This window comes from Streptomyces sp. NPDC056361 (genome assembly GCF_042262805.1).
Classification (GTDB): domain Bacteria; phylum Actinomycetota; class Actinomycetes; order Streptomycetales; family Streptomycetaceae; genus Streptomyces.
This window is the reverse complement of record NZ_JBHJQI010000071.1, coordinates 1-43957: the sequence shown is the minus strand read 5'-3', so window position 1 is coordinate 43957 and position 43957 is coordinate 1. Positions and strand designations below refer to the sequence as shown.

General features: G+C 72.2%; 44 protein-coding genes, 1 tRNA gene and 1 riboswitch. Of the genes, 21 read left to right on the top strand and 24 right to left on the bottom strand.

Going from position 1 to position 43957, the window contains the following annotated elements; genetic code table 11:
- Positions 1–48: 48 nt before the first annotated feature.
- A complete protein-coding gene (gene hutU / locus ACFCY7_RS23175) occupies positions 49–1713 on the bottom strand; it encodes a urocanate hydratase (protein WP_376487901.1) in 1665 nt (554 codons plus the stop codon).
- A 106-nt stretch (positions 1714–1819) separates the two neighbouring features.
- Here hutU and ACFCY7_RS23170 point away from each other — a divergent pair, with 106 nt between their 5' ends.
- The 6 genes from ACFCY7_RS23170 to ACFCY7_RS23145 all read left to right on the top strand — a co-directional run bounded on the left by ACFCY7_RS23170 (position 1820) and on the right by ACFCY7_RS23145 (position 5816).
- On the top strand, positions 1820–3145 hold the full coding sequence (locus ACFCY7_RS23170; protein ID WP_376487899.1) for a diaminopimelate decarboxylase: 1326 nt from the start codon (positions 1820–1822) through the stop codon (positions 3143–3145).
- A gap of 32 nt (positions 3146–3177) precedes the next feature.
- Positions 3178–3657, top strand: coding sequence for an SRPBCC family protein (locus ACFCY7_RS23165; protein ID WP_376487897.1), 480 nt, complete (start codon positions 3178–3180; stop codon positions 3655–3657).
- Between the two features lie 139 nt (positions 3658–3796).
- Positions 3797–4204: a hypothetical protein gene (locus tag ACFCY7_RS23160; protein WP_376487896.1), complete on the top strand. Its 408-nt coding sequence runs from the start codon at positions 3797–3799 to the stop codon at positions 4202–4204.
- Positions 4201–4971, top strand: coding sequence for a transcriptional regulator (locus tag ACFCY7_RS23155; protein WP_376487894.1), 771 nt, complete (start codon positions 4201–4203; stop codon positions 4969–4971). Before ACFCY7_RS23160 ends, ACFCY7_RS23155 begins: the two co-directional genes overlap by 4 nt.
- Positions 4972–5012: 41 nt before the next feature.
- Entirely contained in the window at positions 5013–5405 is a 393-nt protein-coding gene (locus tag ACFCY7_RS23150; RefSeq protein WP_376487892.1) for a roadblock/LC7 domain-containing protein, read from the top strand.
- A gap of 39 nt (positions 5406–5444) precedes the next feature.
- Positions 5445–5816: a hypothetical protein gene (locus ACFCY7_RS23145; protein WP_376487890.1), complete on the top strand. Its 372-nt coding sequence runs from the start codon at positions 5445–5447 to the stop codon at positions 5814–5816.
- A 30-nt stretch (positions 5817–5846) separates the two neighbouring features.
- Here the strand turns inward: ACFCY7_RS23145 and ACFCY7_RS23140 are convergent, their stop codons facing one another.
- Positions 5847–6686 carry a MurR/RpiR family transcriptional regulator gene (locus tag ACFCY7_RS23140; protein ID WP_376487889.1) on the bottom strand — a complete coding sequence of 280 codons (840 nt, stop codon included), beginning with the start codon at positions 6684–6686 and terminating at the stop codon, positions 5847–5849.
- A gap of 329 nt (positions 6687–7015) precedes the next feature.
- Complete coding sequence (locus ACFCY7_RS23135) at positions 7016–8404, bottom strand: cystathionine beta-synthase (RefSeq protein WP_376487888.1); 1389 nt, start codon at positions 8402–8404, stop codon at positions 7016–7018.
- Between the two features lie 117 nt (positions 8405–8521).
- On the opposite strand from ACFCY7_RS23135, the gene ACFCY7_RS23130 reads away from it, so the two are divergent.
- From ACFCY7_RS23130 to ACFCY7_RS23120, 3 genes are all read left to right on the top strand, one after another.
- Positions 8522–9508: an SGNH/GDSL hydrolase family protein gene (locus ACFCY7_RS23130; protein ID WP_376487903.1), complete on the top strand. Its 987-nt coding sequence runs from the start codon at positions 8522–8524 to the stop codon at positions 9506–9508.
- A 276-nt stretch (positions 9509–9784) separates the two neighbouring features.
- The gene (locus ACFCY7_RS23125) at positions 9785–11005 is read left to right on the top strand and encodes an acetyl-CoA C-acetyltransferase (protein WP_376487887.1); all 1221 of its coding nucleotides are present in this window, start codon (positions 9785–9787) and stop codon (positions 11003–11005) included.
- 301 nt (positions 11006–11306) lie between these two features.
- Positions 11307–12125: a hypothetical protein gene (locus ACFCY7_RS23120; RefSeq protein ID WP_376487886.1), complete on the top strand. Its 819-nt coding sequence runs from the start codon at positions 11307–11309 to the stop codon at positions 12123–12125.
- 46 nt (positions 12126–12171) lie between these two features.
- Here ACFCY7_RS23120 and ACFCY7_RS23115 read toward each other — a convergent pair whose 3' ends face one another.
- Positions 12172–12501, bottom strand: a complete 330-nt coding sequence (locus ACFCY7_RS23115; protein ID WP_376487884.1) for a hypothetical protein — start codon at positions 12499–12501, stop codon at positions 12172–12174.
- A 108-nt stretch (positions 12502–12609) separates the two neighbouring features.
- Between ACFCY7_RS23115 and ACFCY7_RS23110 the strand changes: the two genes are divergently transcribed.
- Complete coding sequence (locus ACFCY7_RS23110; protein ID WP_017241213.1) at positions 12610–12840, top strand: DUF4287 domain-containing protein; 231 nt, start codon at positions 12610–12612, stop codon at positions 12838–12840.
- A gap of 38 nt (positions 12841–12878) precedes the next feature.
- Here ACFCY7_RS23110 and ACFCY7_RS23105 read toward each other — a convergent pair whose 3' ends face one another.
- Positions 12879–13751, bottom strand: a complete 873-nt coding sequence (locus ACFCY7_RS23105) for an alpha/beta fold hydrolase (RefSeq protein WP_376487883.1) — start codon at positions 13749–13751, stop codon at positions 12879–12881.
- A gap of 102 nt (positions 13752–13853) precedes the next feature.
- Here ACFCY7_RS23105 and ACFCY7_RS23100 point away from each other — a divergent pair, with 102 nt between their 5' ends.
- Complete coding sequence (locus tag ACFCY7_RS23100; protein WP_376487881.1) at positions 13854–14417, top strand: TetR/AcrR family transcriptional regulator; 564 nt, start codon at positions 13854–13856, stop codon at positions 14415–14417.
- Between the two features lie 92 nt (positions 14418–14509).
- Here ACFCY7_RS23100 and ACFCY7_RS23095 read toward each other — a convergent pair whose 3' ends face one another.
- Together ACFCY7_RS23095 and ACFCY7_RS23090 are read right to left on the bottom strand one after the other, a co-directional pair.
- On the bottom strand, positions 14510–15409 hold the full coding sequence (locus tag ACFCY7_RS23095; protein ID WP_376487879.1) for a Bax inhibitor-1/YccA family protein: 900 nt from the start codon (positions 15407–15409) through the stop codon (positions 14510–14512).
- 172 nt (positions 15410–15581) lie between these two features.
- A tRNA-Leu gene (locus ACFCY7_RS23090) sits at positions 15582–15666 on the bottom strand.
- A gap of 377 nt (positions 15667–16043) precedes the next feature.
- On the opposite strand from ACFCY7_RS23090, the gene ACFCY7_RS23085 reads away from it, so the two are divergent.
- The gene (locus ACFCY7_RS23085; RefSeq protein ID WP_376487877.1) at positions 16044–16814 is read left to right on the top strand and encodes an ABC transporter ATP-binding protein; all 771 of its coding nucleotides are present in this window, start codon (positions 16044–16046) and stop codon (positions 16812–16814) included.
- Between the two features lie 60 nt (positions 16815–16874).
- On the top strand, positions 16875–19406 hold the full coding sequence (locus tag ACFCY7_RS23080) for an ABC transporter permease (protein WP_376487875.1): 2532 nt from the start codon (positions 16875–16877) through the stop codon (positions 19404–19406).
- Positions 19407–19472: 66 nt separating this feature from the next.
- Here ACFCY7_RS23080 and ACFCY7_RS23075 read toward each other — a convergent pair whose 3' ends face one another.
- The 9 genes from ACFCY7_RS23075 to ACFCY7_RS23035 form a co-directional block, all read right to left on the bottom strand.
- A complete protein-coding gene (locus ACFCY7_RS23075; RefSeq protein WP_376487873.1) occupies positions 19473–20771 on the bottom strand; it encodes a class I SAM-dependent methyltransferase in 1299 nt (432 codons plus the stop codon).
- 217 nt (positions 20772–20988) lie between these two features.
- A complete protein-coding gene (locus tag ACFCY7_RS23070; protein ID WP_376487872.1) occupies positions 20989–22365 on the bottom strand; it encodes an NAD(P)/FAD-dependent oxidoreductase in 1377 nt (458 codons plus the stop codon).
- Between the two features lie 380 nt (positions 22366–22745).
- Complete coding sequence (locus ACFCY7_RS23065) at positions 22746–23660, bottom strand: exopolyphosphatase (protein WP_376487870.1); 915 nt, start codon at positions 23658–23660, stop codon at positions 22746–22748.
- Positions 23657–24202: a DUF501 domain-containing protein gene (locus ACFCY7_RS23060; RefSeq protein WP_376487868.1), complete on the bottom strand. Its 546-nt coding sequence runs from the start codon at positions 24200–24202 to the stop codon at positions 23657–23659. The genes ACFCY7_RS23065 and ACFCY7_RS23060 overlap by 4 nt, the downstream gene beginning before the upstream one ends.
- A 29-nt stretch (positions 24203–24231) precedes the next feature.
- A complete protein-coding gene (locus ACFCY7_RS23055; RefSeq protein ID WP_367825809.1) occupies positions 24232–24702 on the bottom strand; it encodes a septum formation initiator family protein in 471 nt (156 codons plus the stop codon).
- A 139-nt stretch (positions 24703–24841) separates the two neighbouring features.
- Positions 24842–26128 (bottom strand): phosphopyruvate hydratase, encoded by a 1287-nt coding sequence (eno, locus tag ACFCY7_RS23050; RefSeq protein ID WP_376487866.1) that lies wholly within the window; start codon positions 26126–26128, stop codon positions 24842–24844.
- 287 nt (positions 26129–26415) lie between these two features.
- Positions 26416–27120: a transglycosylase family protein gene (locus ACFCY7_RS23045; RefSeq protein WP_376487864.1), complete on the bottom strand. Its 705-nt coding sequence runs from the start codon at positions 27118–27120 to the stop codon at positions 26416–26418.
- 3 nt (positions 27121–27123) lie between these two features.
- A riboswitch (cyclic di-AMP (ydaO/yuaA leader) is annotated at positions 27124–27297 on the bottom strand.
- A gap of 258 nt (positions 27298–27555) precedes the next feature.
- Complete coding sequence (locus tag ACFCY7_RS23040) at positions 27556–28590, bottom strand: transglycosylase family protein (RefSeq protein WP_376487862.1); 1035 nt, start codon at positions 28588–28590, stop codon at positions 27556–27558.
- 118 nt (positions 28591–28708) lie between these two features.
- Positions 28709–29968: a cytochrome P450 gene (locus ACFCY7_RS23035; protein WP_376487860.1), complete on the bottom strand. Its 1260-nt coding sequence runs from the start codon at positions 29966–29968 to the stop codon at positions 28709–28711.
- A gap of 88 nt (positions 29969–30056) precedes the next feature.
- Here ACFCY7_RS23035 and ACFCY7_RS23030 point away from each other — a divergent pair, with 88 nt between their 5' ends.
- Complete coding sequence (locus ACFCY7_RS23030) at positions 30057–31268, top strand: globin domain-containing protein (RefSeq protein WP_376487858.1); 1212 nt, start codon at positions 30057–30059, stop codon at positions 31266–31268.
- Positions 31269–31386: 118 nt separating this feature from the next.
- Here ACFCY7_RS23030 and ACFCY7_RS23025 read toward each other — a convergent pair whose 3' ends face one another.
- From ACFCY7_RS23025 to ACFCY7_RS23010, 4 genes are all read right to left on the bottom strand, one after another.
- Positions 31387–31560 carry a hypothetical protein gene (locus ACFCY7_RS23025; protein WP_376487856.1) on the bottom strand — a complete coding sequence of 58 codons (174 nt, stop codon included), beginning with the start codon at positions 31558–31560 and terminating at the stop codon, positions 31387–31389.
- 53 nt (positions 31561–31613) lie between these two features.
- Positions 31614–32573, bottom strand: coding sequence for a nucleoside triphosphate pyrophosphohydrolase (locus ACFCY7_RS23020; protein WP_376487854.1), 960 nt, complete (start codon positions 32571–32573; stop codon positions 31614–31616).
- Between the two features lie 19 nt (positions 32574–32592).
- Complete coding sequence (locus ACFCY7_RS23015; RefSeq protein WP_376487852.1) at positions 32593–33237, bottom strand: SurA N-terminal domain-containing protein; 645 nt, start codon at positions 33235–33237, stop codon at positions 32593–32595.
- A gap of 81 nt (positions 33238–33318) precedes the next feature.
- Complete coding sequence (locus ACFCY7_RS23010) at positions 33319–34302, bottom strand: glycosyltransferase family 2 protein (protein ID WP_376487850.1); 984 nt, start codon at positions 34300–34302, stop codon at positions 33319–33321.
- 126 nt (positions 34303–34428) lie between these two features.
- Between ACFCY7_RS23010 and ACFCY7_RS23005 the strand changes: the two genes are divergently transcribed.
- The gene (locus ACFCY7_RS23005; protein ID WP_376487849.1) at positions 34429–36750 is read left to right on the top strand and encodes a YfhO family protein; all 2322 of its coding nucleotides are present in this window, start codon (positions 34429–34431) and stop codon (positions 36748–36750) included.
- Here ACFCY7_RS23005 and ACFCY7_RS23000 read toward each other — a convergent pair.
- Positions 36747–37283 (bottom strand): GNAT family N-acetyltransferase, encoded by a 537-nt coding sequence (locus tag ACFCY7_RS23000; protein WP_376487847.1) that lies wholly within the window; start codon positions 37281–37283, stop codon positions 36747–36749. The genes ACFCY7_RS23005 and ACFCY7_RS23000 overlap by 4 nt on opposite strands.
- A gap of 107 nt (positions 37284–37390) precedes the next feature.
- On the bottom strand, positions 37391–38404 hold the full coding sequence (locus ACFCY7_RS22995) for a helix-turn-helix domain-containing protein (RefSeq protein ID WP_376487845.1): 1014 nt from the start codon (positions 38402–38404) through the stop codon (positions 37391–37393).
- A 248-nt stretch (positions 38405–38652) separates the two neighbouring features.
- On the opposite strand from ACFCY7_RS22995, the gene ACFCY7_RS22990 reads away from it, so the two are divergent.
- Together ACFCY7_RS22990 and ACFCY7_RS22985 are read left to right on the top strand one after the other, a co-directional pair.
- Positions 38653–39024, top strand: a complete 372-nt coding sequence (locus ACFCY7_RS22990; RefSeq protein ID WP_376487843.1) for a peptidase inhibitor family I36 protein — start codon at positions 38653–38655, stop codon at positions 39022–39024.
- Positions 39025–39028: 4 nt separating this feature from the next.
- Positions 39029–39931, top strand: a complete 903-nt coding sequence (locus ACFCY7_RS22985; protein ID WP_376487841.1) for a hypothetical protein — start codon at positions 39029–39031, stop codon at positions 39929–39931.
- Between the two features lie 23 nt (positions 39932–39954).
- Here ACFCY7_RS22985 and ACFCY7_RS22980 read toward each other — a convergent pair whose 3' ends face one another.
- Entirely contained in the window at positions 39955–40692 is a 738-nt protein-coding gene (locus ACFCY7_RS22980) for a DUF2625 domain-containing protein (RefSeq protein ID WP_376487839.1), read from the bottom strand.
- Between the two features lie 63 nt (positions 40693–40755).
- Here ACFCY7_RS22980 and ACFCY7_RS22975 point away from each other — a divergent pair, with 63 nt between their 5' ends.
- The 3 genes from ACFCY7_RS22975 (at position 40756) to ACFCY7_RS22965 (ending at position 42404) form a co-directional block, all read left to right on the top strand.
- The gene (locus ACFCY7_RS22975) at positions 40756–41127 is read left to right on the top strand and encodes a PadR family transcriptional regulator (RefSeq protein ID WP_376487837.1); all 372 of its coding nucleotides are present in this window, start codon (positions 40756–40758) and stop codon (positions 41125–41127) included.
- A complete protein-coding gene (locus ACFCY7_RS22970) occupies positions 41124–41702 on the top strand; it encodes a hypothetical protein (protein WP_376487835.1) in 579 nt (192 codons plus the stop codon). The genes ACFCY7_RS22975 and ACFCY7_RS22970 overlap by 4 nt, the downstream gene beginning before the upstream one ends.
- A gap of 93 nt (positions 41703–41795) precedes the next feature.
- Entirely contained in the window at positions 41796–42404 is a 609-nt protein-coding gene (locus tag ACFCY7_RS22965) for a GNAT family N-acetyltransferase (protein ID WP_376487833.1), read from the top strand.
- Positions 42405–42410: 6 nt separating this feature from the next.
- On the opposite strand, the gene ACFCY7_RS22960 is transcribed toward ACFCY7_RS22965, so the two are convergent.
- A complete protein-coding gene (locus ACFCY7_RS22960) occupies positions 42411–42974 on the bottom strand; it encodes a hypothetical protein (protein WP_376487832.1) in 564 nt (187 codons plus the stop codon).
- A 180-nt stretch (positions 42975–43154) separates the two neighbouring features.
- Here ACFCY7_RS22960 and ACFCY7_RS22955 point away from each other — a divergent pair, with 180 nt between their 5' ends.
- Complete coding sequence (locus tag ACFCY7_RS22955; protein WP_376487830.1) at positions 43155–43919, top strand: maleylpyruvate isomerase family mycothiol-dependent enzyme; 765 nt, start codon at positions 43155–43157, stop codon at positions 43917–43919.
- Positions 43920–43957 lie beyond the last annotated feature (38 nt).

The following is a 43957-nucleotide window of genomic DNA, read 5'->3' as shown; positions in this document are numbered from 1 at the left end:
CGGCCCGGGCGGAGCCGCGGGGCGCCTCGGCGGCGTCGTGGGACGAGGTCACGCGGAGTCACCCTCGCGCATCGGGACGCGGACGCCCTTTTCGGCGGCGACGCGCTCGGCGATGTCGTAGCCGGCGTCGACGTGGCGGATGACGCCCATGCCGGGGTCGTTGGTGAGGACGCGGCGGATCTTCTCGCCGGCGAGCTTGGTGCCGTCGGCGACCGAGACCTGGCCGGCGTGGATGGAGCGGCCCATGCCGACGCCGCCGCCGTGGTGGATGGAGACCCAGGAGGCGCCGGAGGCGACGTTGACCATGGCGTTGAGCAGCGGCCAGTCGGCGATGGCGTCGGAGCCGTCGAGCATGGCCTCGGTCTCCCGGTACGGGGAGGCGACGGAGCCGCAGTCGAGGTGGTCGCGGCCGATCGCGAGGGGGGCGGCGAGGGTGCCGTTGCCGACCATGTCGTTGAACATGTCGCCGGCCTTGTCGCGCTCGCCCTGGCCGAGCCAGCAGATGCGGGCGGGGAGGCCCTGGAAGTGGACGCGCTCGCCGGCCATCTTGATCCAGCGGTGGAGGGACTCGTTCTCCGGGAAGAGGTCGAGGATCGCCTTGTCCGTCTTGTGGATGTCCGAGGCCTCGCCGGAGAGGGCGGCCCAGCGGAACGGGCCCTTGCCCTCGCAGAACAGCGGGCGGATGTAGGCGGGGACGAAGCCGGGGAAGGCGAAGGCGCGGTCGTAGCCCGCGAGCTGGGCCTCGCCGCGGATCGAGTTGCCGTAGTCGAAGACCTCGGCGCCGGCGTCCATGAAGCCGACCATGGCCTCGACGTGCTTGGCCATCGACTCGCGGGAGCGCTGGGTGAAGCCGGCCGGGTCCTTCGCCGCCGCGTCGGCCATGTCGTCGAAGGCGACGCCGATCGGGAGGTAGGAGAGCGGGTCGTGGGCGGACGTCTGGTCCGTCACGATGTCGATCGGGGCGCCCTCGGCGAGCATCTGCGGGAGCAGCTCGGCGGCGTTGCCGAGGAGGCCGATGGAGAGCGGGCGGCGGGCGTCGCGGGCCTCGGTGGCCAGCTGGAGGGCGTGGGCCAGGTTGTCGGCCTTGACGTCCAGGTAGCGGTGCTCGATGCGGCGCTCGATGGCGCGCGGGTCGACGTCGATGCAGATGGCGACGCCGTCGTTCATCGTCACGGCGAGGGGCTGGGCGCCGCCCATGCCGCCGAGGCCGGCGGTGAGGGTGATGGTGCCGGCCAGGGTGCCGCCGAACTTCTTCGCGGCGACGGCGGCGAAGGTCTCGTAGGTGCCCTGGAGGATGCCCTGGGTGCCGATGTAGATCCAGGAGCCGGCGGTCATCTGGCCGTACATGGTGAGGCCGAGGTGCTCCAGGCGGCGGAACTCCTCCCAGTTGGCCCAGTCGCCGACCAGGTTGGAGTTGGCGAGGAGGACGCGGGGGGCCCACTCGTGGGTCTGCATGACGCCGACGGGGCGGCCGGACTGGACGAGCATGGTCTCGTCCTGCTTCAGCGTGCGCAGGGTGCGGACCATGGCGTCGAAGGAGCGCCAGTCGCGGGCGGCCTTGCCGGTGCCGCCGTAGACGACGAGCTTGTCGGGGTGCTCGGCGACCTCGGGGTCGAGGTTGTTCTGGAGCATCCGGAGGGCGGCTTCCTGCTGCCATCCCAGGGCGCTCAGTTCCGTACCGCGGGCTGCTCGTACGGGGCGGGGTCCTGACATGGGGGTGCCTCCTCGGAATGTCGTTCAGATATTCACATCCTGACTTGCTGAATAGTTGTAGTCAACAGGGCCGCCCTCACCCGTACCGGTGAAGCGAGGGGGGAGGATGGGCCGCATGGCCTCCTACCGCCGAGATCTCGCCGTCCGAGCCTCCGTCGACCAAGGACTCCTCTCCCCCGCCGCACCGGTCGTCGCCCTCCTCGACACCGCCGGCATCCGCGCCTCCGCCGCCGCCCTGACCAGCGCTTTCGCCGCCGTCACCGACGCCCACGTCCTGCACGCCTTCGCCGTGAAGGCCACCCCGCTCGTGCCCGTCCTGCGCCTGCTGCACGCGGCGGGCCTCGGCGTCGAGGTCGCCAGCCCCGGCGAGCTCGCCCTCGCCCGCGCCGCCGGGATCCCGCCCGGCCACACCGTGCTCGACTCGCCCGCCAAGACCCCGGCCGAGCTCCGCCAGGCCCTCGCGCTCGGGATCGCCGTCAACGCCGACAACCTCCAGGAACTGGCCAGGATCGACGCCCTCATGGCCTCCGCGCCCACCGCCTCGCCCGTCGGACTCCGGGTGAACCCGCAGGTCGGAGCCGGTTCCATCGGCGCACTCTCGACCGCGACCGCCACCTCCAAGTTCGGCGTGGCGCTCCGCGACGAGGGCGCCCGCAAGGCCGTCGTCCAGGCCTTCCTCGAACGGCCCTGGCTGACCCGGCTGCACACCCACACCGGCTCCCAGGGCATCCCGCTCGCCCTGATGGCGGAAGGCGTCGGCGAGGCGTACGCGCTGGCCGAGGAGATCAACCGCACGGCCGGCCGGCAGCAGGTCGACACCCTCGACATCGGCGGCGGCCTGCCGGTCGACTTCGCCTCCGACGAGGAGACGCCGACGTACGCGGAGTACGCCCGGCTGCTCGCCGACACCGCCCCCGGGCTCTTCGACGGCCGCTACCGCCTCGTCACCGAGTTCGGCCGCTCCCTGCTCGCCAAGCACGGCACGATCCTCGCCCGGGTCGAGTACACGAAGACCTCCGGCGGCCGCCCCATCGCCGTCACCCACGCGGGCGTACAGCTCGCCACCCGGACGGTCTACGCCCCCGACTCCTGGCCGCTGCGCGTCCTCCCGTACGACTCCGAGGGCCGCCCCCGCACCGGCGAGGTCACCGTCCAGGACGTGGCGGGCCCCGCCTGCTTCGCCGGGGACCTGCTCGCCACCGGGCGCGCGCTGCCGCTGCTGCACCCCGGCGACATCGTGGCCGTCCCGGACACCGGCGCGTACTACTTCGCCCACCACTACGCGTACAACAGCCTGCCCAGACCCGGGATCCACGGCTTCACGGTGGCCGACGACGGGGCGGTGGCGTTCACGACCGTACGGGCGCCCCAGACGCTCGACGAGATCGTCGCCGAGGCGGGCGGGGCGCGGGCGGACGCGCTCGTCCGGTAGCGGGAGCCCGGCGGCCCGGTTTCGATGAGGACATGACTGCTTCGGGTACGGACACCACCTCCGTCGTCGTCGAGCGCCGGGTCGCCGCCTCCCCCGGACGGGTCTGGGAGGCGATCACCGACCTGCGGGACATGCCCCGGGTCCTCTCCGGCGTCGAACGGGTGGAGGTGCTCACCGAGGGCGTCTTCGGCATCGGCACGCGCTGGCGCGAGACGCGGCGGATGCTGGGCAAGGAGGCCACCGAGGTGATGACCGTGACCGAGTGCGAGGCACCCGAGCGGTACGTCACGGTGGCCGACTCGCACGGCATGCACTACGTCTCCGAGCTCCGCCTGACGTCCGACGGCAGCGGCGGCACCACCCTGCGGATGGCCTTCTCGTCCCGGCCCGCCGAGGGACGCAGGCCGGGACTCGTCGCCCGGCTGCTCGCCCGGTTCGGCGCGAAGGCGGTCGCCAAGGCGCTGGCGAAGGACCTGTCCGACATCGCGAACGCCGTCGAGTCGCGGATCTGACGCACGCGCGAGATCAATTTCCGTCAGACACAGGCATGTTCCGATGGAAAATGCCAGAACGCCTCCCCCGGGCCGGAACGTTCAGTAGCGTCACCGTCACTGCCGCACGTTCGCACGCCGCATCGGGAGGGGAATCCGCGTGCCCGGAATCGACGAGTGCCTTATGGAGGCCATGGCCCTGCCAGGCGCTCGCGGAGCCTCCCTGGTCGACTGGACCAGCGGGCTCGCCCTCGGGACGGCGGGTGATTCACCGACCGGCGACCACGAGGCCACGGCCGCCGAGACCGCCGAACTCGCCCGAGCGGCCGCCGAGTTCGACTCATTCACCACGGCTGACCACGACGCCGCCGACCCGGCGGCCTACGAGGGCCCGCCCGTCGAGGACCTGATCGTCAGCACCCGCGCCGGCTACCACGTCCTGCGGTTCGTCGAGACCTCCTTCGACAGCAGCGTCTTCCTCCACCTCTGGCTCGACCGCCACACCGGCAACCTCGCCCTCGCCCGCCTCCGGCTGCGCGACCTCGCCGAGAGGCTGGTCCTCGGATGAGCGCGGTCGCCACCCCCGTCTCCCCCATGCTCGTCCGGCTCGCCGCCGAGAAGGCCACCGGCGCCCTGCTCCGCGACCACGGCACGCTCTACCTCGTCGACGGCCGGGTCGTCCACGCCGAGAGCCCCGCCGCCCCCGGCCTCGACGTCCTCCTGACCACCGGCGGCCGGCTCCCCCGCGAGGGCTGGGACGAGGCCGTCGACCGGGCCGGGGCCCACCGGGCCGTCGGGCGCTTCCTCGTCGACAGCGGCCGGCTCCACGACGGCGAGCTGGAGATATGCCACCTCGGCGCCGTCTTCGACGCGGCCTTCTTCGCCCTCTCCCCCACCAGCGGACCCACCCGCTTCCGGTACGGGGTCGGACACTGGTTCGGCACCGTGCGACCCGTCTCCGCCGAGGCCGTCGAGCGCGAGACCGTCCGCCGCCGCGAACTCCTCGATGCCGTCTGGCCGTACGCCTCCGTCGACACCGCCCCGGTCGTGCCGCGCCCCGCCGTCCCCGGCCAGAGCGTCGGGGTCCGGCAGCGGGCCCTGCTCGCCGCCGCCGACGGCGTGCGGACACCGGCGGAACTGGCGCGGCTCCTCGGCCGCCCCGCCTTCCACACCCTCCTCGACGTACGGCGGCTCGCCGCCGCCGGGCTCGTCAGGACCCCCCTCGAACCCGACTCCGTACCGCCGGCGCCGGCGCCCTTACCGGCCCCGCAGGTCACGGATCCCGACATCGCCCTGCTGCGCCGGCTCCGTGACGCCCTGGAGGCACACCTGTGATGAGGCGTGCCCTGCGCCTGCGCGCCGAAAGGAAACAGCTCATGACCGCAGAAGCCGAGGTCCTCGGCGAGCTCAGACGGCTGCGGGCCCGGCTGCCCCAGCTGACGGGCGCGCTCGCGGCCAGCGCCGACGGACTCGTCCTGGCCCACGACACGGTGGACGGCGAGGCCGAGAGCGTGGCGGCACTGACGGCGGCGGCGCTCGGCGTCGGCATGCGGCTGACCGACTCCACCGGCCAGGGCCGCTTCCGCGAGCTGCTCGTCCGCGGCGATGCCGGCTACGTGGCCACGTACGCGGCCGGCGGCGCCGCCGTCCTGACCCTGCTCGCCGAACCCCGGATCAACGTCGGGCGGCTCCACCTGGAGGCCCGGAGGTCCAGCGCCCGGATAGGGGAGCTCGTCGACGGCGCACTGGAACGCAAAGACCTGAACTGACCCGTCCGCACAGCACTCTCGAAAAGGAAGAACGACACCATGGCGAACACCGAGACCTCCCTCAAGGAAGCCGCTTCCATCGACGGCGCGATCGGCGCGGCCCTCGTCGACTACACCAGCGGCATGGCCCTCGGCACGATCGGCGGCGGCAAGGAGCTCGACCTGAACGTGGCCGCCGCGGCCAACACCGACGTCGTCCGGGCCAAGGTCCGCGCGATGGAGCTCCTGGGGCTCAACGAGGACATCGAGGACATCCTCATCACCCTCAACACCCAGTACCACCTGATCCGGCTGCTCAAGGGCCGCGGCACCAACGGCCTCTTCCTCTACCTGGCCCTCGACAAGAGCCGCGCGAACCTCGCGATGGCCCGCCACCAGCTGAAGAAGGTCGAGAACGAACTGGAGGTCTGAGCCGGACCTCCTCGGGCCCGGCCCCCGGGCCTACTCGACGAACAGGCCCCGCGCCGCCGCCTTCGCGTCGAACTCCTCCAGGCGCGCCTGCGCGTCCGGGAGCTCGTCCGCCATGGCCTCCAGGAGGACCCGGCCGAGCAGCATCGGCGCGCAGGCGGTGTCGAAGGCGAGGCCGGTGCCGACGGCGGCCGGGATGAGCAGGTCACTGTGGGCGGCGACGGGCGCGAAGGCGGACTCGGCGACGGTCACGACCGCCAGCCCGGCCGTCCTGGCGTACTCCAGGGCCTCGACGACCTCCCGGGGGTGCCGGGGCAGCGCGAAGCACAGCAGGGCCGTGGCCCCGGCCCGTACGGCCGCGTCGATGCGGTCCGTGAGCATCGAGCCGCCCTCGTCGAGGAGGCGGACGTCGGGGTGCACCTTGGCGGCGAAGTACGCGAAGCCGCGCGCCTGCGAGGAGGCGGCCCGCAGCCCGAGCACGGGCAGCGGGCGGGAGCCCGCGAGCAGCCGGCCGGCGCGCTCGACGGGCGCGGGGTCGGCGAGCAGCCCGGCGAGGTGCTTGAGGTTCTCGATCTCCGCGAACACGGCCTGCTGGTACTCGTTGCCCTGCTCGCCGTCGGCGCCGTCCGGCTCGGGGGGCGCGACCTCCCGCAGGTGGCGGCGGAGCGCCGGATAGCCGTCGAAGCCGAGGGCGACCGCGAACCGGGTGACGGAGGGCTGGCTGACCCCGGCGAGCTCCGCGAGCTCGACACTGGACAGGAACGGCACGTCACCGGCGCGCCGCACCATGCAGTGGGCGATCCGCCGCTGCGTGGGCGTCAGCCGGTGCCCCTCGAAGAGCGCCTGCAGCCGACCGGCCGGGCTGTCGCTCATGCCGCCCCCTCATCTATTCACCCGCCAATAACTCTGCATAAGGATATGCAGTCGGGTGAAGCGAGGGGAAGGAGTGGCGCGGGGACCGCCGCACCCCCAAGAAGGGGGGCGGGACGACGGCGGTCCCCGCGAGGGACACGGGCCCGGGTCAGGACCGGTCTCCGCGTCCGCGGCGTCCGTGGAGACCCGGGAGCCGCTCCGGAAGTCCTTGACGCCGACGACCACCAATGTGCCGGACGCGTGTTAAGCAGGCGCTGCGGGTACGTGACACGCTCGTACCGGTTGTACGAAGAACCTGTTTCACGTACCCGCTTCGCGCCGTCCGCGAACTACTTCGCGCCACCGTTGGCCAGGAAGGCCAGCAGGTCCTGGCGGCTGACGACACCGGTCGGCTTGCCCTCGACCAGCACGATCGCCGCGTCGGCGACGTCGCCCAGGACGGACATCAGGTCCGCGACCGGCTCACCGGAGCCGACCTGCGGCAGCGGCGCGCTCATGTGGCGCTCCAGCGGGTCCTCCAGGGAGGCGCGCTGGGTGAAGAGGGCGTCGAGCAGCTCGCGCTCGACCACGGAGCCGACGACCTCGGCGGCCATGACGTCGGGGTGGCCGGCGCCCGGCTTCACGATCGGCATCTGGGAGACGCCGTACTCGCGCAGCACCTCGATGGCCTGGCCGACGGTCTCGTCCGGGTGCATGTGGACGAGGGAGGGCATGACGCCCTCCTTGTGCCGCAGGACGTCGGCGACGGTGGCGGAGGAGGTGTCCTCCAGGAAGCCGTGGCCGGCCATCCACTCGTCGCTGAAGATCTTGGACATGTAGCCGCGGCCGGAGTCCGGCAGCAGGACGACCACGACGTCGTCGGGGCCGAGCTCCTTGGCGACCTCCAGCGCGGCGACGACCGCCATGCCGCAGGAACCGCCGACGAGGAGGCCCTCCTCCTTGGCGAGGCGGCGGGTCATCTGGAACGAGTCCTTGTCGGACACCGCGACGATCCGGTCCGTGACGTTGCGGTCGTACGCGGTCGGCCAGAAGTCCTCGCCGACGCCCTCGACCAGGTACGGGCGGCCCGAGCCGCCGGAGTAGACGGAACCCTCCGGGTCGGCGCCGATGACCTTGACGGCCCCGCCGCTGGCCTCCTTGAGGTAGTTGCCGGTGCCGGAGATCGTGCCGCCGGTGCCGACGCCCGCCACGAAGTGGGTGATCTTCCCCTCCGTCTGCTCCCACAGCTCGGGACCGGTGGTCTCGTAGTGGGAACGCGGGTTGTTCGGGTTGGAGTACTGGTCGGGCTTCCACGCACCGGGGGTCTCACGGACGAGCCGGTCCGACACGTTGTAGTACGAGTCCGGGTGCTCCGGGTCGACGGCGGTGGGGCAGACGACGACCTCGGCCCCGTACGCCCGCAGCACGTTGATCTTGTCCAGCGACACCTTGTCGGGGCAGACGAAGATGCACTTGTAGCCCTTCTGCTGGGCCACGATCGCCAGGCCGACGCCGGTGTTGCCGGACGTGGGCTCGACGATGGTGCCGCCGGGCTTGAGCTCGCCGCTCTGCTCTGCCGCCTCGATCATCCGCACGGCGATCCGGTCCTTGACCGAGCCGCCGGGGTTGAAGTACTCGACCTTGGCCAGGACGGTCGCCTGAATGCCCGCTGTGACGTTGTTGAGCTTCACCAGCGGGGTGTTGCCGACGAGGCTGATCATCGAGTCGTGGAATTGCACCGTAATCTCCGGGGTCTCCGTAATGGTGTGGCCAGCGTATGCGTAGTCGGAGCGGGTTACGGGGCACTTAGACCCTGAACGGCTTGAAGGAGGTGATGGCCCATGTCGAGGGCGAGGGTGGCGCGGCGCATCGCGGCGGGTGCCGCGTACGGCGGCGGGAGCATCGGACTGCTCGGGGTGGCCGCGGTGGGGGTCCTGCTGGCCGAGATGCAGCTCGCCAAGCGGACCGTGGGGGGCGGAGCGGCACCGCTGCCCCCCGGGGCGGACGGCCTCTACGGCCGCGCCTTCGGCACGGACGACCCCCTGCGGCTCGCCCTTCTGGGTGATTCCACGGCCGCGGGACAAGGAGTGCGCCGCTCGGGTCAGACCCCCGGCGCGCTGCTCGCCTCCGGGCTCGCGGCGGTGGCGGAGCGGCCGGTCGTCCTGCGGAACGTCGCGCTCTCGGGAGCGCGCTCGGACGACCTGGAGCGCCAGGTGTCCCTGCTGCTCGCGCAGCCGCTCGGCCCGCCGGACGTCTGCGTCATCATGATCGGCGCCAACGACGTCACCCACCGCCTGCCGCCCACCCAGTCGGTCCGGCTCCTCGCGGCGGCGGTCCGGCGGCTGCGCACGGCAGGCGCGGAGGTCGTCGTCGGGACCTGCCCCGACCTCGGCACCATCGAGCCCGTCTACCAGCCGCTCCGCTGGCTGGCCCGGCGGGCCTCCCGGCAGCTCGCGGCCGCGCAGACGATCGTCGTCGTCGAGCAGGGCGGCCGGACGGTGTCGCTGGGCGACCTCCTCGGGCCCGAGTTCGCGGCGAACCCCCGCGAGATGTTCGGCGTGGACAACTTCCACCCCTCGGCCGAGGGGTACGCCACCGCCGCGATGGCCATCCTCCCCACGCTCTGCGCCGTCCTCGGCGTGTGGCCCGAGGCGGACCGCCTCGAACCGGCCCGCCGCGAGAACCTGCTTCCCGTCGCCAAGGCGGCCGCCGAGGCCGTCCGGGAAGCGGGCACCGAGGTCACCGGCGCCCGTGCGCCCTGGGCCCTCCTCAAACACCGGCGCCGCCGGCGCCTCCCCCTCCCCACCGAACCCGACCCCACCCCCGAACAAGCCCAAACCTGACCCCCCTGCTGCGAGCCCTCGCCCCACCGGGACGGCACCCCGCCCGTTGCGGGCAATCGTTGCGCTGGGGCGGTGCCCACCCTCGCCGCTCCCGCCACCCCCGCGCGGGGGTGGCGGGGGCCGGGGCGCGGGTTGGGCGGGGGTGGGTGTGGGGGCGTAGGCTGAGCGGGCGCTTAGAAAAGAGGTCGGGGTCACACCGCCTGGGCGGTGACCCGTGCGGTACGTACGGGTAACTTCCCTTTCTGTCCGCCCACTCCGCACCCTCATGGAGCCGTGATGCCCGAAGCCGTGATCGTCTCGACCGCCCGTTCGCCCATCGGCCGGGCCTTCAAGGGCTCGCTGAAGGACCTGCGCCCGGACGACCTGACCGCGACCATCGTCCAGGCCGCCCTGGCGAAGGTGCCGGAGCTGGACCCGCGCGACATCGACGACCTGATGCTGGGCTGCGGTCTGCCCGGCGGCGAGCAGGGCAACAACCTGGGCCGGATCGTGTCCGTGCGGATGGGCATGGACCACCTGCCGGGCTGCACGATCACCCGCTACTGCTCCTCCTCGCTGCAGACCTCCCGGATGGCGCTGCACGCGATCAAGGCGGGCGAGGGCGACGTCTTCATCTCGGCCGGCGTCGAGATGGTGTCCCGCTTCGTGAAGGGCAACTCGGACTCGCTGCCGGACACGCACAACCCGTACTTCGCCGACGCCGAGGCCCGTACCGCCGAGGTCGCCGCCTCCGAGGGCTCCACCTGGCACGACCCGCGCGAGGACGGCATCGTCCCGGACGCGTACATCGCGATGGGTCAGACCGCCGAGAACCTGGCCCGCCTGAAGGGCATCAGCCGCCGGGAGATGGACGAGTTCGGCGTGCGGTCGCAGAACCTCGCCGAGCAGGCCATCAAGAACGGCTTCTGGGAGCGCGAGATCACCCCGGTGACGCTGCCGGACGGCACGGTCGTGTCGACGGACGACGGCCCGCGCGCCGGCGTCACGCTGGAGGGCGTGGAGGGCCTGAAGCCGGTCTTCCGCCCCGACGGCCTGGTCACGGCCGCCAACTGCTGCCCGCTGAACGACGGCGCCGCCGCCCTGGTGATCATGTCGGACACGAAGGCCGCCGAGCTGGGTCTGACGCCGCTGGCGCGGATCGTCTCCACCGGCGTCTCCGGCCTCTCCCCCGAGATCATGGGCCTGGGCCCGGTCGAGGCGTCGAAGCAGGCCCTCAAGCGCGCCGGCCTGACCGTCGGCGACATCGACCTGGCCGAGATCAACGAGGCCTTCGCCGCCCAGGTCATCCCGTCCTACCAGGACCTGGGCCTGGACCTGGACAAGGTGAACGTCAACGGTGGCGCCATCGCCGTCGGCCACCCCTTCGGCATGACGGGCGCCCGCATCACCGGCACCCTGATCAACAGCCTCCAGTTCCACGACAAGCAGTTCGGCCTGGAGACCATGTGCGTCGGCGGTGGCCAGGGCATGGCGATGGTCATCGAGCGCCTGAGCTGACCCGGGCCGGCCGGGCCGCACCGGGCCCGGCCGCACCGGGCGGCGCGCCCCCGCGCGCTCTCCACGGGCCGAGCGGGTCAACCGCGCCGCGTCCGAGCCGTGACCGAATCTCCCCCAGGATGTGACCTACATCCCGGGGGAGTTTGTTTTCCCAGGTCAGAGGGGTTTCGGGACTAAACGCCTGGCAGAAATACCTGTCCAATTCGTGACGTAATGCACTGACAGCGCGCCCCACCCCAGGACAAGCTGATGTAGGAAGTCGGGGGATCGACTCGGAATCGGGAGTACGTCAGTGAGCGCCATGTCTCTTGCCCTGCTGCTGACCACGGCCGCTGCCACGGCCGTGGGCGCTGCTGCCCTGCACGCCGTCCACGGTCTCCGCAAGGAGGTCACCGCCCTCCGGGGCGAGCTGGCCGCCGGCCACGGCGGCACCGTGCCCGCCGCACGCACCGCCGCACCCGTCGCCGAGATACGGGCCGCGGTCGCGGAGGCGCTGGCCGAGGAGCGCGAGCGCGAGCTCGCCGAGGCGCGGGCCTTCTGGGCCGCGCAGGAGGCCAGGGACGCGGCCGACGCCCCGTCCCTGCTGGGCGGCTTCGGCGGCCCGGCGGACGACGGCGCCTTCTTCGTGCCGCGCCAGGCCGACTTCGCGGGCCTGGAGGCGATGGCCCTGGAGGCCATGGAGGCGGAGGCGGCCGCGCTCGACGGCCCCGACGCGCTGGACGAGTACCCCGAGGACTCGGCGGAGCTGGCCGCGGCCCGCCGCCGGCACCCCTCGCACCCGGACTTCGTGCCGGTGCAGACTCCGGTCGTCACGGACCACGAGCGGACGGTGGCCCGCCTGGAGGAGCTCGCCGACACCCGCACGGCGCTCACCGACGTGCGCCCCGGCCCGCTCGGCACCCTGGACGTCTACGTCTTCGCGGACGGCACCACGCTCTGCATGACCCCCGGCCACCGGGAGACGGCGGAGCTCCTGGCGGAGGCCCTGCGCTCCGGCCGGACGCCGGTCCTGCTCGGCGGCTCGGGCGTCTCGGGCGCCTTCGCCCTCACCTTCTCGTACGGCGACACCGACGAGGAGAACGTCTACATCCTCGCGGACCGCGTCATCGCCTCGCTGTAGCCGCTCCCGAGGGCCGCACGCCCGGCGCCGCCGACGGCCGGCACCGCTAGATCCCCGCGCGCTCCGTCGCCTTCCGTACGAGTTCCACGGCCTCGTCCAGTTCCCCTTCGGGGGAGCCGGCCGGGGCCGTTCGCATGATCTCCGCGAGGTCGTGGCCGGCGACGGCGAGTTGGTCGGCGACGGTGAAGACGCCGGCGTCGGGAATGATCCGGGGCTCCCGTCCGGGCTCCTCGGCGCGCTGGGCGCGCACGGACAACTCCCTGGCCAGGGCCAGTCCCTCGGCGGCCGCACCGCGCTGGAGGCGGCTCTGCGGGGCGGCCCGCAGCCGGTCGGCGAAGCGTTCGACGGCGGCGGTCAGTTCACTCGTATCGCGCACCCCGCGACCCTACGCGCCGCCCCGGGCCCCTTGCCAACGGGCGCGGCCTTGGGCACGGTGACGGTGAGAGCACGAGGAGCACACGGTACGACGCGTCCGGAGGCGCCGATGTCCCAGACTTTCTCCGCAGAGACCCACCGCAACATGCTGGCCCGCATCCCGCGCCGCACCGGTCGTGAGATCGCCGACTGGATGCGCACGGTCGAGGAGGGTCCGTCCCTCCTCCGCTTCGAGGAGCGGGTGAACTGGCTCCGCGGGGCGCACGACCTCGCGTACGGCCACGCCAAGGCGATCCTTCACGAGTACGACCTGCGGCGGGCGGCGCGCAGACTGCTCTGAGTCGCGCGCCGCGCGCCGCACCGACCGGTCGCCCCCCGTCACTTGACGTGCCGGCCGAGGAAGTCGCGGACGAGTCCGGCGATCTCCTCGCCGTGCGTCTCCAGGGCGAAGTGCCCGGCGTCCAGGAGGTGGATCTCGGCGTCGGGCAGGTCGCGGGCGAAGGCCTCGGCGCCGGCCGGTCCGAAGATCTCGTCGCCGCGCCCCCAGGCCGCGAGCAGCGGCGGCCGGTGGGTGCGGAAGTACTCCTGGAAGGCCGGGTAGCCGTCCAGGTTGAACTGGTAGTCCCAGAACAGCTGGAGCTGGATCTCCTTGTTGCCGGGCCGGTCGAGGCCGGCCTGGTCGAGGGTCCAGGTCTCGGGGGCGATCCGGTCGAGCCGGTCGGCGGGCACGCCGTGGGTGTACTGCCAGCGGGTGGCCTCGGCGGTCAGCAGCTCGCGCACCCCGGCCTCGTTCGCCGCGCGGTCCTCCGCGTGGGCGAAGAGGACGTCCCAGAAGGGCGTGAAGCCCTCCAGGTAGGCGTTGCCGCTCTGGCTGACGATCGCGGTGACGCGCTCGGGGTGCCGGGAGGCGATCCGCAGGCCGATGGGGGCCCCGTAGTCCTGGATGTAGAGCGCGAACCGTTCCACGCCCAGCCGGTCGAGGAGTCCGAGGGTGATCTCGGTGAGCTTCTCGAAGCTGTAGGCGAAGTCCTCGACGGCCGGTGCGGCGGAGGCGCCGAAGCCGATGTGGTCGGGGGCGATCAGGTGGTACGAGTCGGCGAGTTCGGCGATCAGCCCGCGGTACATGTGGGAGCTGGACGGGAAGCCGTGCAGCAGGACGAGGGTGGGGGCGGCCGGGTCGCCGGCCTCCCGGTAGAAGACGTCGAGCCCGTCGACGGTGACGGTGCGGGTGCGCTGGGCGAAGGCGGACATGGCTGACTCCCCGTTTCCGGTTTCCGACCGGGAGAACGGTCGTTCTCCCGATGCCCTGTAGACTACGAGAACGTTGGTTCTCCATGCAAGGGGTGGTCGGAAATGGATGCGGAAACCGCCGAGCTGAAGCTGCTCGAGACCGCGGAGCGGCTCTTCGACGAGCGGGGGGTGCAGTCCGTCGGCATGGACGCCATCCGCACCGCGTCCGGGGTCTCGCTCAAGCGGCTCTACCAGGTCTTCCCCTCCAAGGAGCTGCTGGTCGAGGCGGTCCTGCGGCGCCGCGACGAGGCCGTGCGGGCCGCCCTGACCGCCCACGGCGCGCGGACCGCCGACGGGCCCCGGGAGCGGGCGCTCGCGGTCTTCGACTGGCTGGCCGGCTGGTTCGCCGAGCCCGGGTTCCGCGGCTGCGCGTTCATCAACACCTTCGGGGAGCTGGGCGGGGTCGCCCCGGCGGTCACCGCCATCGCCCGCGACCACAAGGAGGCCCTGCGGGCCTACTTCGCCGAGCAGACCGACGCCCTCGGCGCCCCGCCCGTCCTCGCCGACCAGCTGGCCCTGCTCGCCAACGGCGCCATGGCCGTCGCGGGCATCACCGGCTCCCCCGAGCCCGCCGCCCAGGCGAAGGCCGCCGCCCGCGTCCTCCTCGACGCGGCACGGCCCTCCTGAGGCACGCAGAAGGGCCCGGCCCTCCTGAGGCACGCAGAAGGGCCCGCCCGGCGTGAAGCCGGACGGGCCCTTCCCCCGAGTCAGGGGGTGCGTCAGTCGTCGCCCTGCAGGATCGACAGCAGACGCAGCATCTCCAGGTAGATCCACACCAGGGTCATGGTGAGACCGAAGGCGGCCAGCCAGGCCTCCTCGCGCGGCGCGCCGTAGGTCACGCCGTCCTCGACCTGCTTGAAGTCGAGGGCGAGGAAGCAGGCACCGAGGATGATGCCGACGATGCCGAAGACGATGCCGAGGCCACCGCTGCGGAAGCCGAGGCCGTCGCCGCCCGCGAAGACCGCGAACAGCAGGTTGGCCACCATGAGCAGCATGAAGCCCATCGCGGCGGCCATCACGAAGCCGTAGAACCGGCGGTTGACCCGGATCCAGCCCAGCTTGTAGGCGATGAGCACACCGGCGAAGACCGCCATCGTGCCCAGGACCGCCTGGATGACCACGCCGTCCGCGATGTACGTCGAGACGGCGGCCGAGATCACGCCGAGGAAGACGCCCTCGAAGGCCGCGTAGCCCAGGATCAGCGCGGGAGACGGCTTGCGCTTGAAGGACTGCACGAGCGACAGGACGAGCGCGACCAGGGCCGCGCCGATCGCGATGCCGTACGACTTGCCGAGGTTCGCCGGGTCGACCGGCAGCAGCAGCCAGGACAGGACGGCGGTGAGCACGACCGTGCCGAGCGTCATGGCCGTACGGCTCACGACGTCGTCGATCGTCATCACGTTGCCGCGCGCCTGCTGCGGGACCCCGAGCTGGGTGTCCTGCGGCGCGTACGGGTTGGTCGCGTACGGGTTCGCCGCGCCCTCGGCGTAGGGGTTTCCGGTGGCGTACGGGTTGGTTCCTACGGCGGGGCCCCCGGCCTGCGGCTGCTGGCCGTAGCCCGCGGTGCCGTTGTCGCGGCTGAACCCCCGTCGCGAGAAGACCGGGTTGCTGCTCCTCATCTCACTCCTCCATGGCAGACCGCACGGCGCGGCCTTGCGTCAAGAGTAATGCGTAGGCAAAAGAAACTCCCTAGTGCTCGGGGAGGATCTTTTTCCGCCAGTCGTCGATCTCCTTCGGCCTCGACGGGCCGGGGTGGCGCCGCCGGGCCGCAGGCACTCGCCTGGGGCCCGGTGGTGCCCGGAACCGGACTCGAACCGGTACGGCCCGAAGGCCAGCGAGGTTTAAGCTCGCCGTGTCTGCGTTCCACCATCCGGGCGTACGCGGGAAGCTCCGCGTTGGCACAGGAGCCTATCGGGACGCTTCCCCCGTTCAGCGGAACATCGTCCCGATGTTGTCTTATTTTATTGACGTCTGAGGGTGCGTCAGTGCAGGTGAGGGGCTTTTAGCCGAACTGTGACGGGGGTCGCAGGCGCAAAGCCGCACCCTTTGGAATGACGAAAAGTCATCGCACTTCTGTCACCTCGGCGCAGAGGCGCCCCTCGGGGACACCGTCATACCTCAGGAGGACGGAGCGGCCCTCCGGTCAGACTCGAGGCGGCCCCGAGAACGGGCACGTGGGCGGACGCCCCGGGCCATAACGCTCGACACGATGGAGGGGTTCCCGAAACAACCCCGCAGTGACAGGAGTCCCCCGTGACCACCTCCCCCACCGTGTCCCGCGCCACCGCGGTGGCCGCCCGCGCCACGGACCTCTCGAAGGTCTACGGCCACGGCGAGACCCAGGTGGTCGCGCTCGACCATGTCACCGTCGACTTCCGACAGGGCGAGTTCACCGCGATCATGGGCCCCTCGGGCTCCGGCAAGTCGACGCTGATGCACTGCGTCGCCGGCCTGGACTCCTTCTCCTCCGGCTCGGTCCGGATCGGCGAGACGGAGCTGTCCACCCTGAAGGACAAGCAGCTCACCCAGCTGCGCCGGGACAAGATCGGCTTCATCTTCCAGGCCTTCAACCTGCTGCCGACGCTGACGGCCCTGGAGAACATCACGCTGCCGATGGACATCGCGGGCCGCAAGGCCGACAAGCAGTGGGTCCAGCAGGTCATCGACATGCTCGGCCTCTCCGCCCGGCTCAGCCACCGGCCGAGCGAGCTCTCCGGCGGCCAGCAGCAGCGCGTGGCCGTGGCCCGCGCCCTCGCCTCCCGCCCCGAGATCATCTTCGGCGACGAGCCGACCGGAAACCTGGACTCCCGCTCCGGCGCCGAGGTCCTCGGCTTCCTCCGCAACTCCGTCCGCGAGCTGGGCCAGACCGTCGTCATGGTCACCCACGACGCCACGGCCGCCTCCTACGCGGACCGCGTGATCTTCCTCGCGGACGGCCGGATCGTCGACGAGATGCTCCGCCCGACGGCGGACGGCGTGCTCGACCGCATGAAGGCCTTCGACGCCAAGGGCCGTACGAGCTGAGCCGGCGGCACCGCCGCACCCCGCCCGCCGCCCTCCCTCCCTTTCCTCCAGGACACACCCATGTTCCGTACCGCCCTGCGCAACGTCCTCGCGCACAAGGCGCGGCTGCTGATGACCGTCCTCGCCGTGATGCTCGGCGTGGCCTTCGTCTCCGGCACCCTCGTCTTCACCGACACCCTCTCCCAGGCCTTCCGCAACCAGTCGGCGAAGAGCTACGACGACGTCGCCGTGGCCGTCGACATGTACCCGAGCCCCGAAGAGGCCCGGAAGGCCCCCGGCCTCTCCCAGCAGGACGTCGACAAGGTCGCGAAGCTCGACGGGGTCGCCTCCGTCGCCCCCCGCGTCGACGGCTTCGCCGGCGTGCCCGACAAGAACGGCAAGCTGATCGGCAGCGGCTGGTCGAACAAGGGCACCAACTTCGCCCCCGGCAAGGACGGCAAGGACCGCGCGTACGCCTTCACCACCGGCAACGGCCCCGCCGACGCCGGCCAGGTCGCGCTCGACAAGGACACCGCCGACAAGGGCGGCTACAAGGTCGGCGACACCGTCCGCGTCGCCACCAACGGCCCGGTGAAGGAGTACACCCTCTCCGGCGTCTTCACCACCGAGGACGGCGCCGTCAACGCCGGCGGCAGCCTGGTCGTCTTCGACACCGCCGTCGCCCAGAAGCTCTACCTGAAGCCGGGCTTCTTCCAGAGCCTGACCGTCACCGCCGCCCCCGGCGCGGACGACGCCAAGCTCCTCGACGAGGTCCTGAAGGTCGTCCCGAAGGCGGCCTCCGCGCAGACCGGCCAGGCCCTCGCCGACGAGCAGGCCAAGCAGATCGAGTCCGGCCTCGGCGCGCTCAACCAGGTCCTCCTGGGCTTCGCGGGCATCGCGCTCTTCGTCGGGATCTTCCTGATCTCCAACACCTTCACCATGCTGGTCGCCCAGCGCACCAAGGAACTGGCCCTGATGCGCGCGGTCGGCGCCTCGCGCAAGCAGATCACCCGCTCCGTCCTCGCCGAGGCCGGTCTGGTCGGCCTGGTCGCCTCCGCCGTCGGCTACGTCCTCGGCATCGGCCTGGCCGTCACCCTCCGCTCGGCCATGAGCGCCTTCGACATGAAGGTCCCGGCCGGCGACCTGGTCCTCGGCGCCACCCCGGCCGTCAGCGCCTTCGCCGTCGGCGTCCTGATCACGATGCTCGCCGCCTGGCTGCCCGGCCGCCGCGCCGCGAAGATCCCGCCGGTCGCCGCCATGAGCAGCGTCCACGCCACCGCCAGCACCAAGTCGCTCGTCGTCCGGAACTCCATCGGCGCCGTGCTCACCGCGCTCGGCGTGGTACTGATCATGCTCGGCGCGAACCAGGGCGGCGACGACGGCCGCATGTACATCGCGGGCGGCGCGTTCCTCACCCTCATCGGCGTGATCGTGCTGATCCCGATGCTGTCCCGGCCCGTGATCGCCCTGATCCGCCCGCTGTTCGTGAGCGTCTTCGGGGTCTCCGGCAAGCTCGCCGGCCTCAACGCGGTCCGCAACCCGCGCCGCACCGGCGCCACCGCCTCCGCGCTCGCCATCGGCCTGACCCTCGTCACCGGCCTCTCGGTGCTCGGCGCCACGGTCGGCTCGGCCCTCGACAAGGTCACGACCGACCAGATCAAGGCCGACTACATGGTCTCCATGGCCAGCGGCAACTCGCTGAGCCCGGAGGCGCTGGCCGCCCTGGAGAAGGCCCCGGGCGTCACCGCGGTCTCCCCGCAGCAGGCGGGCGCCTTCGACCTGAAGGGCTCGTACGTCTCGGTCTCCGGCGTCGCCCCCGGCGACATCGAGAAGGTCCTCAAGCTGGACGTCGTGAACGGCTCGCTGTCGTCCCTCGGCGGGAACACCATCGCGATCGACGCCAAGGTCGCCGCGAAGCGCGGCCTGAAGGTCGGCGACACCGTCCCGGTCGAGTACCTCGACAAGCAGAAGGGCAAGCTGACCGTCGGCGCGGTCTACGAGGCCAACGAGTTCGTCTCGCCGGTCCTCGCCGACCACAAGCTGGTCACCGCGCACGAGGAACAGACCGAGATCCGCGAGATCTACGTCTCGACGGACGGCGGCGCGAGCGCGGCCAACGAGCGGGCCCTGTCCAAGGCCATGGGCGACAACCCGGCCATCCAGGTCATGGACCACAAGGAGATCCGCGACACCTTCGGCGGCCCGATCAACATGCTGCTGAACATCATGTACGGCCTGCTCGGCATGGCTCTGATCATCGCCGTCCTCGGTGTCGTGAACACCCTCGCGATGTCCGTCTTCGAGCGCCAGCAGGAGATCGGCATGCTGCGGGCGATCGGTCTCGACCGGCGCCGCGTGAAGCGGATGGTCCGTCTGGAGGCCGTGGTCATCTCGGTGTTCGGCGCGGTCGTCGGCATCGGCCTCGGCTCGTTCCTCGGCTGGGCGCTCGGCGAGACCTTCAAGAACAGCCTGCCGGGCTACGCCCTGGTCCTGCCCTGGGACCGGATCGGCCTCTTCCTGGTCCTGGCGGCCCTGGTCGGCGTCCTCGCCTCCCTGTGGCCGGCCCGCAGCGCGGCGAAGCTGAACATGCTCTCCGCCATCAAGGCCGAGTAGCCGCGAGCGCGGCGAAGGGCCGGTCTCCCCACCCGGGGAGGCCGGCCCTTCGCGTGTGTACGGGGGTCAGGCCCGCTCGTCCCAGACGCGCGGCCGCAGCGCCGTGCCGCTCTTCCCCGACACCGGGGTCTTCACGGCGAGGAACTGGTTCACGCCGATCCTGTTGCGTTCGAAGGAGACGGCCGAGGCCGCCATGTAGAGCCGCCAGATGCGGGCCCGGCCGGGCGAGGTGAGCCGGACCGCGCGGTCCCAGTCGCGCTCCAGGTTGGCCACCCAGCGGCGCAGCGTGAGCGCGTAGTGCTCGCGGATCGCCTCGACGTCCCGGACCTCGAAGCCGGCGTCCTCCAGGGCGGACAGGGTGCGGCCCATGGGGGCGAGCTCGCCGTCGGGGAAGACGTACGCGTCGATGAAGGGGTCGACCTCGTAGGCCGTCTCGTCGGGTTCGGGGCGGCGGGAGATCTGGTGGTTCAGGAGCCGCCCGCCGGGCTTGAGGAGCCCGTACAGCGTGTCGGCGTACTCCCGGTACCGCTCGGCGCCGACGTGCTCGGCCATGCCGATCGAGGAGATCGCGTCGTACGGGCCGTCGGGGACGTCCCGGTAGTCCTGGACGCGGATCTCGACGCGGTCGGTGAGGCCCTCCTCGGCGATCCGCTTGCGGGCGTAGGCGGCCTGTTCCCGGGAGAGGGTGACGCCGACGACCCGGGCGCCGTACGCGCGGGCGGCGTGCAGGGCCATGGAGCCCCAGCCGCAGCCCACGTCGAGGAGCCGGTCGCCCTCCTTGAGGTTCAGCTTGCGGGCGATGAGGTCCAGCTTGTCGTGCTGGGCGTCCTCCAGGGTACCGTCCTCGGTCCAGTAGGCGCACGAGTAGACCATCGACGGGCCGAGGACCAGTGCGTAGAAGTCGTTGCCCACGTCGTAGTGGTGACTGATCGCCTGCTTGTCCCGGCGCTTGCTGTGCCGGCTGCCGCTGCGGCCGCGCACCTCCTCGGCCGGCGGCTTCGGCGGCGGCAGGGGCCCGGCGAGCCGCAGCAGGGCGCGGGCGGCGGCGCGGAGCCGGGGATCGCGTACGGAGTCGAGGAGGCCCCTGGTCTCCTCCGGGCGCTCCCACAGGAGGCCCGAGAGCCGGTCCAGGGCGCCGTACAGGTCGCCCTCGACGTCCAGCTCGCCGGCCACCCAGGCGCGGGCCAGGCCCAGTTCGCCGGGCTTCCAGATCATCCTCCGCAGCGCGCGGCGGTCGCGGACGATCAGGACGGGGCCGCCGGCGGGACCGGCTTCGCTGCCGTCCCAGGCTCGCAGTCGGACCGGGAGCGGTCCTCCGAGGAGTTCCTCGGCGAGGGTCGTCAGCCGCGACGCGGCGTCGGCCATGGTGCACACCTCCGTGATCTCGTGCCCCAGAAATGCTCGTCACCAAGGGAACACCGTCCGTAGGCGTTTGCAGTCCCACCACAGCGCAACAAGTCGGCAAAACACGCGAAGGGCCGTCCGCACCACGGATGGCGGACGGCCCTTTTACGGCCTTGCGTGTACTGCCTGTACTGCCTGTGTTGCCTGTACTGCGGGTACTGCGGGTACTGCGGTCCTACTAGGCCTTGGCCTTCTCCTGGGCCGGGGCGGCCGGCGCGGGAGCGGGCTTGGCGGCCTCGTAGAACTCCTCGCGCGGCGTCTCCATGGCGCCGAGCGAGACGACCTCGCGCTTGAGGAACATCGCCAGGGTCCAGTCGGCGAAGACGCGGATCTTGCGGTTCCAGGTCGGCATCGCCATGCCGTGGTAGCCACGGTGCATGTACCAGGCGAGACGGCCCTTGAGCTTGATCTTCACCTTGCCCATGACGATCATGGCGACGCCCTTGTGCAGACCGAGTCCGGCCACCGCGCCCTTGTTGGCGTGGCTGTACTCCTTCTGCGGGAAGCCGCGCATGCCGGCCACCACGTTGTCGCCGAGGACCTTGGCCTGGCGCAGGGCGTGCTGGGCGTTCGGCGGGCACCAGGCGTTCGGGTTGCCCGCCTTGCGGCCGACCATGTCCGGGACCTGGGCGTTGTCGCCCGCGGCCCAGGCGTAGTCGAGGCCGTTGATCTGGAGCTTCTCGTTGCAGTCCACGTGGCCGCGGGGGCCGAGCGGCAGACCGAAGCGGGAGAGCGCCGGGTTCGGCTTCACACCGGCGGTCCACACGATCGTGTTGGAGTCGACCTCGAGGCCGTTCTTCAGCACGACGTGGCCGTCGACGCAGGAGTCCATGGAGGTCTCGAGGTAGATCTCGATCCCGCGGGACTCCAGGTGCTCCTTGCCGTACTGGCCGAGCTTGGGGCCCACCTCGGGGAGGATCTTGTCGGCCGCGTCGACCAGGACGAAGCGCATGTCCTCGCGCGACACGTTCTGGTAGTACTTCGCGGCGTCGCGGGCCATGTCCTCGACCTCGCCGATCGTCTCGGCGCCGGCGAAGCCACCGCCGACGAAGACGAAGGTCAGCGCCTTGCGGCGGACCTCCTCGTCGGTGGTCGAGTCGGCCTTGTCGAGCTGCTCGAGGACGTGGTTGCGCAGGCCGATGGCCTCCTCGATGCCCTTCATGCCGATGCCCTGCTCGGCGAGGCCGGGGATCGGGAAGGTGCGGGAGACCGCGCCCATGGCGATGACCAGGAAGTCGAACGGCAGCTCGTACGCCTCGCCGACGAGCGGCGCGATCGTGGCGACCTTGCGGTCCTGGTCGATGGTGGTGACCCGGCCGGTGAGCACCTCGGCTCCGCGGACGACGCGTCGCAACGGGACGACGACGTGACGCGGCGAGATGCTGCCGGCGGCGGCTTCGGGGAGGAAGGGCTGGTAGGTCATGTACGACCGCGGGTCGACGACCGTGACGGTCGCTTCCGCATAGCGCATCTTCTTGAGGATGCGCCGAGCTGCGTACAGGCCTACGTACCCGCCGCCTACTACGAGGATCCTGGGACGCTCCGTGGTGCTCATGGGATCGAGTATCCACCCCTCCTGAGGGGGGTGCTCGTGCGCCCCTTCACAAGGTCCGGGGACACCTCTGCTACACTCCGCCGCCCACGTGATCCATGTCATGGTGCTGCAAAGGAACCGAGGTGCAAGGGCGAACGTTGTTCACCCCTTGTGAACTGGCCTGGAGAGCGCCCGTTAACGCTGAACCGCCGCATGCGTTCACACGATGGAAACAGCGAGCGAAGTAGCCCCCGCGCCTGCGAAAGGGCCCTGAGGCACCCCTCGAAGGGGCTAAAGACCCCCCTTGAGCCCTCCTCGGGCGCCACCAGGACCCTTTTCCTTGTGAAGAACTTCACGAACTTTCCCGACGGGATGTCGCCGGGAGGCTCGATAGGTGCCCGCTATGCCACGGATAGGGCGATCCCATCGAGGATGTCGTGCTCGCTGACGACGACCTCGCGGGCGCCGACGCGCTCGACGATCTCCCGCAGGACGAGCGTCCCGGCGATGATCACGTCGACCCGGCCGGGGTGCATGACGGGGATCGCGGCCCGCTCGTCGTGGGTGGAGGCGAGGAGCCGCTCGGTCACCTCGGCGATCTGCTCGGCGGAGATCCGGGCGTGGTGGATCTTCGCCGAGTCGTACTCGGTGTGCCCGTGCACGATCCCGGCGACCGTGGTGACCGTGCCGGCGAGCCCGACGAGGGTCTCGGCGGTGTCGATCGGCACGGTCTCGGCGGCCAGGTCGAGCGCGGCCCGCACGTCGGCGCGGATCGCGTCGACCTCCTCGGCGGTCGGCGGGTCGTGGCGGACGTGCCGCTCGGTGAGCCGGACGCAGCCGATGTCGACCGAGCGGGCGGCCTCGACCGACTTGTTGCCGATGACGAACTCGGTGGAGCCGCCCCCGAGGTCGAAGACGAGGTACTTCTCCGAGCCGTGCAGCTCGCCGGTGGCGCCGGTGAAGGAGAACGCGGCCTCCTGGTCGCCGGTGATCACCTCGGGCTCGACGCCCAGGATCCCCACGACCCCGTCCACGAACTCCTGGCGGTTCTCGGCGTCGCGCGAGGCGGAGGTGGCGACGAAGCGGAGCCGCTCGGCCCCCAGCCCCTTGATGACCTCGGCGTACTCGCGGCAGGCGGCGAAGGTGCGCTCCAGGGCCTCCGGGGCGAGCCGGCCCGTCTTGTCGACGCCCTGGCCGAGCCGGACGATCTTCATCCGCCGGTCCAGCTCGACGAGGTCGCCCGTCTCCGGGTCGACGTCGGCGACGAGCAGGCGGATGGAGTTCGTACCGCAGTCGATTCCGGCGACCCGGGTCATTCCGCCGACTCCTTGTCGTCCTCGTCGGCGCACGGGGTCACGCAGGCACCCTTGGCCCACCACTCCGGCAGCATCGCGAGGGCCTCGTCGCCGAAGGGGTTCACGCCGGGTCCGGCGGCCAGCGAGTGGCCGACGAGGACGTGCAGGCACTTGACCCGGTCCGGCATGCCGCCGGCGCTCGGGAAGCCCTCCAGGACGTCGATGGCGTCACGGCGGGCGATGTAGTCCTCGTGCGCGGCCCGGTAGGCGGCGGCGAGCTCCGGGTCGGTGGCGAGCCGGGCCTGCATCTCCTTCATGACCCCGTTGGCCTCCAGCGTGCCGATGGCCGAGGCCGCCCGGGGGCAGGTCAGGTAGTACGTCGTCGGGAACGGGGTGCCGTCGGGGAGCCGGGGCGCGGTCTCGACGACGTCCGGGTTGCCGCACGGGCAGCGGTGCGCGATGGCGCGCAGGCCGCGGGGCGGCCGGCCGAGCTGCAACTCGAAGGCGGCGATGTCCCGCTCGGTGGGCTCGGTGCGGTCGGTCTGCGGAGGGGGCGTTTCCATGTCTGCCTTGCTGTGTCGCGGAGGAGGGGTCAGGGACGGTCGGCGTGGTCGACGCCGTCCCAGAGGTTGTCGTACCAGGGGCGTTCGGCCGCCCCCTGGTCGGCGCGGGGACGCTGCTCCGCGTCGGGGTCGTTCACGGTGAAGCCGGTCTCGCCGGGCAGCACGTAGTGCAGGTGCTCGCGGGCGAGGCGGCGGACGTAGGCCGGGTCCTGGAGCCGGGCCTTCTCGTCCCTGAGTTCCTCGACCCGACGCGCGGCCTCGGCGGCCTTGCGCTCCTGCTCGGCGATCTCGCCCTGCTGGGAGACGTAGCTCCGCATCGGGTAGGCGAGCGCGACGACGAGGGAGCAGACGACGAGGGCGAGGAAGGCCGCGCGGCCGGTGAGCCGGGAGCGGCGGGCCTGACGGCGGGTCTGGGAGCGGTAGACACGGGCGGCGGTCTGCTCGCCGAGCAGCCTGATCCGGGTCGCGGTCGAGAACCGGTCCCGGTCCTTCGCGGCCATGTCGTGTCGCCTCCCCTGTTCACGCGGACGTCCCCGCACACGGTACGGGACCGAGTACGGGGACGCTTCGCTTCGCTACGCCTTTGCTCCCTGTTCAATTCTCCGGATGCAAAGTGCGGCAGCCGCCTTGCGGAGAAGCTCAGCCCTTGAAGCGCGGGAAGGCGCTGCGGCCGGCGTAGACCGCGGCGTCGTCGAGGATCTCCTCGATGCGCAGCAGCTGGTTGTACTTGGCGACGCGGTCCGAGCGGGCCGGGGCGCCGGTCTTGATCTGACCGCAGTTCACGGCGACCGCGAGGTCGGCGATGGTGACGTCCTCGGTCTCGCCGGAGCGGTGGGACATCATGCACTTGAAGCCGTTGCGCTGGGCCAGCTCGACGGCGTCGAGGGTCTCGGTCAGGGAGCCGATCTGGTTGACCTTGACCAGGAGGGCGTTCGCGGTGCCCTCCTCGATGCCGCGGGCGAGGCGCTCCGGGTTGGTGACGAAGAGGTCGTCGCCGACGATCTGGACCTTGGTGCCCAGCTTGTCGGTGAGGACCTTCCAGCCCGCCCAGTCGTCCTCGAACAGCGGGTCCTCGATGGAGACCATCGGGTACGCGGCGACGAGCTCCTCGTAGTACTCGGTCATCTCGGCGGCCGAGCGGGACTTGCCCTCGAACTCGTACTTGCCGTCCTTGTAGAACTCGGACGCGGCGACGTCGAGCGCGAGCGCGACGTCGGAGCCCGGGGTGTAGCCGGCCTCCTTGATGGCCTCGACGATGAGGTCGAGGGCGGCGCGGTTCGACTCGAGGTTCGGGGCGAAGCCGCCCTCGTCGCCGAGGCCGGTGGAGAGGCCCTTGCGCTTCAGCACGCTCTTGAGCGTGTGGTAGATCTCGGCACCCCAGCGAAGGGCCTCGGAGAAGGACTCCGCGCCGATCGGGGCGATCATGAACTCCTGGATGTCGACGTTGGAGTCGGCGTGCGACCCACCGTTGAGGATGTTCATCATCGGAACGGGCAGCAGGTGCGCGTTCGGGCCGCCGAGGTAGCGGAACAGCGGGAGGTCGCTGGCCTCGGAGGCGGCGTGCGCCACGGCGAGCGAGACGCCGAGGATGGCGTTGGCGCCGAGCGAGCCCTTGTTCTCGGTGGCGTCCAGGTCGAACATGGCCTGGTCGATCAGTCGCTGCTCGGTGGCGTCGTAGCCGACGAGCTCCGGGCCGATCTGCTCGATGACGGCGAGGACGGCCTTCTCGACACCCTTGCCCAGGTAGCGGTTGGGGTCACCGTCGCGAAGCTCGATGGCCTCGAACGCACCGGTGGAGGCGCCGGACGGAACAGCAGCACGGCCGGTGCTGCCGTCGTCGAGGCCGACCTCGACCTCGACCGTGGGGTTGCCTCGGGAGTCCAGGATTTCCCGGGCTACGACGACGTCGATGGACGGCACGAGCATCTCCTTCTGGGATGTGACGCTGGATGTGACGCAAGGTCGATGCAGGTCGCTTGGCCTTGCGACAAGAGCCTAACCGCCCCGGGGGCTCCGGCCCGCCGGGCGCCCGCACCCTGGGACGAAAAAGGACCCAAGGGCATGCACATGGGGACGAAGGGCCCCAGATCTACTGGACAGTAACTGCTCAGGGGTCCCACGTCGGGGGTCCGACAGACGGAACCCCGGCCCGGCGCGCACGGGGGGGGGAGGCGCGCCGGACCGGGGTGGTCACCGCGGGAGGGTCGTCAGGCTCACTGCAGGTGGAGCTGCTGGCCCACGTAGATGAGGTCGGCGTCGGCGACGACGTCCTTGTTCAGGTCGTAGAGCTTCTCCCAGCCGCCCTGGACGCCGTGCTCCTGGGCGATGGTGCCGAGCGTGTCGCCGGCCTCGACCCGGTACTCGCCGTCACCCTTCTTGACCGTCTTGCCGGCCGGGGTGGTGACGGTCTTGCGGGCCGTGGCCTTCTTGGCCGAGGTGACCTTCTTGACGGCCGCGGCCTTCTTCGGGGCCTGGCGCTGCTCGCTGCGCGTGGTGGGCTCGGTGGCCGTGCGCTTGGGGGCCTCGGTGGTGCCACCGGTGTACGCGGCGCTGGAGAGGCCCACGCCGCAGCTCGGCCACGCGCCCTTGCCCTGGCCCGCGAGGACCTTCTCGCCGATGGCGATCTGCTGGGACTTCGAGGCCTGGTTGGCGGTCGGGGCGTAGGCGGTGCCGCCGTACGCGGCCCAGGTGGAGGCCGAGAACTGCAGGCCGCCGTAGTAGCCGTTGCCGGTGTTGATGGACCAGTTGCCGCCGGACTCGCACTGGGCGACGCGGTCCCACTCGGAGGCCGTGGCGGCCGACGCGGTGCCCGCGGTCATCAGCGGGGCGGCGACGGCGACACCGGTGACGCCGACGAGCGTGGCGACCTGGGTGGCCTTGGAGGGACGACGGTGTTTGCCCTTGCCGGAAAACAGCATGGAGATTCTCCTCACCGACGCCTGTGAGGTGAGCTGTCGGGTTCGGGCCGGAAAGTTGCCCGGCCGCGTGTCCTAGCACGCGGCTTCACCCCAAGCCGGTCTTCGGCCGTCTGTCTCAACGGCCGGGACCGGCACTTACCTTGGGTCCCCCACTCCTGCCTTCGGCGCTGACGCGACGACTGTTCCCATCGGCCGACGGCAGGATTCGGCGTTTCGGTCGACGGGGCCCGCGGTGGCGAGCGGTTAAGACCGTAGACACAGACCCACCGGAAGTTCAAAGAGGCCGATTGCGGAAATATCGCCCTTACTTGCCCTCCGGTGGGGGGCGTTTGTGCAGGTGAGAGGTGACGGAGGCAAAGGTTACGGACAGGACACGCCAGTTGAGGCGAAGAGACCCATGTCTCACTTGCCCAGATCCGGACATACAGCCCCGAACTACCCCTCCGCCGAAACCGGATCCTTCGTCAGTTCAAGGCTCTGACCAGGCAGGATCAGGTCCGGATCGGCGCCCACCGTCTGGCGGTTGGCGTCGTAGAGGGCCGTCCAGCCTCCGGGCAGTTCGTTCGACTGCGCGATGTCGGAAAGGCTGTCGCCGGGCTGCACGGTGTACGCGCCCGAAGTGCCCTGACTGTCCGTTGCGCCCGAATTCTTCACACCGCCAGCCGACGGCGTCGCGGTGGAGTTTTCGGCGGACTTGTCCGTGGACGACGCATGCTTTCCGGATTCACCGGACTTGCCCGGCTTGTCGGTTTCCTCCGCGGCAGCCTCGCCCCGGTGCTTACCGGATCCCGGCGCGTCCGACGACGCGTCATCCCCCACCTCGCCGGGGGAAACGGGCGTACCGGGCGTAACGGACTCATCGGGCGTGCCCGGAGTCGTCGGCGCGGGGGTGACGGACCCGCCCGGGGTGACCGAGGAGTCCGGGGTCCCCGGCGTGGTGGGCGCGACGGGCGACGGGACGGCCGTGGCCGTCTTCGCCTTCCCGGCGGCCGTGGCGGAGGCCGACGGCAGGCCGTCGGTCCGGTTCGACTCGGCGACCGGCCCCGTGGGCGCCTTCGGGACGGAGGTCGGGCCCGGGTCCACCCCGGTGCCCTTGCCGTCGTTCGTCAGGCCGGCGATCGGCGCGCAGGTGGCCCACTCGGTGCTGCCCTTGGCAAGAGCCTTCTCGGCCACGGCGATCTGCTGGGCGCGGCTGGCCAGGTCGGGGCTGGGCGCGTACGCCAGACCGCCGTTGCGCTCCCAGCTGTCCTGAGTGAACTGGAGGCCGCCGTACATGCCGTTGCCGAAGTTGGCGCTCCACTGGCCGCCGGACTCGCACTCGGCGACCCGGTCCCAGGTGGAGGCGTCGGCGGCGGAGGCGGATCCCGTGGCGAGCAGCGGCAGCGCCATGGCGGATCCGGTCACACCGGCGGCGACGACGAGGGCGGGGGCCTGACGGGGGCGACGGTGTCGTCCGTTCCCGGAACGCATAGAAGCGCCTTTCGCGTGACGGCTGAAGACTGCGGTGAAGGTAGCCGTATTCGAACGCTCGTCACAAGTCGGTGGACCGGCGATCACGCGAAGATCACAGTTCTGATGAACCGTCAGTTCACTGCGGGGGTACGGAAGGGGAGAATTCCACCGGAAGCGTGCGCAAACCCCGCATGATGAGCCCTCCGCGCCAGCGCAGTTCGTCCGGGTCGACGGCAAGTCGCAGGTCCGGCAGGCGAGTCAGCAGGGTCGCCAGCGCGGTCTGGCCCTCCAGACGCGCGAGCGGCGCACCCAGGCAGTAGTGGATGCCGTGCCCGTACCCGAGGTGCTGGTTGTCCCGCCGGGTGAGGTCCAGCACGTCCGGCCCCGCGAACCGCGCCGGGTCCCGGTTCGCGGCGGCGAGCACCACGAGCACCGGGTCCCCCGCCGGGATCTCCTGCCCGCCGATGGTCAGCGCCCGCGTCGCGTACCGCCAGGTCGCCATCTCCACCGGCCCGTCGAACCGCAGCAGTTCCTCGACGCCCGTCTCCAGGAGCCCCTGCTCCCCGGCCGCGAGCGAGGCCTGGAGTCCCTCGCGCTGCCCGGGGTGGCGAAGCAGCTGGTAGACCCCGTTGCCGATGAGGTTCACGGTCGTCTCGAAACCGGCGAAGAGAATGATGAAGGCCATGGCGGCGGCCTCGTTCTCGGTGAGGTGCTCGCCGTGGTCGGAGGCCTTGATGAGCCCCGAGATGAGGTCCTCGCCGGACTCCTCGCGCTTGCGGTGGATCAGCTCCGCGAGATAGCCGCGCATCTTCTTGACCGACCGCGCGACCCCGCCGCGCGGCCCCCCGCCGTGCCGGATCATCATCCCGGCCCAGTCCCGGAAGTCGTCCTGGTCCTCCGGCGGCACGCCGAGCAGGTCGCAGATCGCGTAGATGGGCAGCGGGAAGGCGAACTCGTGGATGAGGTCGGCGCTCCCCCGCTCCGCGAACGAGTCGATGAGCCGGTCGGTCAGCTCCTGCACCCGCGGCGCGAACTCGGCGACCCGGCGCGGGGTGAAGGCCTTCGACACCAGCCGCCGCAGCCGGGTGTGGTCCGGCGGGTCGATGTTGAGCAGGTGGGTCATCAGCTCGGCCTTGCGCTCGCCCGGGATGCCCGTCTTCCCCTTCGCGTGCGGGGACTCGTCGTGGTGCGCCGGGTTCTTGGAGAGCCGCTGGTCCGCCAGCGCCTGCCGGGCGTCGGCGTACCGGGTCACGAGCCAGGCCTCGACCCCACTGGGCAGCGTCGTCCGGTGCACGGGCGCGTGCTCGCGCAGCCAGGCGTAGGCGGGGTAGGGATCGCTCGCGAACTCCCAGGTGAAGAGCTCGGGGGCGGGGGCGGGGCCGGGAGTCGTACGCACGCCACGACCGTACAGGGCGACCCCGGGAAGGCACGTTCGTGGAGAACCTGTGATCAAGGGGTACAGGTCGTGCCCTAGATTCTTGTCGGTGGACCCCCAGCTGCTCAGAGCTACGTTCGCCGTCGTCGAGAGACGCGCCGAACAAGCCGTCACCTTCTTCTACTCGCACCTGTTCTGGAACAACCCGGGTGTGCGCGAGCTGTTTCCCGAGGACATGCTCCCGCAGCGCGACCGGCTCTTCGCCGCGCTCACCCACGTGGTGACGCACCTGGAGGACCCCGGCCTCGGCCCCTACCTCGGGCAGCTGGGCCGCGACCACCGCAAGTTCCTCGCCTCCCCCGCGCTGTACGCCGCCGTCGGCGGCAGCCTGCTCGCCGCCTTCGCGCACGCGGCCGGTTCCGCCTGGACCCTGGAGGCCGAGAAGGCGTGGACCGAGGCCTACGGCCTGGTCTCCGACCTCATGCTGGCCGGCGCCGACGAGGCCGCCGCGGCCGGCGAGCCGTCCTGGTGGGACGCGGACGTCGTCCGCCACGAGCGGTACGGCGACGACCTGGCCGTCCTCACCCTCCGCCCGCGCCGGCCCCTCCCGTACCTCCCCGGCCAGTACGTCAGCGTCAGCTCGCTGCGCGTCCCCCGCGTCTGGCGCACCTACTCCCTCGCCAACGCGCCCCGCCCCGACGGCACCGTCGACCTGCACGTCAGCCGCATCACCGGCGGGGCGATGAGCACCGCGCTCGTCGAGGAGACCGGCCCGGGCGAGGTCCTGCGGCTCAGCGCCCCCGCCGGCGGCCTCACCGCCCGGACGGCGCCGGGCGGACTGCGCACCTATATATGCGCGGGTACGGGCTGGGCGCCGGTGAAGGCCCTCCTGGAGGAGGCCGCCGCGGACGAGCCGGCACTCGAAGGGCGGCTGTTCGTCGTGGCCCGCGCCAAGGAGTACCTCTACGCGCGTGCGGAGGCCGAGCTCCTGAAGGAGCGCCTCCCCGCGCTGAGCGTCACCTACATCACGGCCGCGCCCCGCCAGCGCCGCGACCAGGCGACCGAGCGGCTGCTCCAGGCCCTGCGGGCCTGCGTCCACTGGTCGGCCCACGACGTCTACCTCGCCGGCCCGCCCGCCTTCGTGACCGAGGTCTCCGAGGTCCTGGAGGAACTCGGCACCGACCCGGCGCGCACCCACCACGACACCCTGCCGCCCGTGGGCCGCTTCACCACCCGCCCCGGCACCGCCGCCGAGCGCCTCCTCGGCCCGCCGGCGCCCCTCTGGCACAACCCGGACGCCCGGGCCCCGCGCGACCACTGAACCGGGGACCGACCCCGGACCGAGCCCGCGAGACCCCGCGCTGGGGACCGACCACGGACCGCCCGCGAACCCCCGCGCCGGGGACCGACCCCGCGGCCGGGCCGCTGCGGGCCGGCCGTCAGCCCCGGTCCGCTTCCCCGCTCCCGGCGCGCGTGCGCGAGCGCCACACGGCGAACCGCGCCAGTTCCGTGGCCGCCCCCAGCGCGAGCAGCGCGAAGACGACGCGCAGCCACCCCGGGGTCCCGCCGCTCGCCGCCTCCCAGCCGAAGAACAGCGCCATCAGAGCCGTCACGCCCGGCGCCTCGGCGAAGGACGGCTTCCGCCTCCGCTGCGGCGCCGCCCCGCTCACAGCCCCTCCGCCGCCCGGATCGCCTCGCGGTACGTGCGGGCCGCCGCCCGCAGCGCGGCCTCCGGGTCCACCCCGGACGCCTCGGCCCCGGCCGCGAGGGCGAGCAGGTCGTACCCGATGCCCTCGCCCGCCGGGAGCTCCACGTCGAGACCGGCGGTCCGTACCCGGCTCGCCAGCTTCGCGGCCAGCGCGAGGCCCGGCTGGCCGAGCGGGACGCCGTCGGTGACGGACTCGCGCTGCTTCTCGATCGCCTTGGTGCGCAGCCAGTGCGCCTTGACCTCCTCGGGGGTCTCGGCGGTCTCGTCCCCGAAGACGTGCGGGTGGCGGTGGATCAGCTTCTCGACGAGCGTCGCGGCCACGTCGTCCACGGAGAACGGCTCCTCCGGGTCCTCCTCGGCGATCCGGGCGTGGAAGACGACCTGGAGGAGGACGTCCCCGAGCTCCTCGCGGAGTGCGTCCCGGTCGCCGTCCTCGATCGCCTCGACGAGTTCGTACGCCTCCTCGATGCCGTACTTGGCGAGTCCCTTGTGGGTCTGCTGCGAGGACCACGGGCAGGCGCGCCGGATGCGGTCCATGATCTGCACGAGGTCGAGGAGGCGGGCGCCGGGCAGGTCGTACGAGCCGGGCAGCAGCTCCAGGTCGGGCATCGCGTACCGGCCGGAGCCGGCGAGCCGGGCGAGGCCGTCGGTCAGCGCGCGGTCGCCCTCGCCGGAGGGCAGCAGCAGGACCGTCCGGCCGCCGGCGCAGGCCGCCACGAGCTCCTCGGCGGTCGGCCGGACGTGCTCGACGGCGACGCCGGCCTCCCGCAGGTACGGCAGCTGGGGGTGGTCCTCGTCGGGGCAGAGCACCCGGTCGGCACCGTGCAGCGCCTGCCAGGCGGGCCAGGAAAGGATTCCGGGCGCCACGCGGTGGCTGGCGGTCAGCAGGACGATGCGGCCGGGGCTCTCAGAAGTCACCCCTCGAACCTACCCGGGTTCAGGCACCGGCCGGGACGGAGGCCGGGTCCTGGCTGACCCTGCGGAGCCAGGGGGTGGTGGCGGCGGTCAGTCCGCCCCGTTCCGAGTCCCAGGCGCCGTAGCGCGGGTTCACGTCGATGGCGAGCGCCTTGGAGGCGGCGGAGTAGACGTCGGTCCGCTTCTTCTGGCCCTCGGGGCTCTCGGTGAAGCCGAGCTTGTCGGCGGTCTTGAGCATGAGGACCTCGTGGCGGATGAAGTCGTCGATCTGGTCGGGCGCCACGCCCCGCTGCTGGAGCAGGATGGCCTCGAACCGCTCCTGTCCGCCGTTCTCGCGGGTGTAGGCGGTGCGGGTCTGCTGGATCTCGGCCCGGCTGGCGGTGACGCCGTTGTCCCGGGCGACCTTCTCCACGATCCGGTAGATGATCATGGAGTTGAGCTTCTGCCGGCCGAGGTCACCGGTGGCCTTGAGCAGCTCGGCGGACTGGGCGGAGGAGGCCTGCGCGGCGCGCACGTCCTTCACCTGTGCCTGGAGGCTGGAGACCTCGATCCGTTCGCCGCCGACGACGGCCGCCGCTCCTGGGTGGGCGTCACTGCCGCAGGCGGTGAGCAGTGGGGCCGCGGCGAGGAGCGCGGCGGAGACGGTGAGCGCAGTGCGGCGGTGCAAAGGAGCCTCCCGGGCTGGTCGTGCGTCACGTTGAACGACCTTGCGGTGATCGATGGTAGGGAGTCGCCGGGGCCGGAGCCACTACTTCGGTGCGACTGTTTCCCACAACGACTCACCCGTCACCCGGGTGTCGGCCGGTTCCGGACCACCGCTCGTCTCCTGCAGCAGGTAGTGCGGCCTCCGCTTCACCTCGTAGTAGATGCGGCCGACGTATTCGCCGATCAGTCCGACCATGACCATCTGGACGCCGGCGAGGGCGGTGACGGCGACGAGCAGGGTGACGTAGCCGGGGGTGTCGACGCCGTGGGCGAGGGCGTCGGCGACGATCCAGGCCGCGTAGCCGAGGGCGACGACGAGGAGCAGCAGCCCGAGGTGGACGGCGGCCCGCAGGGGCTTGTTGTTGAAGGAAAGGAGGCCGTCGAGGCCGTAGTTGAGGAGCTTGCCGAAGGACCACTTGGAGCGGCCCTGCTCCCGGACGGCGTTCTCGTACGAGAAGGTCGTGGTGCGGAAGCCGACCCAGGAGAACAGCCCCTTGGAGAAGCGGTTGTACTCGCCGAGGTCGAGGACCGCGTCGACGGTGCGGCGGGAGAGCAGCCGGAAGTCGCCGACGCCGTCCACCAGCTCGACGTCGACGAGCCGGTTGATCGCCCGGTAGTAGAGGCGGGCCGTCAGGGTCCGGGTGACGCGGTCGCCGTCACGGGTGCGGCGGGCGACGACCTGGTCGTACCCCTCCGCGTGCAGCGCGAGCATGCGGTGCACCAGCTCGGGCGGGTGCTGGAGGTCCGCGTCCATGATCACGACGGCGTCGCCGGCCGCGTGCCGGAGACCCGCCAGCATCGCGGCCTCCTTGCCGAAGTTGCGACTGAAGGAGGCGTAGCGGACCCGGCGCGGGTCGCCCGCCGCGAGCTCCCTGAGGAGCGGGAGGGTCCCGTCCCGGCTTCCGTCGTCCACGTACACGATCTCGAACTCGCCATCTATTCTGGCGAGTTCGGCCGTGACGCGGTCATGGAAGCGGGCGAGGACGTCCTCCTCGTTGAAGCACGGGACGACGATCGAGAGCAGCACGCGACCCACGACAACGGAGCGCGGTGTCCCGGCCGGTCCGCGTGCGTGGCGCGCAGACGACCATCGCGTGAACTGGCCCTCCGACTCCGGCCCTTCCCCCCGGGACGCTGACATATTCGAACCGCCATGCCGAACACCACGCGCTCCTGCACGCTCGCCGCCCTCCTCGCCGCCGTCGCCGTCTGCGGCGGCGACGCCGTCGCCCGGGTCTTCCCCTTCGGCCCGCGCCACCGGGCCGTGAACGACCTCGCCAACCAGTTCGTCCCGTTCCACGCCCGGCTCTGGGACCTCCTGCACGGCCGGGCGGACGGCGGACTCCTCCTCGACTGGCAGGCGGGCTGGGGCACGAGCTTCCTCCCCGACTACGGCACCTACCTGTCGAGCCCCCTCGCCCCGCTCGTGGCGCTCTTCCCGCGCGCCGACATCGAGTACGCCGTGTACGCGGTCACCGTCCTGAAGACGGCGCTCGCGGCGGCCGCGATGACGTTCCTGCTGCGCCGCCTCGGACCGGACAGCGCGGGGTGGTGGGCCGCCGTCCTGGGCGCCTCGTACGCCCTGTGCGGCTGGTCGCTCGCGGAGGGCACGTACAACCCGATGTGGCTGGACGGCCTGATCGCCTTCCCGCTGCTCTGCCTCGTGGGCGAATGGGCGCGGGAAGGGCGGCGGCCGCTCCTCGGGCCGCTCGTGGTGGCCGTCTGCTGGCTGGCGAACTTCTACACGGCGTACATGGCGACCCTGGGCGCGGGCCTCGTGCTCCTCGTCCGCCTCGCGGCGACCGACTCCTTCCGCGCACGGACCCTCGGCCGGGCCGCGCTCACGACCGGACTCGGGATCGGGCTCGCCGCACCCGTCCTCGTCCCCGTCTTCCTGGGCTCCCGGCACGCCTACCCGGGTGTCGTACGGGACTTCGCCGCCGCGGACGGCACGGACGTGCTGGCCCGGCTGCTCCCGGTGACGTACGGCTTCGCGACCCCGGCGGCCTTCGTCTGCACGGCGGTGCCGCTGCTCGCGGGGGCGCTGCTCTTCCGCCGGGACGCGCCGGGCCGCGAGCGGTGGCTGTGGGGAGGCCTGTGCGCGGCGGTCGCGATGTCGATGCAGTGGGGCCCGACGCATCTCGTCTGGCACGTCTTCGCCACCCCGAACGGCAGCCCGTACCGCCAGACCTTCGTCCTGTCCGGCGTCCTCGTCCTCGCCGCGTGGACGGGCCTCGCCCGCGGCCTCCCCGACCGCCGGTCGCTGCTCGGCGGGTCCGCGATCGTCCTCGTCCTCGCGGCCGGAGCCCTGCCGAGCCCCCTCCTCACCTCCTGGTCCCTGCTCCTTGCGGGCGCGGGCCTCGCCGCGGTCGCGGGCGCGCTCCTCCTCCCCCGCCGCGGCCGGTACGGACTGCTCGCCGCGCTCCTCGTCACCGGGACCCTGCTCGGCCAGGCCGCCGCGACGACGGCGTACGCGGACCGCGAACGCCTCGCCCGGCTCGACGACTACCCGCCGTGGGGCCCGGAGCACGCCCGGCGCGCGGCCGCCCTGGCCGCGGCCGACGACTGGCCCGCCTCCCGCACGGACTCCGGCCTCCCCCGCGTCGCCGGGAACGACCCGCTCCTCCTCGGCGGCCAGGGCGCCGCCTACTACAGCAGCCACACCCCCGCCGTCCTGACCGGGACCCTGGCCGCCCTCGGCGGCGGCTGGACCTCCCGCGGCCGCAACCTCCTCAGCCTCGACAACCCGGTGACGGACGCCCTCTTCGGCGTCGGCGCCCGCTGGCGCGACGGCGCCGTCGCCCGCACGGACGCCCACCTCCCCCTCGTCACGGTCCGCCCCCCGGGCCCGCCCCCGGCCTACGGCCCCTCCCCCTTCCGCAACCAGGAACTCCTCCTCGGCTCCCGCGTGTACGAGCCTCCCCACGCGGGCGCGTGCCGCGTCGGCACCGAGGTCTTCCTCTGGGCCCCCGAGGCCACCGGCACCGCCCGCCTCGGCGACCACCCCCCGGTCCACCTCCTCGGCGGCGGCCCGAAACGCCGCGCGGCCATGACCTCCCTGGGCGTCCAGCGGGTTCCCGGCCTCCGGCCGGTGCTCCCCGGCCCCGGCGAACTCGGCTGCCTGGACCGCGACCGCCTCCGCTCGGCGGTGACGGCCCTGCGCGCCCGCGCGGCCACCTCGATCCGCGTCACCCCGGACGGCGTACGGGCCACCCTCCCGCCGGGCGGCGGCACGGCCGTCGTCGCGGCCCCCCGCATCGCGGGCTGGCACTGCGCGGACGCGGAACCGCTCTCCTACGGCGGCCTCCTCGCCGTCCCCCTCCGCCCCGACCGCACCGAACTCTCCTGCTCCTTCCGCCCCCCGGGCCTCCGAGCGGGCCTGGGGGCGGGGGCGACGGCGGCGCTGCTGCTCCTGGTCGTGGTCGTGGCGCCCGGGGTGGCCCGGGCGCGGCGCCGCCTTCCGGACACCCTCTAGGGGGTCCGCAGCTCCCAGCGGACCTCGCCGTCCTGTTCCTCGTCCGTCGGGGCGAGGCCGGCCGCGCGGGCCACGGCGGCGGAGGCGGTGTGGTCGGGGTGGACGTGGGCGACGACGGTGCGGGCGCCGTGGTCCAGGAGCAGGGCGACGAGGGCTTCGGCGGCTTCGCGGGCGATGCCGCGGCCCTGCCAGGGGGTGCCGGTGACCCAGGCGACCTCGGCGGTGCGGCCACCGTCGGTGACCGTCGCCTGGACGGTGCCGGCGAGGCGGCCGGAGGCGCGCAGGCGGACGACCCAGTTGCACCAGAGGACCGCCGGGTCGGGGGACCCGGCGGTCAGGCGCTCGTAGCGGGCGCGGAGGTCGCGCTCGGTGAGCGGGGCGCCGCCGGTGAAGGAGTGGAGGGCGGGGTCGGCGAGGACCTCGGCCATCTCGGCGGCGTGCGCGACGGCGAGCGGCACGAGGTCGAGGCGCTCCGTGCGTACGGTCGCGGCCGCGAGGGCCGCGGTGCCGTCCTGTTCGGTTTCCGTGTTCACGCGTCGGCGTCCCAGGTCCCTTGGTCGATGTCTCTGGTCATTGTGGCCCCTCCTCCCCGGTGGTCCCGCGGCCTGGCCTTCCGGTGGCCGGCCGAACGGCTCCGAGCCTAGGACGGCGAGGTGGGGCCGGTTTTGCGTCCGGCGCGGGCGTCCTTGACGATCAGCGCGCGGAACTCGGTGGGGCTGATGCCGTACGACGCGCGGAAGGCGCGACTGAAGACGGCGGGGCCGCTGAAGCCCCAGCGCGCGGCGATGGCCTGCACGGGCCGCCCGAGGAGTTCGGGGCGGGCGAGGTCGTCGCGGCACCGCTCCAGGCGGCGGCGCCGGATGCGGGCCTGGACGGTCTCCCCGTCGCCGTACGTCCGGAAGAGCTGGTGGAGGGAGCGCACGGAGACGTGGTGGACGGCGGCGACGGCGGCCGGGGTGAGGTCGGGGTCGCCGAGGTGGGCGTCGACGAAGGTGTGGATCCGCTGGATCAGGGTCCGCGCCCGCGCCTCGGCGGGGAGCTGGTCCTCGTCGTCGAGGTTCTGGGCGAGGCAGGCGGCGACGAGGTCGACGACGACGGAGCCGAGCCGCGGCAGGTCGTCGGGCCGGCACTGTCCCGCGTGGCCGTCCAGGGAGTCGAGGAACGAGACGAGGACCGCCCCGAGTCCGTGCCCTCCGGAGATCCTGCTGCCGAGCAGCCGGTCGATCCGCTGGGACCTCAACGGCAGGATCGTGCGCGGGAGTTGCAGCATGGTCAGTTGCACGGGCCCCGCGTCGTCGGGCATGGCCGCGAAGGAGGGCCGCGAGGTGTCCCAGAAGACCAGGTCGCCCACTCCGACGCTGCAGTCGTTGCGGTGCTGGGACAGGACGGTGGCCCCCCTCCTGATCAGCCCCAGCTGGTACTGCTCGGGATCGCCGCGCCGGATGAGCGCGGGCGTACGGCGTGACCGCAGGGGCGAGAAGGAGAACCGTGCGACGCGGACGGCCTCCAGGTCCAGCACGGCGGCCTCGGCCTGGAAGTCGGCGGGCCGCTCGGCGGTGAGCGCGGTGGGCATCACCTCGCGCGTGACCAGGTCGGCGAACCAGTCGAAACGTTCCTTCGCCGGCAACTCCCCTGCCGAGACCACTGACCACATCGCGTACTCCCCCGTCGATCTTCCTGCCGGCGGCCAGAATGCAGCGGCGCGAACGTGTTTGTCGCCGGGTTTCGCGATCGGCGTGGCGTCCCGGCGGATCCCCGGTCGATCTCCCTCAGCACCCCGGACATGCGCTTCAACAGCCTTGCGTTGAACGGATGTTGATGCCCCCTTGGCCGTTCGTTGAGCACCACTGGCAGCGTCGTGCCGTACCGGAAACCCGGTCCATGAGAAACGGAGAGCATCTCGTGAACTTCAAGCGATCCCTCGCGGCCCTCGGCCTGGCGGCAGGAGTTGCCCTCGGCGCGGCGGTCGTCGCGCCGGCCGCGAACGCCGCCCCGGCGGGCTGTGCCAGCGGTGGCCTGTGCGTGTACTGGAACACCAACTACCAGGGCAGCGTGCAGACGGTCTACCAGAACAACTACGACCTCACCGGGTACGCGAACTTCAAGACCGCCCTGCACGGCTCCGCCTTCAACAACGGCAACAGCTGCAACGTGACGCTGTGGAAGGAAACGGGCTACCAGGGCACGCCGTGGCACCTGGACCGGGGCACCGGCTGGACCGACATCGGCGACAACCTCGCCACCATCGGCTCCAACAAGTGGTGCCTGTACTAGATCGATGAACTCCAGGAGACGCACCGCAGCCGTGGCGCTGCTTCTGGGTCTCGGTGCCGCCGGATGCTCGACGTCCGGCGGCACCGCCGCACCCGGCCCCGCGCCGCTCCCCGCACCCCGCCCCTTCCAGGGCGTCACCCACTACCCCGGGCCGCAGCTCACCGCCCTGCACGCGGCGGAGGAGGACCTCGTCGCCGCCTGCATGAAGCGGCGCGGCTTCACGTACCGCCCGCAGCCCCTGGCCACCGGGAACCACCTCGCCGACGCCAACCCGTACGGGCTGCTCGGCGTCGCGCAGGCGGTGAACGACGGCTACGGCATCACGAGCACCGCGCTCTCGATGCGCCCGCCGGCGGACGCCAACGCCGCCGAGGCCGCGGACACCCGCTGGAAGGAGGCCCTGCTCGGCACCCCCGCCCACCGCGTGACCCTGAGGATGCCGATGGGGCGCGAGTTCTTCTACCAGGCGGACTCCTGCGTCTCCGACGCCAAGTCCCGCCTCTTCGGGGCGGACTACTACAAGCTCCACAACACCTTCCAGGTGCTGGGCGACGCGGTCGTCGAGAAGGTCGGGACCGACCGCAGGTACCTCGCCGCGCAGGAGTCCTGGAGCGCCTGCATGAAGGACGCGGGAGCGACGGCGAAGGCCTTCGGCGACCCCAGGACCGCGGTCGACCGGCAGCTCCGGCAGGCCGGCCGGGACCGGGCCAAGGTGCACGCCGTCGCCGGCGTCGAACTGAAGCTGTCCCGGGCCGACGCGGACTGCCAGGCCTCGACCGGCCTCGCCGCCGTCGTCTCGGCCGCCCAGGCCGACGCCGAGAAGACCCTCGGCGCGGGCTACGCCGACGAACTCGCCGCCCTCAGGACCATGCGGGACAAGGCCCTCACGACGGCGACCGCCCACTAGGTCCTGCCCGAAAGGCCCCGCCCCTACAGGTCTCCCAGGAAGCCCGGGTCGGCTCCGTCCAGGCGGAGGCTCGTCTCCTTGGCGAAACCGAGCAGTTCCGCCAGGGGGACGACCGCGCGGCTGGTCCCGGCCAGGTCCTGGTGGGCCTCGGCGGACCACAGCGGCGGGTAGAGGGTGAGCCCTTCCCCGCCGGTCAGGCCGGGCACCTCGTCCCGCCAGCCGGGCCAGCGGAGGCCCTCGTAGAACTCCTCGGTGCCGCCGTCCAGCAGCCACGACAGCCAGGCCCCGTAGCCGGCGCCGACCGCGTCCCAGCGGAGCGAGTCGGGGGCGAAGTAGACCATCTCGCCGGGGCGGCCGGGCAGTCCGGTCTCCTCCTCGGTGCCTCCCTGGATGGCGAAGGTCCCGCCGAGGACGTCGTGCGCGACGACGAGTGCGCCGGCGGGCCGCCAGGCGGCGTCGGGTTCGGCGGGGTAGCCGTTGACCCGCGCGAGGCCGGGCAGGCGCCGGTCGTTGTGGACGGCCGGGCTGCCGTACACGCGCAGCCAGCCGTCGTCGACGAGCAGGCCGCCCGTGCGGAACACGAACGCCCCCAGGTAGGAGCGGACGGTGACCTGCGTCTGCAGGAGTGTGGCGGCCGCGCGCCCGGGGTCGGCGTCCAGGACCTCGACGGGCACCTTCGCCTCCCGCAGCTCCGCTTCGAGCAGCGGCCACGCCGGCTCGTCGACCCCGGTCAGTTCGTCCAGTCCACGCAGTTCTCGCACCCGGGCATCGTCGCACGCGGTGCGCCGTTGATCGGCGGCACCGTCGGGGGTATCTTGCATTACATGGTTCCTGGCGAAGCAAGATCAGAGGCGACCGGAAAGGTCGCCAGCCAGCTGCGCAAGGGCGTGCTGGAGTACTGCGTCCTCGCCCTGCTGCGCGACGGCCCGCGCTACGGAGTCGAGATCCTCGACGAACTGGCCGCCGTCAGCGTCATGACCACCAGCCAGGGAACGATCTACCCCCTGCTGTCCCGGCTCCGACGCGACGGACTCGTCGACACCGAGCTGCGCGAGTCGGCCACCGGCCCCGCCCGCCGCTACTACACCCTCACCACGCCCGGCAGGACCGCGCTCGCCGAGTTCGCCGAGAGCTGGCCGCGCTTCCGCGACGGCGTCGACCACTTCCTGACCGCACCCCACGGAGGCACCGCATGACCGGCACCGAGCACCCCCTCGTCACGGACTACCTCGCCACGATCGAGCGCGAGGCGTCGTTCCTCCCCGCCGGCCGCCGCGCGGAGCTCCTCGCCGACCTCCGCGAGCACCTCGCCGTGGCCGTCGGCGACGAGCAGGACCCGGCCGCCGTCCGCGCCGCCGTCGAACGGCTCGGCACCCCCTCCGCCATCGTGGCCGCCGCCCGCGCGGAGGAGCCCGAGACCGCCGCGGCGCCCCCAGCCCCCGCCGCCGAGGCGCAGCCCCGGTCGCGGACCGTCACCACCGCCGTCCTGCTCGGCGTCAGCGGCGTCGCCACCCTCGTCTCCGGCTTCGCCGGTCTGGCCGCCCTCGTCGTGGGCCTCGTCCTGCTGTGGACGTCCGCCGCCTGGGACCAGCGCACCAAGACCCTCGCGACCTGCCTCGCCCTCGCGACCCCGGTCGTGGTCACCCTCGGCGCCTTCCTCCTGGCCGCCCGCGTCGGACCGACGGAACTGCTCGTCCTCCTCGCCGTGGGCATCGCCCTCCCGGCCACGGCGGCCGTACGCCTCCTCCGCGCCCGGCCCAAGGCCGCCTGACGGGGGCCAGGAGCGGGGTGCGCGGGGACACGGGGGTGCGGGGGGACGCGAGGGTCACCCCCCCACCCCGACCAAGATCATCTCGGGTGCAGAATGACCCGTATGCCCCTCAGCAACGCACCGAAGACGGCCACGATCGACGACGCCCTCATGGTCGGCCGCACCCTGGCCTCCGCCTTCGGCGACGACCCGATGATGCAGTGGTTCTTCCCCGACGCCGCCGCCCGCGAGACGGACCTCGGCCGCTACTTCACCACCCTCTTCACCCGGCAGTACGGGCTCCACGGCGTCTGCGAACGCACCGAGTCCGCCGCCGCGTTCTGGGTCTCGCCCGAAGGCGCGGACAAGGCCGTCCCCGACGCGGAGACCATCCAGGAGCTCGTGGCCATCCTCGGCGACCGCGCCCCCGTCTTCCGCGAGGCCGTCATGGCCGCCGCCGAACACGGGCCCACCGAACCCCACTGGTACCTCGCCGTCATCGGCGCCGACCCCGCCACCCGCGGCCGGGGCCACGGCTCCGCCCTCCTCCGCTCCGGCCTCGCCAAGGCCGACGCGGCGGGCATGCCCGTGTACCTGGAGTCCTCCAAGCCCGACAACCTCCCGGTCTACGAGCACTTCGGCTTCACCGTCCGCGACGAGTTCGCCCTGCCGGGCGGCGGCCCGACCCTGTGGGCCATGAAGCGCGACCCGAGGTCGGCCTGACGCCCTTCACACGTGCTGCGGCGGGCCGATGACCCCGTGGCCGAACTGCTCGGCCAGCCACTGGACCCGCTCCTCCTCGTAACCGTCGCCGTTGCGGCGGCGGACGTGCACGAGGACCAGGTGCGTGTCGGCGGGCACGTCGAGTTCACGCGAGTCGTTGTTGAGGACGAGCGTGACCTCGGCGTGCTTGAACTCCCCGCAGAACTCCCGCTCCGGCACCTCCGGCCACTCCAGGTCACTCCAGTTGACCGCACCCGGCGACGCGCCGACCGCCGCCACGAAGCCGTCCTCAAGGCTGCCGACGGGCTCCTCGTCGATCGAAAAGGTCAGCGGCAGATACGCCTCCGCGCCCCCCAGATCCTCCGGCAGCTCCCGGCCGCGGATCGGATGCGTCAGGTCCGGCAGCCCCGGCGGCGGCACGTCCGGCGCCCTCCGGTCGTCCCAGCACATCACCCACGCCTCCGGCAGTTCCCCTCCCAGCCGCTTCAACTCGTCCACGGTGTGCGCCTCGACCTCCACGCTCACCTCGCTGAACGACTCCTGGCCGAACCCCACCAACTGCCTTGCCACCCGCAGGGCTTCCCCACGGTCGGCACTACGGAACACCGGATACGCGACGTCATTGGACATCCCTCGACCCTGCCACGCCCCCCACCCGCCCGCTCCTCCGTTTCAGAGCGCCCGGCAGTAGGCGTGCCGGGCGGTCTTAATCGAATGCGAGAGTCCCGTTCCGGGTGATACAAGGTCTGCGTGACTGATCATCATTACTTCCCCACCCTGCTGCGGATGATTGACGAGCGGTCCGCCGCCTTCCGCGCCGCCGTCGCCGCGGCCCCCAGCCTCGACGCCGACGTCCCGTCCTGCCCGGGCTGGACGCTGTACGACCTGGCGAACCACCTCAGCGAGGGGGACCGCTTCTGGGCCTACATCGTGCTGAACACCGCGCCGGGCGACGAGCGGCCGAGCAAGGACGGGCTGGCGGCGCCCAGGGAGCGCGAGGCCCTCATAGCCTGGCTGGCCGACTCGACGGAGCAGCTGCTTGCCGCTCTGCGCGAGGCCGGCCCGGACCGGGGCTGCTGGGCCTGGTGGGAGCCGCTGGCCTCGCCGCACACGGTGGCCGCCGTGGCCCGCCGCCGCGTCCCGGAGTCGCTGATCCACACCTACGACGCCCAGCTGGCCTCCGGCACCCCGCAGGAGCTGCCGACGACCGAGGCGGGCGACGCCATCGAGGAGTTCCTCGCCACCGTCTGCACCGGCACGGTCCCGTGGCCGGGCGAGCCCTCCACCATGGACTACCACGCAGCCGAGGCCGGCTCCTGGCGCCAGACGGTGGACGCCGCCGGTTCCCGCTTCACCCGCCTCACCGCGGCGGAGGCCGCCGAGAGCAAGCCCACCGCCGCCATCTACGGCACGGCGAGCGAGATGGCCCTGCTCATGTACATGCGCATCCCGGCCGGCTCGCTGCGGATCGAGGGCGACGCCGACCTGCTCCAGCAGCTGCAGGACTGGGGCTGAGACCGCCCGGCAGTAGGCGTGCCGGGCGTGCCCGGCAC

What these genes read in the sequence shown, in the direction of transcription:
- hutU (WP_376487901.1), bottom strand. Translation starts at nt 1,713, where the DNA reads ATGTCAGGACCCCGCCCCGTACGAGCAGCCCGCGGTACGGAACTGAGC.
- ACFCY7_RS23170 (WP_376487899.1), top strand. Translation starts at nt 1,820, where the DNA reads ATGGGCCGCATGGCCTCCTACCGCCGAGATCTCGCCGTCCGAGCCTCC.
- ACFCY7_RS23165 (WP_376487897.1), top strand. Translation starts at nt 3,178, where the DNA reads ATGACTGCTTCGGGTACGGACACCACCTCCGTCGTCGTCGAGCGCCGG.
- ACFCY7_RS23155 (WP_376487894.1), top strand. Translation starts at nt 4,201, where the DNA reads ATGAGCGCGGTCGCCACCCCCGTCTCCCCCATGCTCGTCCGGCTCGCC.
- ACFCY7_RS23150 (WP_376487892.1), top strand. Translation starts at nt 5,013, where the DNA reads ATGACCGCAGAAGCCGAGGTCCTCGGCGAGCTCAGACGGCTGCGGGCC.
- ACFCY7_RS23145 (WP_376487890.1), top strand. Translation starts at nt 5,445, where the DNA reads ATGGCGAACACCGAGACCTCCCTCAAGGAAGCCGCTTCCATCGACGGC.
- ACFCY7_RS23140 (WP_376487889.1), bottom strand. Translation starts at nt 6,686, where the DNA reads ATGAGCGACAGCCCGGCCGGTCGGCTGCAGGCGCTCTTCGAGGGGCAC.
- ACFCY7_RS23125 (WP_376487887.1), top strand. Translation starts at nt 9,785, where the DNA reads ATGCCCGAAGCCGTGATCGTCTCGACCGCCCGTTCGCCCATCGGCCGG.
- ACFCY7_RS23120 (WP_376487886.1), top strand. Translation starts at nt 11,307, where the DNA reads ATGTCTCTTGCCCTGCTGCTGACCACGGCCGCTGCCACGGCCGTGGGC.
- ACFCY7_RS23110 (WP_017241213.1), top strand. Translation starts at nt 12,610, where the DNA reads ATGTCCCAGACTTTCTCCGCAGAGACCCACCGCAACATGCTGGCCCGC.
- ACFCY7_RS23105 (WP_376487883.1), bottom strand. Translation starts at nt 13,751, where the DNA reads ATGTCCGCCTTCGCCCAGCGCACCCGCACCGTCACCGTCGACGGGCTC.
- ACFCY7_RS23100 (WP_376487881.1), top strand. Translation starts at nt 13,854, where the DNA reads ATGGATGCGGAAACCGCCGAGCTGAAGCTGCTCGAGACCGCGGAGCGG.
- ACFCY7_RS23095 (WP_376487879.1), bottom strand. Translation starts at nt 15,409, where the DNA reads ATGAGGAGCAGCAACCCGGTCTTCTCGCGACGGGGGTTCAGCCGCGAC.
- ACFCY7_RS23080 (WP_376487875.1), top strand. Translation starts at nt 16,875, where the DNA reads ATGTTCCGTACCGCCCTGCGCAACGTCCTCGCGCACAAGGCGCGGCTG.
- ACFCY7_RS23075 (WP_376487873.1), bottom strand. Translation starts at nt 20,771, where the DNA reads ATGGCCGACGCCGCGTCGCGGCTGACGACCCTCGCCGAGGAACTCCTC.
- ACFCY7_RS23070 (WP_376487872.1), bottom strand. Translation starts at nt 22,365, where the DNA reads ATGAGCACCACGGAGCGTCCCAGGATCCTCGTAGTAGGCGGCGGGTAC.
- ACFCY7_RS23065 (WP_376487870.1), bottom strand. Translation starts at nt 23,660, where the DNA reads ATGACCCGGGTCGCCGGAATCGACTGCGGTACGAACTCCATCCGCCTG.
- ACFCY7_RS23060 (WP_376487868.1), bottom strand. Translation starts at nt 24,202, where the DNA reads ATGGAAACGCCCCCTCCGCAGACCGACCGCACCGAGCCCACCGAGCGG.
- ACFCY7_RS23055 (WP_367825809.1), bottom strand. Translation starts at nt 24,702, where the DNA reads ATGGCCGCGAAGGACCGGGACCGGTTCTCGACCGCGACCCGGATCAGG.
- eno (WP_376487866.1), bottom strand. Translation starts at nt 26,128, where the DNA reads ATGCTCGTGCCGTCCATCGACGTCGTCGTAGCCCGGGAAATCCTGGAC.
- ACFCY7_RS23045 (WP_376487864.1), bottom strand. Translation starts at nt 27,120, where the DNA reads ATGCTGTTTTCCGGCAAGGGCAAACACCGTCGTCCCTCCAAGGCCACC.
- ACFCY7_RS23040 (WP_376487862.1), bottom strand. Translation starts at nt 28,590, where the DNA reads ATGCGTTCCGGGAACGGACGACACCGTCGCCCCCGTCAGGCCCCCGCC.
- ACFCY7_RS23005 (WP_376487849.1), top strand. Translation starts at nt 34,429, where the DNA reads ATGCCGAACACCACGCGCTCCTGCACGCTCGCCGCCCTCCTCGCCGCC.
- ACFCY7_RS22995 (WP_376487845.1), bottom strand. Translation starts at nt 38,404, where the DNA reads ATGTGGTCAGTGGTCTCGGCAGGGGAGTTGCCGGCGAAGGAACGTTTC.
- ACFCY7_RS22985 (WP_376487841.1), top strand. Translation starts at nt 39,029, where the DNA reads ATGAACTCCAGGAGACGCACCGCAGCCGTGGCGCTGCTTCTGGGTCTC.
- ACFCY7_RS22975 (WP_376487837.1), top strand. Translation starts at nt 40,756, where the DNA reads ATGGTTCCTGGCGAAGCAAGATCAGAGGCGACCGGAAAGGTCGCCAGC.
- ACFCY7_RS22970 (WP_376487835.1), top strand. Translation starts at nt 41,124, where the DNA reads ATGACCGGCACCGAGCACCCCCTCGTCACGGACTACCTCGCCACGATC.
- ACFCY7_RS22965 (WP_376487833.1), top strand. Translation starts at nt 41,796, where the DNA reads ATGACCCGTATGCCCCTCAGCAACGCACCGAAGACGGCCACGATCGAC.